This is a genomic window from Rhodococcus sp. WWJCD1, assembly GCF_002258735.1.
GTDB lineage: Bacteria > Actinomycetota > Actinomycetes > Mycobacteriales > Mycobacteriaceae > Rhodococcoides.
In genome coordinates this window covers 1-57671 of sequence record NZ_NOXY01000025.1, presented here as the reverse complement: position 1 = coordinate 57671, position 57671 = coordinate 1, and the positions used below count along the sequence as shown (strand labels likewise).

Annotated in this window: 35 protein-coding genes (1 of these 35 running past the window's edge); 8 read left to right on the top strand and 27 right to left on the bottom strand. The window is 59.1% G+C overall.

Going from position 1 to position 57671, the window contains the following annotated elements; genetic code table 11:
* The 5 genes from CH286_RS17525 to CH286_RS17505 form a co-directional block, all read right to left on the bottom strand.
* A protein-coding gene (locus CH286_RS17525) for a hypothetical protein (protein WP_141215869.1) crosses the window boundary here: on the bottom strand, window positions 1-1027 show its 5' portion. It extends 89 nt beyond the left edge of the window; the window shows 1027 of its 1116 coding nt (coding positions 1-1027); it begins with the start codon at window positions 1025-1027; its stop codon lies off the left edge, out of view.
* Window positions 1028-1162: 135 nt separating this feature from the next.
* Window positions 1163-1510, bottom strand: coding sequence for a WXG100 family type VII secretion target (locus CH286_RS17520; RefSeq protein WP_176458278.1), 348 nt, complete (start codon window positions 1508-1510; stop codon window positions 1163-1165).
* Complete coding sequence (locus tag CH286_RS28435) at window positions 1461-1769, bottom strand: WXG100 family type VII secretion target (RefSeq protein ID WP_369597543.1); 309 nt, start codon at window positions 1767-1769, stop codon at window positions 1461-1463. Before CH286_RS28435 ends, CH286_RS17520 begins: the two co-directional genes overlap by 50 nt.
* 148 nt (window positions 1770-1917) lie before the next feature.
* Complete coding sequence (locus CH286_RS17510) at window positions 1918-2562, bottom strand: VWA domain-containing protein (protein ID WP_094609925.1); 645 nt, start codon at window positions 2560-2562, stop codon at window positions 1918-1920.
* Window positions 2563-2641: 79 nt separating this feature from the next.
* Window positions 2642-3265 carry a DUF4352 domain-containing protein gene (locus tag CH286_RS17505; RefSeq protein ID WP_094610015.1) on the bottom strand — a complete coding sequence of 208 codons (624 nt, stop codon included), beginning with the start codon at window positions 3263-3265 and terminating at the stop codon, window positions 2642-2644.
* A gap of 165 nt (window positions 3266-3430) precedes the next feature.
* On the opposite strand from CH286_RS17505, the gene CH286_RS17500 reads away from it, so the two are divergent.
* Both CH286_RS17500 and CH286_RS17495 read left to right on the top strand, forming a co-directional pair.
* Window positions 3431-4636: a sensor histidine kinase gene (locus tag CH286_RS17500; RefSeq protein ID WP_369597542.1), complete on the top strand. Its 1206-nt coding sequence runs from the start codon at window positions 3431-3433 to the stop codon at window positions 4634-4636.
* A 38-nt stretch (window positions 4637-4674) separates the two neighbouring features.
* The gene (locus CH286_RS17495) at window positions 4675-5328 is read left to right on the top strand and encodes a response regulator (protein WP_094609923.1); all 654 of its coding nucleotides are present in this window, start codon (window positions 4675-4677) and stop codon (window positions 5326-5328) included.
* 121 nt (window positions 5329-5449) lie between these two features.
* Here CH286_RS17495 and CH286_RS17490 read toward each other — a convergent pair whose 3' ends face one another.
* The gene (locus CH286_RS17490; protein WP_094609922.1) at window positions 5450-6004 is read right to left on the bottom strand and encodes a hypothetical protein; all 555 of its coding nucleotides are present in this window, start codon (window positions 6002-6004) and stop codon (window positions 5450-5452) included.
* A gap of 96 nt (window positions 6005-6100) precedes the next feature.
* Complete coding sequence (locus CH286_RS27880; protein ID WP_176458276.1) at window positions 6101-6268, bottom strand: hypothetical protein; 168 nt, start codon at window positions 6266-6268, stop codon at window positions 6101-6103.
* Between the two features lie 468 nt (window positions 6269-6736).
* Here CH286_RS27880 and CH286_RS28265 point away from each other — a divergent pair, with 468 nt between their 5' ends.
* Window positions 6737-8107: a hypothetical protein gene (locus CH286_RS28265; RefSeq protein WP_255182698.1), complete on the top strand. Its 1371-nt coding sequence runs from the start codon at window positions 6737-6739 to the stop codon at window positions 8105-8107.
* A gap of 46 nt (window positions 8108-8153) precedes the next feature.
* Window positions 8154-8897 (top strand): HD domain-containing protein, encoded by a 744-nt coding sequence (locus CH286_RS17480; protein WP_176458275.1) that lies wholly within the window; start codon window positions 8154-8156, stop codon window positions 8895-8897.
* 935 nt (window positions 8898-9832) lie between these two features.
* On the opposite strand, the gene CH286_RS17470 is transcribed toward CH286_RS17480, so the two are convergent.
* Both CH286_RS17470 and CH286_RS17465 read right to left on the bottom strand, forming a co-directional pair.
* Window positions 9833-10999 carry an HIRAN domain-containing protein gene (locus tag CH286_RS17470; RefSeq protein ID WP_094609919.1) on the bottom strand — a complete coding sequence of 389 codons (1167 nt, stop codon included), beginning with the start codon at window positions 10997-10999 and terminating at the stop codon, window positions 9833-9835.
* A 280-nt stretch (window positions 11000-11279) separates the two neighbouring features.
* Window positions 11280-11579, bottom strand: a complete 300-nt coding sequence (locus tag CH286_RS17465; RefSeq protein ID WP_094609918.1) for a nucleoside triphosphate pyrophosphohydrolase — start codon at window positions 11577-11579, stop codon at window positions 11280-11282.
* An 18-nt stretch (window positions 11580-11597) separates the two neighbouring features.
* Here CH286_RS17465 and CH286_RS17460 point away from each other — a divergent pair, with 18 nt between their 5' ends.
* Window positions 11598-12692 carry an HNH endonuclease gene (locus CH286_RS17460; protein ID WP_094609917.1) on the top strand — a complete coding sequence of 365 codons (1095 nt, stop codon included), beginning with the start codon at window positions 11598-11600 and terminating at the stop codon, window positions 12690-12692.
* A 135-nt stretch (window positions 12693-12827) separates the two neighbouring features.
* On the opposite strand, the gene CH286_RS17455 is transcribed toward CH286_RS17460, so the two are convergent.
* From CH286_RS17455 to CH286_RS17420, 8 genes are all read right to left on the bottom strand, one after another.
* The gene (locus tag CH286_RS17455) at window positions 12828-13577 is read right to left on the bottom strand and encodes a hypothetical protein (protein WP_141215868.1); all 750 of its coding nucleotides are present in this window, start codon (window positions 13575-13577) and stop codon (window positions 12828-12830) included.
* Between the two features lie 68 nt (window positions 13578-13645).
* Window positions 13646-16636: a Z1 domain-containing protein gene (locus CH286_RS17450; protein WP_094610013.1), complete on the bottom strand. Its 2991-nt coding sequence runs from the start codon at window positions 16634-16636 to the stop codon at window positions 13646-13648.
* A 33-nt stretch (window positions 16637-16669) separates the two neighbouring features.
* On the bottom strand, window positions 16670-18193 hold the full coding sequence (locus tag CH286_RS17445) for an ATP-binding protein (RefSeq protein WP_094609915.1): 1524 nt from the start codon (window positions 18191-18193) through the stop codon (window positions 16670-16672).
* A 181-nt stretch (window positions 18194-18374) separates the two neighbouring features.
* On the bottom strand, window positions 18375-20603 hold the full coding sequence (locus CH286_RS17440; RefSeq protein WP_094610012.1) for a 3'-5' exonuclease: 2229 nt from the start codon (window positions 20601-20603) through the stop codon (window positions 18375-18377).
* Window positions 20604-20643: 40 nt separating this feature from the next.
* Window positions 20644-26856, bottom strand: coding sequence for a DEAD/DEAH box helicase (locus CH286_RS17435; RefSeq protein ID WP_255182697.1), 6213 nt, complete (start codon window positions 26854-26856; stop codon window positions 20644-20646).
* A gap of 170 nt (window positions 26857-27026) precedes the next feature.
* Window positions 27027-31757, bottom strand: a complete 4731-nt coding sequence (locus CH286_RS17430) for an Eco57I restriction-modification methylase domain-containing protein (RefSeq protein ID WP_094609913.1) — start codon at window positions 31755-31757, stop codon at window positions 27027-27029.
* Window positions 31754-34699, bottom strand: a complete 2946-nt coding sequence (locus tag CH286_RS17425) for a helicase-related protein (RefSeq protein WP_255182696.1) — start codon at window positions 34697-34699, stop codon at window positions 31754-31756. Before CH286_RS17425 ends, CH286_RS17430 begins: the two co-directional genes overlap by 4 nt.
* 124 nt (window positions 34700-34823) lie before the next feature.
* Window positions 34824-35966 (bottom strand): DNA cytosine methyltransferase, encoded by a 1143-nt coding sequence (locus CH286_RS17420; protein WP_094609912.1) that lies wholly within the window; start codon window positions 35964-35966, stop codon window positions 34824-34826.
* 138 nt (window positions 35967-36104) lie between these two features.
* Between CH286_RS17420 and CH286_RS17415 the strand changes: the two genes are divergently transcribed.
* Both CH286_RS17415 and CH286_RS17410 read left to right on the top strand, forming a co-directional pair.
* On the top strand, window positions 36105-37007 hold the full coding sequence (locus CH286_RS17415) for a ParA family protein (RefSeq protein WP_094609911.1): 903 nt from the start codon (window positions 36105-36107) through the stop codon (window positions 37005-37007).
* Window positions 37004-37516 (top strand): hypothetical protein, encoded by a 513-nt coding sequence (locus CH286_RS17410; protein ID WP_094609910.1) that lies wholly within the window; start codon window positions 37004-37006, stop codon window positions 37514-37516. Before CH286_RS17415 ends, CH286_RS17410 begins: the two co-directional genes overlap by 4 nt.
* On the opposite strand, the gene drmB is transcribed toward CH286_RS17410, so the two are convergent.
* The 3 genes from drmB to CH286_RS17395 are packed head-to-tail and all read right to left on the bottom strand — an operon-like array spanning window position 37503 to window position 45522.
* The gene (drmB, locus tag CH286_RS17405) at window positions 37503-39215 is read right to left on the bottom strand and encodes a DrmB family protein (RefSeq protein WP_094609909.1); all 1713 of its coding nucleotides are present in this window, start codon (window positions 39213-39215) and stop codon (window positions 37503-37505) included. The two genes, CH286_RS17410 and drmB, sit on opposite strands and share 14 nt — an antisense overlap.
* The gene (locus CH286_RS17400) at window positions 39212-42412 is read right to left on the bottom strand and encodes a helicase-related protein (protein WP_094609908.1); all 3201 of its coding nucleotides are present in this window, start codon (window positions 42410-42412) and stop codon (window positions 39212-39214) included. Before CH286_RS17400 ends, drmB begins: the two co-directional genes overlap by 4 nt.
* Window positions 42409-45522 (bottom strand): UvrD-helicase domain-containing protein, encoded by a 3114-nt coding sequence (locus CH286_RS17395; RefSeq protein WP_141215867.1) that lies wholly within the window; start codon window positions 45520-45522, stop codon window positions 42409-42411. Before CH286_RS17395 ends, CH286_RS17400 begins: the two co-directional genes overlap by 4 nt.
* Before the next feature lie 415 nt (window positions 45523-45937).
* Between CH286_RS17395 and CH286_RS27665 the strand changes: the two genes are divergently transcribed.
* On the top strand, window positions 45938-48160 hold the full coding sequence (locus CH286_RS27665; RefSeq protein WP_141215866.1) for a putative dsRNA-binding protein: 2223 nt from the start codon (window positions 45938-45940) through the stop codon (window positions 48158-48160).
* 223 nt (window positions 48161-48383) lie between these two features.
* On the opposite strand, the gene CH286_RS17390 is transcribed toward CH286_RS27665, so the two are convergent.
* The 7 genes from CH286_RS17390 to CH286_RS17360 all read right to left on the bottom strand — a co-directional run bounded on the left by CH286_RS17390 (window position 48384) and on the right by CH286_RS17360 (window position 57188).
* The gene (locus CH286_RS17390; protein WP_094609906.1) at window positions 48384-49379 is read right to left on the bottom strand and encodes a sigma-70 family RNA polymerase sigma factor; all 996 of its coding nucleotides are present in this window, start codon (window positions 49377-49379) and stop codon (window positions 48384-48386) included.
* A gap of 156 nt (window positions 49380-49535) precedes the next feature.
* On the bottom strand, window positions 49536-51098 hold the full coding sequence (locus CH286_RS17385) for a PD-(D/E)XK nuclease family protein (protein ID WP_141215865.1): 1563 nt from the start codon (window positions 51096-51098) through the stop codon (window positions 49536-49538).
* A 37-nt stretch (window positions 51099-51135) separates the two neighbouring features.
* Complete coding sequence (locus CH286_RS17380; RefSeq protein WP_094609904.1) at window positions 51136-52458, bottom strand: hypothetical protein; 1323 nt, start codon at window positions 52456-52458, stop codon at window positions 51136-51138.
* A gap of 83 nt (window positions 52459-52541) precedes the next feature.
* Window positions 52542-54686: a DEAD/DEAH box helicase gene (locus tag CH286_RS17375; protein ID WP_094609903.1), complete on the bottom strand. Its 2145-nt coding sequence runs from the start codon at window positions 54684-54686 to the stop codon at window positions 52542-52544.
* Between the two features lie 121 nt (window positions 54687-54807).
* Window positions 54808-55770, bottom strand: a complete 963-nt coding sequence (locus CH286_RS17370) for a hypothetical protein (protein ID WP_141215864.1) — start codon at window positions 55768-55770, stop codon at window positions 54808-54810.
* A gap of 214 nt (window positions 55771-55984) precedes the next feature.
* Entirely contained in the window at window positions 55985-56629 is a 645-nt protein-coding gene (locus CH286_RS17365; protein ID WP_255182695.1) for a VWA domain-containing protein, read from the bottom strand.
* Between the two features lie 94 nt (window positions 56630-56723).
* Window positions 56724-57188 carry a 5' nucleotidase, NT5C type gene (locus CH286_RS17360; RefSeq protein ID WP_094609901.1) on the bottom strand — a complete coding sequence of 155 codons (465 nt, stop codon included), beginning with the start codon at window positions 57186-57188 and terminating at the stop codon, window positions 56724-56726.
* Between the last annotated feature and the right edge of the window lie 483 nt (window positions 57189-57671).

Sequence of the window (57671 nt, the reverse complement as noted above, 5' to 3'; positions counted from 1 at the left end):
TGGGCTGACCGTGTTCGTTGTAGTAGCGAACATACCCGTTCGGGTACCTCGCAGTCGGATCCATGATCCGCATCGAATCGGAATTTCCGGAGGATCCCGGTTTCTGCCACATCTCGCCCTTTCCATTCCGCACGGGGGAACGTACCCACCCAGCGGGAACATGCGGCGGCGGTCCCACCTGGGCAGGCTTCGTCCGCCTTCCCAGATCCTTGATACGTCCTAAAGTTGCACGCAGTCGCTTGAGGTCCTTCGCGAATTCAAGCCTGGTACCCACACCTTTGGCGGATTTCCAGAGAACGATTGCATCTCGGACGATCTTGCCGTATTTCAGGACTGCTCTGGCCGAGGCACCAGCACCAGCAATAGCCCCGGCCCCAAAGGTGATGAACGAGGCCGCGATTGCCACGGCTACGGTTACCGCAAGTTCCTTCGCAAGATCCTTGAGGATCGTCTCGAGATCATCACGCAGTTCCACTAACGACGCCTTGTATTCGGCGCACGCGTCGCGCAGCTCAGCTGCTGCGGCGATCAAGTCGGCTGCCGCTGTGCCCAATTCTCGTAAGTCCTCATCGATGAATTCGACGTCGGGGCCAGTCGTATCGGCGAACAGCGCCGCCGCGGCTGCGAGATCCTCTGACAGATTGTTCGATCCACTGCCCGTAGCGAGGACGTTCCACGCGCCCAAGGCGAGCTCCAGTTTGGCGGTGTCACCGTCTGGAATTGGTATTCCGATCTCCCCGACCAGCCCGAGACCGTCGTCGAGCAGCCCTTCACCGGTTCCCCCTGCCGCCGGCGCTGGTGTGAAAACAATCGTTTCGATGTAGTTCGGTCGCTCGGGCATGGTCGGCGGGCCACCTGACTGGCCGGCTGCCCACTCCGCGACGGCGTAGTTGAAGCCGGCCTGGGTCAACACGTCACCGTAGTTTTCGATTGCTTCGACCAAATCGTTTGCAACCCAATAAAAGTCGCTGACATGTTCATCGTATCTTCCGGCCCAGGTGACACCTTCGGTGTAGGCACCTGCCATCGAGCCACACTCATCCAGCACACTCCCCGCGGAGCGCACTGCGTCGCACAGGCCCGATGCCACCCTGAAACACACATTGGCAGCGGCGTAGTAGGTGTCGGGATCAAGATGAATATTAGTCGGAGCCACAAAATTTCATTCCCGCCCAAAAATTTTCAGGTTTGTTGCTACGGCATCCGAATACTGGTGATGGGCGTTTCTGAGGCGCGCCCGAACATCGGAGATGTCGTCGGTCAACTCACTCACTGCGGTATGCCAAGCAAGGTGCCGTTCGGTGTAGGCGTCAGCTGCCTCACCGGTCCAACACGACCTCACACTCGCAGCCTGCGCGGACAGCTCAGCCACGTTTCGATCAACAGACTCGATCAACCCGTCGAGCCGCGTGACCAAAGTTTCGAGTTCACCCAGTTCGACGGCGAACTCAGCTCCGGGTTCAGTCAAGGTCGAGAACCGATACGCGCAGCGCGGCTGAGTCATCTGCATCGACATAGTCCCGAGTTGCTCGATCGAGCTCGACCGCGATCAAAGCGAGCTCCTGCGTCACAACCCGGGCACGACTACACACCAACTTCCAGTGAGCATCGAACGCACTACCAGAAGCACCGACCCAACCATCGGCCAGACGTTCGACATCAGTTTGCACCGAACCGAGTGCGCAAGCCAGTTCATCGGCAACACGGTAGGTCGACCGGCACAGATCGCGTAGCTCCCCCAGCACCGCCGACAACGGTTCAGACCCCATCGATACTTCCCCCCACCCAACGTCGAGCATCTGTATGACATATCGAGCCGCTGCCCGTTAGACGTAGCAGCGCCGTTCGCGGTTCCACTCGGATGGCAATCGAGAGTCTGCAACGAGTGACACTGCAGCCGGCCGTCGCCGATCTCGCCTACTCCCCTCGGGCGCGCCTGCGATCTTCCGGGGTGAAAGCCAATACAGAACATGCATCGACACCAGCCGATCGCTTTCGATCCTGGTAATCCGCCACCGAATCGAAGGCTGCCGTCACACCGACCGACGTCGAGACGTACGTCATCGACTTGTCTCGCTGGAAGCCCAGATCGGTGCCCACCTCGACGGCGTCGATGTTCGATCCCAAGAACACGAAGTCCCAGCTGTACTCGGCCTCCTGCCGTTCGATCAGCTCTCGCACAGCAGAATTCGTCCACTCCCGGCTCGCGTTCTCGTGACCGTCGGTCATCACGAGCACCGTCACCGATTCGGGACGATCGGCCTCCGGTGTCGTGGCCAGACCCGCGCCGACCTCGCTGATGAACCGGCCGATCGCGTCGTACAACGCGGTGCTGCCCCGCGGCTCGAGCACGAGCGGAGCGACGTCCTCGATGGGCGCGTTGTCGTAGACCAGCTCGTACCGGTCGTCGAATTGCGCGAGCGTGACCACGGTCCGACCGGCGACCTCACGCTCCTTGGTGATCAACGAGTCGAATCCGCCGCGGGTGTCGTCGGCGATGGAATTCATCGAGCCGGACCGGTCGAGCAGTGCGGCGACGAGGGACAGCTGAGGGTTGGTCATAGTTTCCTCCTTCAGGTCGCAGCCGTAACTGCAACGAGTGAAATAGATTCGGCGAGAATGCAAGTGCTGTTCGCACCCATCATCGAAGGGCGACTGTCGTGCCGCCCGAGAACGCCGAATCGTGCAGCTCGATCTCGGCAGGCACGGTCCCGACGGGGACGTCGAACACGACGGTCGTGTCCAGCGCGTTGCCCGGGTTGATCTGTTCGTAGCCGATGCCCTCGTCGAGGTAGGCGGTCGCGAGGCTGTCGACGGAGTACTGCTTGCCGTCCGCGTCGAGCAACTTCTGCGAGGATGCGTCCAAGCTCTGTGCTCGGTCGCCGATGTTGCGCACGGTCATCGTCACCTGGACGTATTCGCCCTGTGCGGTCTGCGTCAGATACTCCGAACCGACTGTCGCGACGGGTGGTGCGACCGCGTTGACGACGAACTCGAACTTTCCGTCGCGTACCGGAACGCCGATTCCTGGACTACTCGGCTCGACCGGGGCCGCAGGAGCCGCTTCCTCCGACGCCGAGGATCCGGCCGGCGCGGGAGCTGTCGGGCTTTCCGACGAACCACCACCGATGAGCCGAATGAGGACGCCCAGCACGACGATCGCCAATATGACGGTCAGGATCTTGTGTCGGGCAAACCAACTCTTCTTCTGCTCGGGAGCGGGCGGGGCGTACTGGTGCTGGGGGTTCGGGTTGTGGTTGGTCATGTCGAAATTCCTCTCGTTGGGCGATGCATCAACCACACCGCAGTCGGCCCTGCCCGCGCCTCGGCTGACCGGTCGGTGCGCCTCCTCCTTTCGGTCGCATTCGGACAGTGATGCGGGCCGATAGGACGATTCGCGGTGTCGGTGCTCGGCCGTACGCTGCTGATCGTGAGCACGCATCGGACAGGCACCCTGCGCCGCAAAGCCTGGACTACGGCGGCGGTGGTCTTCAGCCTGTTCTGCTCGTTGATGACCGCCGGGTTAGCGGGCTCGTCCGGGACGCCGGGGTGGAACCTGGGCATCGGCGTCGCGCTCAATCTTCTGGCGGGCGTCGCCTTGATCTGGCGACACGAACGGCCATGGGTCGTTCTGGGACTGGCGTTGGCCGGGCCGCTGTTCTTCGCAACCGATGCGACGGCAGCGTTGATCGCACTGTTTGCCGTCGGTGCGTTCGCACGCACCAAGCCGCTGGCTTTGGCTGCCGTCGCGGTGTACGTCGCGTGCGGGGTGTCGCTGACGTACGACGCGCATCGCAGTCGGTACTACTCCGTGCTGACCCTCGGTTCGACGAAGGCCGAGGACGGATCCGTGCCGGCGGAGTGGGACGTCCCAGCGTGGATTCCGTGGGTCGTCGCGGCAGTGCTCGTCGGGTTGGTCGTGGGTGGAGCAATACTGCGCCGCACACGATCCGACCTCACGGAGGCCGTGGTCACGCGAGACAAGGTGACGGTGGAGTCCAACGTGCTTCGTGAGGAGATGCTGCTGAATGCGGAACGTGCCCGCATCGCCCGCGACATGCACGACACCCTCGCTGCCAGTCTCAGTCGCATCTCGTTGTTCGCGGGCGGAATGCAGGTCAACAGCGCCGATGGTCCCGAGAAGGTAGCCCAGACAGCGTCGATGATTCGGCAGACCGCGCACGATGCGCTCGACGAGCTCAAGCGCATCATCGGTGTGCTCCGCGGATCGGCCGACAACTCGGGCGGCGGCCGGCAGAGCGTCGAGGGCATCTCCGACTTGGTGCACTCGGCGCGAGACGCAGGCTTGCACACGTCGCTGATGCTCGACGTGACGCCCGGTGAGATCGGCGCTGCGAGCAGTCATGTGGCGTATCGGGTGGTGCAGGAGTCGCTCACCAACGCGCAGAAGCACGCCGCCGGTTCGACGATTCGGGTGGCGGTGCACGGATCCGATCAGGCTGGCCTTCGCGTGGACGTACGCAATCAGCTGATGGGACAACCGGCGTTTGCGCATGGGTCTGGGACGGGGTTGGCAGGATTGGCCGAACAGGTCCGCGGGGTGGGCGGCACGTATGCTGCCGGCGCGCAGCCGGGCGAGTTCGTGGTGTCGTGCTGGTTGCCGTGGTACTCCTGACGAACAGTGTCGGAGTCGCGTTCTAAGCTCAGCGAACCATGACAGCGCCAGCCGTGATCACAGTTCTGATCGTCGACGACGACCCCTTCGTTCGGCGCGGAGTGACCGATATCTTCGCGAAGACCCCGGACATTGCGGTGGTGGCCGACGTGGAGGACGGTGACCAGGTGTCTGCTGCAGTGGCGGCGTTCCGGCCGCACGTGGTGCTGATGGATCTTCAGATGCGACGGGTCGGCGGGCTGGATTCCACTCGCGAATTGATGGCGCTGGCCCATCCACCGAAGGTCATTGCGATGACGGCGATGGATGTGGACGATCTGGTGGTACTGGCCATCGAGGCAGGGGCGCACAGCTTCCTGAGCAAAAGCGAGGCACCCGAGACATTCCATCAGTCGGTTCGAGCGGTGGCATCCGGTAACACGTTGTTCAGTGAGGATTCGCTCCGGAAGATTGTGGCAACGTCGGTGTTGCCGGTGGCCCGGCAATCGGTGTCGATGGACGTGCTGAGCCCGCGAGAGCGAGATGTGTTGCGCATCTTGGCTACTGGTTCGACCAATGCGGACATCTCCTCGGAGCTGTACCTCAGCGAGACAACGGTAAAAACCCATATCTCCGGGATCTTCGTGAAGCTCGGTGTGCGCAATCGAGTCGAGGCGGCACTGGCTGCCTTCCGGGCGGGAATGGTCACGTGAGCGAGCCGAGCCAGAACCGCCGAGGAGCAATCGAATTCGCTGTGCACACGTCTTGCTTCGAACGAACGACGTGCCGCGAAAGGGCCCGTTTGTGCCGTTCTCTCGTCAGAGAGCCACACTGCTACTTCCGGGTCCCGAGTCCGGTGACGTCGAGAATCAACCCCAGAATCCAGAGCACCGGAATGGCTACCGCCACCGCGATGACTACGAGAAACACCGTTCCGACAGTCTCCAAATGCGTAAGAGCCCACCCCAACGCCATGAGCGCGAGCAACACCCCGACCGCGTAGACAGCGATACGGTCAAGCGTGCGGCCCCTGATCACCGGGCCACGGCCGAGGCGCCTCAATTCGCCCTTCGAGGTGAGTGTGTAGAGCCGAATACCGTTCTCACGCGCGAACTGTCGAGCCTCGGTGCTGTACCCGCCGTACGAGGTGTGAAGTCTGACTTTGTCCTTCATCCGATCGAGTAGATATACGTCCCGGTAGATGGCGTGCAGTGTGTCGACGTCGACGGGTCTCGAAGAGACTGTTCCTCGTCCGATCACTCTCTTTCCGTCGATGTGAAAGGTCTGATCCGCAGCGCCCTTGCGAGTGCTGGCGTCGGCGAATCCCAACTTCTGCACACTGCGCCGGACGGGCTCTCGGACATCGCGGCGGGTCAGCGGCACATTCATGACGGGAAACTCTTCCTGGACGACGATCGTAGTTTGATCTCGAGATCGTAACGGAGCCGACCGACGCGCTAACGCAGCGTCGAGATGTTCGCAGGGTCAGTCGTACGTGACCAGTGCGCAATGATCCTCGCCGAACTCGCGCGCTCGCAGCCGGCGCTTGACGGTCGGCGCACTGGTGCGGTGCGTGAGATCCCACCAACCGTCGGGCTGCAGCGTCCAGGTGTATCGGTGCCCGTTCCACGTGGTCTGCACCTCGATGGTCACCGGTCCATGATGCACCAACCGCCTCGGCGCGTCGACGTTGTCGAGCTCCCCTACTGGCTGATGGCTCGTCCACTGGATCTCCCGCCACCGGTCCAGCGTGAACTAAGGTCGGCAGTACTGATACTCCTTATCGACCGCGGACAATCATCAAAGCGTGCAGCTCAGCTCATAGCGCTTTGATGCCGAGTACTGTTCTCTTGTCAAGATTTTCGGTCCAAATCGGGCGGTTGGCGTAGACGTGCATGGTCGCGGAAAGCGCAGTTACCGCACCGTCAGGATTGGACCCCCACGTTCAGTTGACTCGTGGATTTGTGGTGCGTCCCCAGTTCACAGGGGACGCACCACAGGCATCTTCGACAAACCTGTCGGTGCCCTCGTGTACACATGAAGATGCAGGCAGTCCGGTAGTCCGGGCTCCGAATTCGCCGACTATCTCGGCAACACCTTCGCTCTACACAGAGGAGAACTATGGAACAAACACGCCTAGGGCCCAACGACATACCCGCTGGAGATCCCGGATTCATGGTCGTTATCGAGGTCGACCATCCGTTGTCGGACCTCACGCCCCAATGTCACACCGATCTCCTTCGCAGCGTCGACGTCCAGTCCGCACTAGTAGAGGAGTCCGCGTTCGGGAATGCCCGGGTTGTCTTCCACACCGCCCACTGTGGATGGTGGGACGCGGGACGTCTCGCCCTCCGAACAGAAGAAAACGTCCGCCTGACGTGGCCGACTGTCGGGATTGAAATCTTCCGCGCAGACGTGTGGGAGGACGAACCGTTCTTCGACCACGAGCCTCTGGGCCTGGGTGACCTGCCCGAGTGGTGCCTTCGGAGCGATCCGCGACGCAACTCGACGGTGATCGTGGAAGTCGAGCCCGAAGGCGAGGTACCTCCACGCCTCCGGGACTCCGACCTGGTGAACGTCATTTACACGCGGCGGGACGCACGGTCGAGTCGTTCCTCTATCGGCCGACCACAGATGATCGTCGAGCAGCACTTCCATCCCGCCAGCGCCGCGATGTCGACGGCCAAACCCGCAATTTCGATCGGCATGAATCGATCGATTACCCGCATTCGATCCGTGCGATCCGATGTCTATCGCGCCGAGGTTTCACTTCGCGCGACAGCCAACAGGCCCGCCGCGATGCCGCAGATTCCGGACTGGCAGTACAACCTCGACGACGAGGGCTATCGATATGTCGTGGTGACCGACCTCCGAGTCCGGCTGGAGGGGTGGAGTGTCGAAAGTATGGATGCCGACGAGACCGTGACGCGAAGTGACTTCACCTTCGGTTCCATCTGGGCCGATCAAAGTGGGCGCATGAACAGTACCGACGACGGCTGGTTGAAAGACGTGTGGGAAGCGCCGGTCGAACCCGGTTCACTCGTCCGTGCGTTCATCGTCGATGGCCGACGGCTGGAAGTCGATCAATGGGACTCGTTGGCTGCGTGGATGATCGAGTCGCTGTACGACAAGCCGGTCGGATTCATCGTCGAGGTGGGCCCCAGCGACTATGTTGCCGACTCCACCGATGACGCGCCGGTAGTGTGCTCACAGCTGGTCGTCCTGACCGACGGTGTGATGATGCTCAGACGCTCGCGGACCGAACTCGGCCACCTACTTCTTTCGGACTATTCGTCCGCAGGCCTGCCTCTCGACGAGTGGCAGAACGACGGCCACTTCGAGGACTGCACCGACGGATACCTGTTCACCAAGGACATTCGCCTGGCAGCGCGGTCGTGTATCGCGTGGATCCGAGTCAATGCCGGCGTCAACACGACCGGCAACATCGGTTGTTCCTACCGATTCGCCGACGAGCTACCCCGATCCTCGTGACGCACCATCGAGCAACTACTTTCACCCAATACCGACAGGAGACAAAATGAAGAATCTTGGATCTATCTACCGCGCAACCAAGCTCAAGGACATGGACTCAGCTGCATTGGTGTTCGCCATCCTTCACCAGACCGACACCGACCGAGTCGACCGAACGCAACTTCACAGTGCCCTCGAGTTGGCGACGGCCGCTCACCTGTCCCAAAAGCGGATTGGGCGTGCCGCATACCCTGTAGACCCGTACATCGTGCATCCACTCAGGAACGTCTTGCGCCTGATCAGGCTCGGTTGTACCGACACCGATGTTCTCAGCGCTACGGCGCTGCACGACACCGTCGAGGATCAACCCCGGGAGATCGTCTCGATACTCGACGAGTCACGGCTGACGGACGGATCGAACCAACAAACGGCACTGGACCTCATCACCGAGAACTTCAACGCAGAGACCTCCAGACTGGTTGCCGCAGTCACCAATCCGCCCACCGATGCCGTGCTGTCCAAGGCCGAAAAGAACGCGGCCTACGCCGCGCACGTTGCTGACGTCATCAAGGACCCCAAGGTCTTCCTGGTCAAGTTCGCCGACTTCGTCGACAATGCCGGGAGTGTGCAGTACCTCGAAGACGATGCGAAGCGAACGAAACTTGCGGCAAAGTACGCGCCAGCCGTCGCGGTCTTTGCCTCAGCCTTCGACTCCAACCGTGACGGACTGCACTTGCCCCAGCACGGTCTCGATGCAGTGGATGCTCGGCTGACGGCGTTGTCCGAGAGGATGACCGCTGATGCAGGCTAGTGGGGTCCTTCTCCGCAACAGCAGCAACTATTCACCGAAGCCCACCGTCGGTGCCGGCCGCGTAACCACTTTTTCTCCCATAACCTGTTCACTGAGGAATCTACTCAGTTTTTGAGGGTCTGGTTCGACGCGTTCCGCGTCCAAGACATATTTCCATGTCGAATGGTCCGCGGGGTCTGCGAACCGGATGAAACCGACTCCGTGAGCTGCCGCGACGGACCGTACAGCCTTGATGTCACTACGTAAGGCCGCTGACAGATGGGCCGGAACATGGACGGCGACATACGCATGCGTGGCGGCCCGACGGTGAGCCACAGCTTCATAGACGGCTGAAACGTCTATGGCATTGAAAGGTTTGACCTCGATCGTCGACACTTCGAGAAATTCACCAGGAACGTACTTGAATTTCCGAAGGCGAACAACGGTGGCGTCAGGCCGCGACCACCGACCGCCGGTTCTCTTGGAGCCGGAGTTGGCGGTATCGTGCACACCCGCCGGTGGTATAGATTCCGATTCTATTTGCCAATACTTTCTCAGGGTTTGCACGACTGGCCCGTACAGGGCCGACTCTTTCGTTGAGGCGGGAACGAATTCCCACGGTTGGATATCGTTGCCGTTCGCGTCTCGCGTAACCCATCCAGGAGGCGGGCTCACTCTTTTCAGGCTGCCGCGGTGGCCTAGAACGACCAACCCCAACTTCAGGAGTTCCTCCTTGGCCTCTACATATCTCTGCGGGGTCCACCTGAGCCGGGCTGCGAGCGATGTATGACCCGGCGGCGGGTCCGGGCTGTGCAGCAGACTGAGCAACTCATTCGAGTCGAGCTCCATCAGGTATTTTGACGGCAATCGTTCATCCATTCATAAGGCGGTTTTTAACGTACTCTCACCGGATCGGTCGTTATCGCCCTCGGGGTGGCCAGACCAGACTCGCGTCATCAAGATAGAGTTCGCATCGATCCGACCGTCGCCCGGTATTCGTTCGCCAGCGAGAAGTCCGAGTCTTCGATGCCAGCGACTGCGTTCGCGATCAGTTCCGAGTGGTCCTGCAAAACTGTAGCTTTGACCGAACTATCCGTCACCACAGGTTCTTCGATGTCATTTCCTACCGCCGACGTTGCAGCGCGGAGCAATTTGAGCGCTTCCTTCTGCTGCCAGGGTGTCAGCGGTTGCGACGTCACCAGGTCGATGACGAACGTCCGAGTCACCAGCGTCACCGCTGCCGACTGCACAGATGATGCACCGAGAACTGGCGTGCGACGGGGCCGGTCCAGTGTAATGACCGTCCGGGGTTCTCCAGCCAAGAAGTCCCCAGGCAGCTCATGGGCTTTCAACGCCGTTAGTGACACCTGGGCCGAAACGGACGACCCCTTGAACCAACCGCGGCCGACAGTGACCAATCCTCGATCTGCGAGATGGCGAACCGCGGGCAGAAACTTTGCACTGGTCTGCGGCGTCAGCTGTCCGATGCGGTGACCCTCTACGCGTACCTCGACGAGCTTCTTCTCGGTCTTCGCTGTGCTGATGTCGATTTCGTGCAACGTGACCAGCAGTTCGAGCTCACCCTCCGGCTCGACGAAATGCCGGAGGATCTCGAAATGCTCGTCGACCTTCGTCACCTGAACCGAGTATCCGTGCGGCAACATCGTGTACGGCACGTCGGGAGGTTCGTTGCCAGGAATAATCAGGTGTGGCTCGCTGAGTTGCACGTCGATGTTGATGGCCAGATCGACTGGGCTACCCGGCCTGTCATCCCACCGGTTTTGGTCGTAAGCGCGAATGGTCGCAGGCACCGTCGGAACGAGTCCTCGATCGATGAGGCCAATCAGCCGACTATGGAACAGAATTGCCCGCTCACGAGCCAGGTAGCCGATCAAGTAGTTCGACGCCCGAACTGACACAGCGTATCGATCGTGCGGATTTCCGGGCTCAGGGATCAACTCGACCGTGCGTCGAACGGTTGAGCCCGACGGGTCGAAGTCCGAACCCAAGGTGGCTCGGATTGCATCGGTATAGGCGTGGACACCGACAACTTCTTCGTTGCACCAGTCTCCCCGGCCGCCCCACAACGGGTAGGGCTGCCACTGCCCACCTGCATTGCCCATCGAAAGTCTCCTCGTCTCGCCGAACAGGCAGCACGCTATCCGACCGGACGTACACAGCAGCACTGAACCACCCAAGCGTTCTGATTGACGTCATTCGTCCGAATGAATCGATCGCCGCGACTGGGAACGATCACCGTGAGGAGCCCAAGTGGGCCATCCCCTTTCGCTCAAGCGACGGCGTCAGCAAGGCGGCCATACAGATCGTTTCCCACCCTTGCATCATGTCCGACTGTCACCGTCGGCATCCGCAGCTTGTCCAACGCAGCGCAGTGAACAGCCGCTACTCCAGCCAGATCCGCTGCTCGAAGCCACCGCGCTCCGCCCGTTTGTCCGCAGCTAGGTTGTCGAGAGCCTCGTCGCTCAATCCGAGATGCGCGGCGAGTGCACGGACGACCTCAAGGACGTCGGACAGCTCCTCAGGCCGGTTTTTCGGCGTTGCGTGACGAAACTCGTGCGCTTCTTCAAAAAGCTTGTTGATCAACGCATTTCCATAATCCTCAGCCTCAAGGGTTCGATATTTCGGGACACGACCCGAGGCTTCTATGATCGACGGAATCAAATCACGAACAAGTTTTCCCATGATCAGTAGTGTGCAGGTGTGTCTACTCCCTCGCCCACTGATCCCCTGACACTTGGGCAGCACCTGGTCAGCGTTCTCGACTCCGGCGCACGCGTCGCCACCTACAAGCTGGCCGTGTTGGTCGCTCTACTCGAATTCTCGGTCGAGAACGTTCCCGATGACCATAGTTCCGCCGTGGACGTCGATCTCGACGACTTGGCCGAGCGCGTCGTCGGTCTCTACTGGCGACAGGTACGTGACTTCGACGGTCACTACCTCCGCCAGTCCACACAGGCCACAGCGACCATTCCAGACAGTGTCCGCGACTTTGCCCGAGCTACAGCTACGGCCGGCCGAGAAACACCCCTGGACATCGCTGCACGGAAAAACCCCGGTCTGTTCCGCGAGATGATCAAAAAGGTGAAGCTCGTTCTCGCCCAACAGCCGCTGTGTCGCCTGCAGCGGGTGCCGGGCGGGTATGCAGGTGCGTCTTTTCTGTACGACGACAGTTGGATGACCGCCAAGATGGGAATGACCGCCGTCATGGCCCATGGCAACCGGATCACGCTGTATCCGGGAGTGTGCTTCGCACTCGCGCGATTGGCTTCGCTGCTCAAGCCTGCGATGATGCTGGCATGGGTCGACGACGTCCGGCGAAAGAATAGCTTCCTCGACGAGGACGTGCCGGATCTGGAAGGCCACCTGTTCGGCAACAGCCGAATCGCGCTTGTACGTCCCAAAGCTGCGCTGATAGAGGCCTTCGGTCCGTCATGCTTTTACTGCCCGACGCGGGTGGGAGCGGAGGCTCATGTCGATCATGTACTTCCATGGTCGAGGGTCGGGATCGACGGTCTCGCGAACTTGGTGTTGGCTTGCCCATCCTGCAACACAAGCAAGTCCCAGCTGTTGCCCGCGCGATCACACGTCCTACGTGCGCTCGACCGCGGCCGCGATTCCATCACCGAATTGGCTGCAACCATCGATTGGCCGGTGCAATTCGATCGAGTGGTCACATCAGCACGGGGGCTGTACGCCAGCCAGCCGACGAGCTCCCCAATATGGCTGGGCCGAAACAAGATCACCGCTCTACAGGTCGATTTCGCTTGGATGGAGGGATACAGCTTCGACCTATAGACATCGCCGAGTAGCCCTCTTCGACGTACCCAGAAAAATGGGTCCAAAGTCATCCGTGCTCGGCCTGTCTGCACCGTTTTGGTCGTTCTACGTGCCGACGACTCTTCAAGCGAACAGCTGTTGACACCACAATTTTCAAAACGCGGACGTCACCACTTGGACCGTTCCGTCGAAGTGGCTACCCGGCTCCGCGTCGGCCGGGGCATAGTTGTAGCGATACCTTGCCGGCTCCGCAAGACGATCCTGCACAGATTGCGAAGTGATAGGTCCGACTGGGAATGCGGTTACGATCTGAACATCATCCCCGGACACCGAACCGTATAGCAGCGCAGTCGAATCGGTCATGCGGTCACGGATGTAGACGGTTCGCATCCGCCGACGCCAATCGACGACCTCGTCGACTGCCAACACCGTCCCGCTGTCTGCAGTGGGACTGGTCAATATCGGCAACACAACTGACGCGACACGTTCCATCAGCGGCAACGCGGATGCAGTTGGGATAAAAAACGACGACTCGAGCCCGAAAGCCTTCGCGAGATCAGCGGTCAACCACCTTCCCCGCTTCAGGCCGTACGGAGTTTCGACCGAGGACAGCAAATAGCCGTAAACGTGCATGAGTCCCGCGTGCCCAATGGGGAAGTCGAACGCACCGGATACGCCATAATGCAACCAGGAGAACACACGTTCGCTGAACACGGGCCCTTGTACGTTGTCATCGATAACGGTGGACGAGGCCCACTTCGCCATTTCGACTTCATCGGACCTCGACTCCGCAACCTGTTCGCCAAACCAATAGGCATCCGGGTCCCAATGGATAGGGCTGCCATCGACAGACTCATTGATAGCCTTTTCGAGACGGGTGAGTACCGGCGATATGCGCTCCACGTGAATTCCGATCACAGTAAATACCACGGTGCAAGCCCATGACGACTCGGGACCATAGTCGATTAATTTTATACGGAACTGAAACCTATACGTCCCCTAGGTGCTGACGCCTTGGGCGGCGCGTATCCGAACAGCGTGGCGATATCACCAGTGTCCACCGGATCTGTTATCAAACTTGGGTCCGAGCCGACAGCTAGATCCGCTGCGTAAGTCAGCAGCAGCGCGCCCGTCGTGCCCGTAGAGAGCTTGTCCGCCTCGTCGCCACCCGTATTGAACCGTCCTCCAGCAATATGCTCAACCGGCTGTCGCTGCCTGAAGGAATTTCCTGAGAAACCAGGACGAGCCGACAGTGACGCGGGATCGACGTTACGACGCTTACGTCGGATTACTGGAATATCGATCGAAACTCCCTCGACTCGAAAGGTACGAGGGTTGTTGAGGACGGGAAGTAAAACGGCAAAATCGGTAATGGTCGGCGACGCACCTAGTATTTGTTTCTCAAGAAAGTCCAGGTCAGCACCAAAATCCCACCCATCCGCCCAAGTAAATTTTTTCAGCGCGTCCAGTATCTCAATTGCGGGGACCGAAGCCACATATGCATCAAAAGTTTTGTCTCCAGTCTCGCCTTCCACGACATCCTCCAACTCAAAGTAGTGGAACGTTGAAACTTCACCGCCGAATCTCTTGAGGATAGGCAAAAATGCTTCGAAATGAGATCGGTTAAAGGAACCATCGCCACGCTCAGGGTGACGCATGAAGTCCGTCATAACTCCACCCTTGCCGCGAGTAGTCAGACGCGCATGGTACATCTTGTTTGCTGCCGCCGGACGGAGCCAAGGGAGTTGCTGAAAAACGAGCGGTCTCACATCTATCGGTCGCAGTGTTGGTATGCCATCTTCGTCGATCTCGGAGAAGTCGCTCAATTCTTTGCGAAACGTATCCTCATCACTGGTGATTGCCTCGAACGCCTCATAGAGGTCGAAAGATCGACCTTTACCATCCACAACATTGCTTGCGATAAAAAGCCGCACCAAGTCACGGTACCCCGGCCGGAACCCGAACCAACGTCCCGCTTGCATCATGGTGTCTGCGCTAATCGAACGACGCATGTAGTACGAGATTGTCAAGCCTTCGACGGTAAACCCTCGGCTCAGTTTGGTGCCACCCACAAGAATTTTCCAGACACTTCCGCCCTGAAAGTCGAGCTCCGCTTGAGCATAGTCGCTGTTATTGTCACCATTCACCACGATAATCGGATGACCACTCGCGATCTTATCGACAGACCTGCCGATGAACTCTTTGAGCTCGTCGAAACTAGCCGGCATCCTGCCTTTCTCCAGAGGACGCGATTGTGAAACCGGATAAAAGTCGTCCTCCCACAGGTTCTTCAACCGACTTAGACCACGAGGCTCGCTGTAGCCGCTGGAATTCCAAAGCTTCTTCAAATCCAGCCTAGTTTTGTCGTGCTCAGTCTTTTTCACACTTTCATGCACGAGCATCGTATGGTGTTTGAACTGCTTCGATCCGTGAGCCTCACGAAAAAGCTTTATGGCTCCGGTAAGCACGAAGGAGTCGAGCGCGGCCTGACGGCTGGACTTAGACTGCGCCAGGTTAGCGATATCGACCTTGCGTACTCGAGCAAGCTCGTTCGAGTTTCCAATGTCTTTCGCATCTTCGTCGGCATTTTCTAGATCGTGAAAATCTGCCCCACCCATGTAGTCTGCTGGGCGATCGAGACTTATGATGAAGTCGCGCGGAAACAGCTGCTCCGGACTCTCAGCATCGATCAAAACGTTTGCGTAAGGCGTGGCCGTGTAAGCCAAGTACTGAGCTCGCGGCATAGCACCTAACAGATTTACAATTGCTTGGTTAATCGCCGTCTTGTCGTTGACGGAATTTGTTCGCGGGTTCAGAGTATTCACTGATGCCTGATCAGCCTCATCATCCAGAATAACCGCAGAAAGTTCCTCAAGACGGCCGACCTTGGAAAGATCGGACAGTAGTCGCTCCAGCACGGTTTTATTCTTTTTCACCACTGCCAATCGTACGTTGACGCCCTGCACGTTGACCTCAGAGTAACTCGCAGCCTGAATATCTACGAGCTCACCATTGAGGCGTGGATCGAGTAGCGATAGTTTCGAATTCCCGAGCTCTTCGTAGTCTTTCAGATACGAAGTCAAACGTCGAATTGCTGGAATTGAAGGATCTGTATACGGATTGACGCTGTGAGATAGGAAATCCGGCCAGTCTTCGTCACTCTGTGCATAGTACTCTGCCGCTTCCAACGTTGCCCGGGTCACGTCGTCTGTGGCAGCAATTATATTTTCTTTTCCTACAAGCTCCATGTCCAACCGTCGCTGAGTTTGACTTCGAAGGAGCTCAATTGTACCCGTCAAGACAATAATCAGCTTATAACCTGCGTCAACAGCCTTAGCAATGACACTTGTAAAATTCGCCGTTTTCCCGCTTTGTACGTACCCAACGACTAGGCCCTTAGCCTGGAAATATTCCGTTCGGCGCGGATCCGCCAGTAGACCTACGATCTTGTCGGTCGATTCATCAATGTCATTGACAACGGAAGGATCCCATCCCTTATCGATCAAAGATCGATAGTAAGCCTGACGATAGAATTCGTGCTCCGCTTTGCGATCTGATGTGTACCACGCGTCCCAGGGCTTCCCGCCGCTTATAACAATTACGCCGCTCTTCTTTGCTAACGGAAATTTCGCGTCGAGGTTGGGAAAGTCAAGCCCGCCCAATCCCAGCTGACCGTATACGAAATGACGACGTTCCCTCGAAAGGGGTTCGGTGGAGTTAGACCAAGACTCCGTCGAAGAATCCCACTGCTTGAGGCGTGCAACGAGTCGAGGGCGAACTAAGCTACTAGCTGAGTCGTCGAGCAGCAGCTCGACTATGTCTTCGACTTCTAGATTGAGGCCTAGCGAACGCGCACAAACGCGGGTTATTTCGTCGATCAGATCGTAGGGTGGCAATCCAGACTGTGCATCGATTTGCGCTACCGCGACCTTTACAAGTTGCGTAGTTTGAGCATCGTTCATGAGCACCTTTCCAATCCAGAATTTTCATTACCGCTAACTTGAACTTCGCGCCAACTCGTCTTCCGCAGCATCGGTCAAGATGGCCTGCCATATTTCAACATTATCTTTCGCTTTTGAACCAAAAGCCGATCCCCTGAACACTTCCTCCATAAGCAGGTATAAGGAGGCCTTCAAAAGAGGCGCATCGTTCATTCCGGAGCGACGCCCCGTTGACAAAATTTTCCTATATCTCTCATTCAACCAGAGCGTTTGCTCTGCGCGATCCACCTCGAAGAATTCGCCTGTACTGATGGACTTCCAGCGCACCTGGACCGGTGGACGCGGTGCCGAATCCTCATACTCTTCTTCTATTGCCCGTTTTACCGCTGGCGAGAATCCGGATCCTGGACGGACTACCGCTTCCCTCTTACGTGACCTAACGTTGCCGGTGCGGAATACCGCCTCGGACTCATTCAAGTAGTTCGAGAATGAGACCCCGCTCTCTGAGACCGCTCTTTCGACTGCATGCCCGAATTCCGGTCGCGGCTGGACGCTGCTTTTTTCCATATTCATGTCGAAGACTTCGGGTAGAGTGTCGATGTCAAGTTCCACCCGAGCAAGCTGTGTACGGCGGCCATTCGTAAAAATATTCTTCCATCCGCCGGCTTCCAGCAACCTGTCGTTTCTGTAAAAGTAGAAGCCCTGCCTCTGAACGGGGTCTTCATCCAGACGGAACTCCAGCGCCTGACTTCGAGCGGGCCATAGGTGCGCCGTAGCGGTGATAGCAGCGGGGCCGACTTCAACTGAGAATCTCATTGGGTACCGGCCATCTCCGCTGCGCCGATAAGCGAAAGGGTCGACTGCATCAACGATCCTCGGCGCTCCAGCGGTGCCGGTATCCGCGTCGTACACATCTATCGATATTTGCATATTCCGCTTTTTAATCAACCGATGCATAACAAAGCCCAGATGAAATCTCAAGCTGTCGACGGTCCTTGATAGGTACTCGTTTACGACGTCTTCGTTCGTTCCGCTCGGGAAAGTTCGCACGTTGTCCCAGCGAACCATAGTCCCAAATTTCGAGTCAACAGATTCGAGGGCAAGGTCGAGTTGTTCGGCGCACTGAGAGCTTTCCAGAACTTCGCATTCAAAGTTTTGAACACCTTGGCGAGACCAACGTCGTCCCGCGGTGTGGTGCGTCTTATCGAATTGGTCCCTGGCGATAACTGTCAAGGATTCGGCTTGACTGAAAGACGCGGCCTTGAGCCCCATTCCATAGTGTCCAAGTGATGACCCGTCGTAGTGATGACGCCGACCAACCGTCATCGCCGCGTCAATCGCCTGCTCGCTCATTCCGAAGCCGTTGTCGATGATCAGCAGTGAAGAGGGTCTGCCCTTGCGTAACATGAAACGGACAACAATCCTGTTAGCGGTTGCGTCCAGACTATTATCAATCAGGTCTGCAACTGCGGTATTCAGAGTGTGGGATAATCCAATAGCTGCCATTACAGCCGGATCGGGTGGCAGAACCCGCATCTCTACGGCTTCTAAGACGGTGTTCATCGAAGGCGTGGTCATTTCACCGAGCCCGCAATGTTGTCGAGTACGCGACCGAAAGGAGGTGCGAGTCGTTGACGCGTCGCTGGCAATTCAGGGCATCTCCCAACCGGTGGTCACCTTGAACACGGCCCCGACTCCGCATCCTCTTCGCTCATTCTTATCACAACCTAATGAGATTGGGCGGCGAACCCTCGACTCCTCATTCAACGGCACTTGGTAAGAGCGAACTCGCCTTACCAGTCCACACCACTACCAACTCGTCTCTTGCGCGAGTAGCTGCTACGTACAGCAATGACCTCTCACGCTGCAAGGCGTCCTCTCGCTCCCCCTCGGGCAAGGAGTCGATGATGTAAGAACGAGGAACCGAGTTCTCGCCAACTCCCACCAGGACTACCTTTGCGAACTCCATGCCCTTGGCGCGGTGCATTGTCATGACCTGGGGAGTTCCCTTCGCAGAGGCGGAACCCCGATCGACGAAGGTAGCCCGCACGTTTCGTTCACCGAGTGCACGCGGAAGCGACTGACCTTCCTTCTTTGTCGATACGAGCAATCCGATCGACTCCGGATCTGTACCGGCCTTGATCCAGTCCTCGACGAGCTCGGCAACAACCTGGTACTGCTCGGTGAGGTTGGATACCTCCAGTTGGTTCGGCTTCGGCCCGCTACGGGCCGACCGGTACCCCTCCGACGACTCGATCTGGTCCCCGAGGTCCGTGAACTCAGTTCCCGCTAGGATTCCCAGCGCAAAATGCAGGTTCTGCTCAGTGGTGCGGTAGTTCAGCGTCAGCCGCCGCGAGCGGCCCACGATATTGATTCCGTAACGCCCGAGAACTACCCGCTGCCCGTAGATTCGCTGGTGAGTGTCCTCGGCAAAGAAGAGGTCGTTCTTGCCCTCGGGTACAAGAGCTCTCAGTAGCAGAAACCTACTTGGGCTCAGATCTTGCGCTTCGTCGACGAGTACGTGGTCCGCCAAATCACTAGTGTCGTCGCGCAACACAGTCGAGGCAATCGCGGCGCGCTCCTCGTAATCAGTCGAACCCGACGCGGCAGAGGATGCTCGGTAACCAGCGATGACGTCCCACACCGCGTTTCGCTTCGCTCTGTTCAGAGACACCCCTCGTCCAGTTCGCTTCACACGTAGATAGTCTTCGCGAGTGGTGACAAGGTTCGGCAGCACGATGAGGCTGTACTCGGCTTCGAAGAACGAGTCCACTTTGAGATCGCTTGGCAGATCGACGCCGTATGTCGCGATCGCCTGCTTCCACGCATCCTGGGCCTGGCTCTTGAAGACCTCCGCAGTGCGGGGGCCGAGAACCCCTGCGACTGCACCGTTCCCGGAGGCTTCGCCCCCGAGCGCGGCCTCGTACTTGTGGAGCACGCGGGTCGCGATGGAGTCGACTCCCGAGATGAACACGCCGGACTGACCCAGATCGGTTGTTAGAGGAACCGACGCATCCAGTTGACGAAATTGTGATCGCAGGCTTTCGGCAAGGGTTGAACCGTAGGTGGTGAGCACAATCCGCGCTGCCGGATTCTTTCGGTAAAGCTCGCGTGCGCGATGCAGGAGGACGACAGTTTTGCCAGTTCCCGCTCCACCCGTCAGGCGGAATGGCCCGTTGGTGTCACGGCCCGCGTAGGTTCGCTGCTCCGGGTGCAGGAAGATGCGCCACGCCGCGAAATCCGGCCGCTCGATCGCTTCGCGGAGTTCATCGTTGTCCTCGATGAAAGCAAACTCCATCTGCGCAGCGGGATGCCGCAGTGCCTTGAGCAGCTTGTCGTCATCGGTGCCCTCGTCCGAAGTATCGGTGTCGAGGATGTACTTGTCCTTGATGTCGGTCAGAGACGTACCCGTGAAGATATCCACGAGGGCGGTGCCTTGCCAGGTCGCCGGTGCCGACTCGGCATACTCGAGCAGCGCGTCCGGGTCGTTGATGTCCAATGCGCCCGCGGCAAAATCGTGATCCATCCCTAGATCGGCCAGATGCTCTACCGTGAATTCCCTCTCCCGCAAGGTTTTCTGGGCGTGGGAGTCAGGAAGCTCCAGCGCCTCGGCCCGTGCAGCCGTCACCGTTGGGGCGACGAAAACGGGCGGAGGATCCTCTGCCGGCAACAGTTCAGCCACACCGTTGCGCGGGTTGATCGTCATTCGGCGAGTCTGAGCAATCTTGATTGCCTCGTCGTGCTGAAACGTTCCGATGAAGACGTAGGACGCCTCCTGCCCACTCCCCTGAAGTTTGAACAACACTGCTCGGTTGGACAGGTCCACGCGGCCAGTTCGCGCGCGGGGATCAGCTGAGTTGTTGATCGGCTCGATGTGCAGACTCTTGTTGTCGTCGTTCGCTGACAACTTCGCAAGGAATGCGTAGGTCGCTTTGTGGAGACTTCCATCGATCTTGTCCAGCCCACGACCGATCACAATCTGGGGCACTGAGTCGCCTTCCTTCTGAACCAACGGTCAACTATGAGCACTAGCGCAACGCTGCAGCTTGAATAGCTTCTGCTACTGACTCGGCATCAGCCGCACACAGTGTCCACCCTGCCTCCGACAATTCCTGTTGATCTGTGCTTCCAAGCGTCGGATCCACGGCCACGTGCATCGCCGGCCACGAGAGTTCGACGGGCAGCCCCGACACTTCTTCCCCAACCTCCGGCACCGGAACACCCAACTTTGCAAGGGCAGTCACCAACGCTTGGACGGGGCCGATCACCCCGTCGTAGACCTCGCGCCATGGTCCACTCAATGAATCACTATCGGCCGCAACAGGTTGAATGGGCGCATTGGCAGGTGCGATGTTCATCGACGCCGAGCTCAGGTGTCGCCGTGTGGTGACAACGGCGGCGAGTGGACGCAGTTCGAGCAGGTTGGACCATCGAAGCCACTCCCTCCACTGATCGCGCGTCTCCACTGACAGTGCCGCGTCATTGTCGTCGATGACGATGGCAATTTCGGCCTCGCCGAGTGACTTGCCCTCTGGGACTCGCACCGACACTGCGAAGCCTTGGTCACGCCATACGAGCGTGTCGCCCGCAGGTTTCTCGACGACGTTCCCGTCGATGAGACTCAATGCCAGTTCTGCCGGTGCTGCACCGCCGGTGCGTGTCGCAGAAGTACCCATCCCCATGATTGCCATGACCGGTAGCCAATGAGCAAGGTTACGACGAGGGTGGGCTTGCGGGCTCTGCATCCACGCGAGGAGAAGGTCGATGCTTGTCGCAAAGACCAGGTCTATCGAGCCTTTCGAGAGTTGATCGCCCGCCATCTTCAAGAGGTTCGGAATGTGATCCGCGTTCAGAACCGTGGACGTCGACAGGTTCCCCTCCAAGTCCTGGTGAGTGACAGCGACTACCTGATATCCGCCGTCGCGGAGATTGCGTCGCTTCTCGGCGTCGTCCGCCAGCCGGTTCGTCGCCGGGCTGGCATGGAATTGCCAACCGTCGGTGAATATTGCCGTCGGCGGGACATCAGGTGTCGCCGATGTCAGAACGAAGTCGGGTTTACTGCCCAGGATGTTCTCTTGAGGCCGCAGACTCCACCTGTTGGACGACCCGAGCGCGACGTCCCAAGCGACTCCCCTATCGGTTGGTTTCTCCACGATGGTCGCGCCCAGAGCTTTCAGCCTTTCTGCGAAGACCACACGGAACCGACGTTCCAGATTGGACTCGTGGTCGATTGACGGAGGCTCGTCGGCCGTGATCGGCCATGGCATTATGTCCGGGATCGGTGACTCGTCGTCGCTAGGCAGTTCGCGGCCCAACAACAGAGTTCGTAGATGGCGTACGGCAGCACTTCGCGACGTGAACCTCACATCGGGGAACGATGCGAAGGGCAGCAAGCATTTTTCGCAGGCCAGCTTCCCGGCGTACTGGCACTCGCACGACGCGACGACATCATGTGCGAGCCGAAGTACGTCCCAGATCGCTTGCGGGTCAGCGAGATCCGACAGATAACCCGTACCCCCAGGAACTACGTCATGCAGTAGGAGACCGGGCCTGTTGTCCCCGTTGAGAGATGGGTCGCTGACAGAAACGATCTGCAGATGATCAGGATCTCCACCGATCCGTTCTCGCAACCCGAGTAGCACCGCAGCAGACAGTGAGGGGATAGCAAAGGAATCTCCCCACGTCACCGAGGGCGGCAGCCGAAGGACAAGGCCTTCCGTGGTCAACGAGCGCGCCAGTGCGACCGAGACAGTCGACTCTTCGAGCGCTTTCCTGTACGAGCACCAAGGTCGGTGCTCGCCGGCGGAGTTTCGTCGAGTATCAGTGTCGAGCTTCCCGCATTCGGAGCACACACGGAACATTGCGGATTCGACTTCACCTCCGGCCAGCAACCGCGACGAACCACCACCCCGGCTCCCACCGGTATTGATCCATCGGATCGTCATCGAACGACGGTGAGTTGCGCCGAAGCCGAGACCGTCCACGAACCAGCGCCGGGTGAACGACTTCGGGTCGATGTCGGCTGCGGTGATGACGGTGTAGGGGGTACGTAGTCGCTCTTCTCGCCCGTCGTCTATAGATGCCTCTTCGCGACGGATGACAGCCGAGACGCTCGACAGCTCGACAACGGGTAACCGTTGGCCGATGTCGCCGATCGCGACAGTTCCACACCGGGGGCACTGCGACGGCGCGACCCCGCCTTCTCCGAGATCGGCGACGAAGCCGCAATCGGGACAGCATGCCCACTCGCGAACGGCGTCTCCATCCGCACCGAGGTCCACTGCATCGATAGCGATGGCGAATCCGCTTGCGTAGAAGGTTGATCCGGGTGCAAAGTCTCGCAGTGCCTGAGCTGAACCTCGGCTCAACTCGAACTCGGTGTGTTCGAACTCCTGGGTCTCAGGATGAATCCAGTTGACCGACACTGACAGGGTCACCGAGTCGTCCAGCAGTGTGTAGTTGGGGAAGAGTCCAAACGATTCGAGCGCACTGATCCAGTACTCGGACCGGAGATCGGCCAGTTGTTTTCGAACTAACCGCTGCGCCGCAAGAGCAGTTCGGTACGCCACCTTATCTTCCTCGGTAGCAACCGTACTGTTGAAGGCCGTCAACAACTCTGGAATAGCAGCTTCGACGGCCTTGAGACGATGCTGCAAGGTCTCCACTCGATGCGTCCACTCCACTGACGCTGCATGGCAACGAGATGCCAATTCACTGCTCTCGGAACCGCTTTGGGGCGTAGCAAAAGCCCGCAATCGCTCGGTTACATCGGAGGCAAGCGTGGAGAAGCCGGCCACGAACTCGTCGACGTACAGTGCTGAATGGTCCTCGGCATCGGCGATCAGCGTGCCCAGGTAGGTGGTTGGTCCGGTGGCAGCCAAAGCGTCTGGTGTCGTCCTCGGATGAGGTGCGTTCTTTTGACGAGCAAGACGGTCGGCGACCGATGCCAGAAACTGGCGCCGAAGAATCTCCTCCGCGTCGAGGTAAGTGGCGGGCGGACGCACCGCTCCGTTGATGGTGGAGTTGGGATCGGCGAAGCGGGGCAACTGATCTCCGCGTGCGGTGACGTAGGCCAGCGCCAACGCATTTCCGGTGAGGCGGCCGGCGCGGCCTACCCGTTGGAGGTACGACGCCACCGTCCGCGGGAGTGAGGACAGCATCACGGCGGACAGATCGCCGATGTCGATTCCCATCTCGAGCGTGGGGGTAGCGACAAGGACGTTCGGCGCGTTCGGAGGCGGATTGGTCTCCTTGAACTGGGACTCGTACTCCAACCTTTTCTCATCCGGCAGCAGCGAGGTGTGTTCGCGGGCAACGACTCGGCGGATGTCGTTGACGGCGTACATCTGTTGATAGAAGTTCGCGGCGATTTGCGAGTGCTCCAGCTTGCCGGTGCAGTTGACAGTCAAGCAATGGCCGCCCTTGAGCTGGTCGACGGTTTCCTGCCCGCTGACGATGGAGTCACCGCAATGCGAGCACACCAAAGCAACCGCTTCTTCGCTGTCGACTGCACGGGCCACTATCGATGCCGGCGATAGATGGAACGTCCGAGTCAAAGCACCACCCGGTAGTTCGCCGATCACGTCGCGGTGGCGCAACCGCTCGAACAGTAGGCGACTCAGCACTGCGCCTTCGGCAGGTGTGACCTCGAGTGTCTTGGCGGCCCAACTCGCATACCAACCTCGAGCCGACGCGATCGGCTCGAAATCGCTGTCTCGACGGTTCGTGGTCCCCAGCATCGGGAACCCCGGGGCCGATGTCCCACGACCGAAGCCCGGCATTCCTTGACTCCGCTTGCGACCACCAGTGATCCACCACCGGTTGCCGTCGTCCGTTCGGTATTTCTCGAACCACTCGTGGGCGATCGCGCCTCGGTTCCGCATTCGCTCGACAGTCCCTCGAACCCACCTGATCAGCTGCGCATCGCCGATGGTGTCGGTGGTCAGCTGGACGTCCTGCCCATCGAGAACTTCTTTGGCGCACGACAAAAGAACGGCGCGCGAGATGTCCACTTCAGCAACAGCTGTGCCGGTTCTCGTCAACGTTCGACCGACGCCGGAGCGAAGGCCGAATTCCATCTCGATGTCGAGTTGCAGTCGCTGGGTGACGAAGCCAGTCAATGTAGTCGACGATCGTCCCAACCGTGCCGTGCTCCAGAACTTCGAGAAGTCGTCGCGATCTGCCAGTTCAGGCGGGAGTAGCCGGTAACGTTTTGCGCGGTCGTTACCGGCCATGGTGACCATTTTGTGAGCAAGCGCGTCGAGGCTCATGTCGCCTTCGGCGAGCGCTTGCCGGATCAGCGTGCGCAGGGTGAGCGCCCTGGACCGTGCCTGAACGAATCCGGCGCGGTGGGCGGCGTCTTGCACGCTGTCGGTAAAGACCAGCGCTCGCTTCTCCCTCGGGTCCAGCCCCGGTGTCCCGAACAACGTGGACAGCGAGACGGACAGCATCGTCGCTATCGCGGATCCCAGGAATCTAATCCCATCGCGCTGCCGGCAGGACGGGCAGACGTCGCGCACCGAGTCTTCACCGGCGGTGTCGCCGACGTTGACCAAAACCGGCAACGCGCCCCCCTCAGCCACCACTGATTCGGCAGGACGCTGCGACGTAAGGCAGCGATCATCGACCGCAAGCCAATTCAGCTCGGAACCAGTGACAGGTTTGGTGGTCGAAGATGTTGACGGAGAGGCCGATTCGGCGGCCTCATCTCCCTCAGAAGGGGCGTGAATCAGTGCCCGGAATCTGTCGTCGTCTCCTAGCTTCCGGCGACGGATAGTGGTGTCGTCCACGTCGAGGTCCGAACCGGTGGGAGCAAGTAAGACGCCCCAGCCTGACCTGTTGCAGTGCCGACAGTACAACGCCGGCAGGAAGGGTGCCGTCGGTCCCTCGGCATCTGCATCGTCTATGACCAGACCGTCATCACCCCAGGCGAAGTGGGGTGCACCGGACGCTGCGCGATCGAGCCGGGTGAGTTCTCGTATCCACAGGTGTACGTCCACTGACGGCGCAGTGCGACCGAACACGGCACGAACGTGGCTCAAGGTGGTCACTAGCGAGCGAAGCGCGTTGGCAAGCACGAGCGGATCGACTCGAGCAAGCTCAGCTGACGCAGCAACATCGATTCCGGCAAACAGTTCCGGGTCTGCCAGCTCTGCAACGGCAACAGCGGCTTCACATCGTTGAACCAAACGGCTGAAGACCGGATGTGCTTTGACCAGATCCAAACTCGCTTCATCGATCTGATTGTCGGTCAGACTTTCAGGGTGGGTGAACAACGCACGAAGTACCGCGCGCGCAACCTCGGCGGGATCACCGTCGTCATCGGGTGAGGCGGCCGCGAGCCGCAGAACTCGATCCTCGTCGATTGCGGCCGGGCGGATCTCGAGGCCGCCGAGCCTCGATTCCGCGCCCGCGGCCCACTCGGACAGAGTTTCGCGGGATTCGGTGACCACAGCGTCATCGCCGAATTCATCGCCGAACACCGTGCGCGCAAACTCGAGCATCGTCGACGGATCATTACCGTCACCGAGTGTCGCCGACGTAGCAACAGGCGTAACTCGCCCCAGCGGGCGGGACCAATCCTCGGACGATACGTCCGGCTCATCCTCAGACCAATGGCTCTTCAGCGTCATTCCCAAGCGGCGAAGAAGCATAGACACATCGGTGCCCTGAGCACCGTCATAAGTATGAAACTCGTCCAGAACCAGATACTGCAGGCTGGTTGCGCTCTGACGCCACAAGCCCGCATCGGCATGCCGTAGGAGTAGTTGGTCGAGCATCTTGTAGTTGGTGAGTAGAACATCCGGCGCAACGCTACGAATCACGTCGCGGTCGGTGATAAGTCCGTCACTGCTCACAATTGTTCTTGCCGAACCTTTTTCACCGGTATAGAGCGCGGCAGTGATGCCACCGAGCTCCTTATGTTGCGTGATCAATGCGGCGAGGCGTTGCGCCTGGTCGTTGGCAAGAGCATTCATCGGGTACAGGATGATTGCCTTGGTACCTGTGACGCCCTGTCGCTTCGAGCGAAGAACGTGATCGAGAATCGGGTACAGGAACGCCTCGGTTTTGCCAGATCCGGTGCCCGTAGTGACAAGCGTCGGTAGCGGCCGCACCTTGTCCGGACCGAGATTGGCGCTGCTGAGTCGCTCGAATGCCGCGGCCTGGTGACCGTAGGGTGTCAGACCGCCGACCCACTCCAACGACTTCTGCCAGCCGGGTTCAGCTGGTCTAAACGGCATCCGGAGACGCAGGTAGGGCCCTCTGAACATTCCGGTTGTTGGATGCTCGAGAAAAGTATCAAGCGCACGACGCGCGTCCGGATCAGCTAGAGCAAAGGTGGTACCGAGGTAGTCCAGCAAGCTGGCGGTAATCCGCTCAGCTTGAGCGAGGGGCAGAAGTTCTGACGCCATCAGTGTGTCTCCATCGGCGTTCCGCCGCTAATCCCCAGCCGCCGCTCGAACTCTGCGTACGCCTCACGCATATCTGCTTCGCGGTCTAGAAATTGAAACGGCAGCTCGTAGGTGTAGGTATTGCCCGACGGGTTGGTAGCGGTGCGCTCCTCCTCGATGATCGAGTCACCCTTGCGACGCCATACGCTGAGTACTTCGTTCGGTACCAGTCGGCCGTTGATGTCGTAGAGGTACGTCTTGCGGTCGTAGCCGTAAAGCACCGGGAACTGCGTGCGGTAAATGGTGCACAGCTCATCAACCGTTAGACCGAGCCCTAACGCGACGAGAGCATCAATCTCGACGAGTGCTTGACGACGGTCGATTGCGATACGAAGAGGGGTGTCAATGTCCCAATTTTCGTCGACATCACCCAATGGCCTACGACGTGAGTGTGCGAAACCTCCAGCCCACGAATCACTTTGCGCTTCTGCACCGTAGCAGCTGCGCCACAAGTCCTGATACGCGATTGTTGCGCACTGCAACCGCAGAGTTCGCGACACTAGCAATCGGGAAATATTCGGATCGCTCACCAAAGGAAGCCGGTAGAATACGTTCTGGTAAATGTTGCTCTTTGGAGCTGCCCTTACACCGAAGTCCGCGACTAGCGACGACGAACAAGCAGCAACCAGCATGAGATCTTGAAGCGAACCAAAAGGTAGACCAACGCAGAAAACGACATTGACATGGGACGCACCTGGCGAAATTGTGCTGGCAATAAGTGTGCGCTCACCTGTGTTGGCAGCCATTGCTCGCCACGCCACCCGGTAGCAGTCACGCGCGCGCACTGTCTCCAGTACCCCGTTCTCACCCGTCACTTCCCATGACGTGTACGCGGCGTCGTATCGCGTGCGGCTCCCCACAGGTTTGTACGACGTAGCGGGGATCGCGTCAGGCTCCAGCGCTTCGAGATCGACGGTTGACCAGTCGAGGTTGTTTCTCATCGACCGGTTTGGAGACTTGTAGAACGGCGTGCTGACATGCAGATGAGGGCCCTGCAGGATGACTTCGTCCCAGCTGTCGGGTACCCCCCACTGGGAATCGAAATATCCCCTGGTTCTGTCTATCGACTCATCCCACCCACGAGAGAACTGCAAACCAAGTTCACCGATCCGTCGGGCGCCCGCGAGCTTCTCCAGCGCACTGGCTGCCGAACGGTTGACCGTGTACACCATGCGAGTGTGGCGAACGGGAACATCCTCGGCTTCGAGCACGTCCTTCCATGACTTCAACACTGCATCATCGACGTTGATGATCCTGCCGCTGTGCGGACGTAGATCCCATTTGCCGTCCGGGTCCTTCAACCCTGGTTCCGCGCCGGACCCGTCGTGGACCAAAGATCGTTCGACCGTATCCGGATGATAGATCGATGATGCAGAAAGAAACTGCGGAGCGGTGGTCGAACCATAGATGTGGACGCCAAAGGAAACGTGATGGTCAATTTCGTACAACGTCAGCTCATTAACGAATTGCCAATGCCGCCTCAATTTTTCGTAAGACGCTTTCCTGAGATTGCCTGCTTTCTCATCCGTGAAATGGGATTCTGGATGAATAAGTGCGATCGTTCCGGTAGTGGACCTGTGGCGCCACGTCTGTTCCATGAAGCACCGATACAGGTCGGGCTGCAACCCCAACAAGTGCGGATATTGCCGAGGATCTCCTACGAATGCTGCGGTAGCCGCTACCTCGGATGTGCCGCCGATGACTAATTCGCGGATCCCATCGATAGCAAGGGTCTCTGCTCGCCGTGCGCGATATTCGACCTGAGTAGGACGAAGCGCAAGCTGAAACCACGGGTCACCCTCGGCCAAAAGTGCATCGACGTCGGAACGTGGACGAACCCAGGGCGGATTACCGACCTGAAGATCGAAGCCGCCCCTTGCAAAAACCGGAGAAAACTCCAACTCCCAATGAAAGAACCCCTGCCGCTGAGCAACTCGCTCCGCAACCTCCAGCCATGGCCACTCGGTTTTCAGGTCGTCAATTTTCGCGGCTTGCGCAAAGAGCAGCTCGTTGGACTCGGTCACTTCGAGTTCATCCCAGGTCGAAATGGCGAACAGGTTCAGCTGCCCGTCCTTCTTCTCGCGCGCAGATTTCGCAACCGGCGAGCCCAGTAATCCATTCAAAGTCTCGATCCACTGATCGAGGGTAGGCGGCCCCACAAGATCACCGCCTACGGATGCGTCGTCATCTACCAGTGGCCAGAACCACAGCGCACACCATGCATCCATCACGCGACGCAGCCGCCGATATGCGCCGTTGGGATTGGCTAGTGACATTTCGATCTCATCGCGTGACACGAGTGTCTCGACCACCTCCGTATCGCGACCCCACACTGGAATCGGCCGGCGGATTTCGCGCTCGCCAATCTCGAGCCTCTTCGACGCCAGCAGCCACAGGGTTTCGACGCGACCCGCAAGATCTTTAAGCTTGCGCACCTGCTCGATGGTCGGCTTGGGCTTGAGTTCTTTTCGCCACGTCTTGAGATCAGCGAGAGCCTCGGGCGCAAGCTCTCGCGCCTCTTTCGCTTCGACCGTGGAGCCCCAACCGCTGGTGGGGAGCAGAAAGTGGTGGATGCCGTTCTTCACACCTGTGATCGGCTGCCCGGGCGCGCTGTCCGCAAACCGGACATCGATCGGGGTGGCGTCCAACCAATTACGGGAAGTCAACTGCCCGCTTGGAATGAGCGCGCGCCGAGAACCGATGAGCGAATTGCCTCGACGTAAGTGTAGACCAAACCACGGGGCGTCAAGTTCTTTCGCCATAGTGTCGAGCCACAGCGAGATCTCGGCAAACTCGACGGCGGTGGCGTTGAGATCGACTCCATACACTTGATGCAAGGCGATGTATGCCTTCACCCGTTGCAGCTCGACCGGATACTCCTCGGGCTCAACTCGCTCACCCAGCTCACGTTGGCGACGTGTCAGATACTGATCTGCAAGCTGGCGCACAGCCTCGATCGCGAACGCGCCCGAACCCAACGCAGGCTCGCAGACAGTAAGGCCGAGAACCTCGTCTGCGGTGGTTGTCGACCCGTCCTGATCGAGAAGTTCCGCGAGAGCTTGACCGACAGTGAACTTGGTCAACACTTCGGGTGTGTAGTAGGACGCCGACTGTTGACGCTCACGGCCGGCCAGCCGATATACAAACGCGCCCAGTTCGTGTCGCACTTTGACAGGTTCGCCGGTGAGATCATTTTTCACCGCGACGAAATCAGCTTCCGCGATTCCCTCGGTCCGACCCTCCGGGACGACCCAGGATCCCTTCGACGAGCCACCGTTCTTCGCCACCTCGTACAGGGTGTCTTGCGCGAAGAAGCCCGTGTAACTCATCAACCCCTCGTATACGGCACCGAGCTGGTTGATTCCGAGGTCGGCGTAGGAGATAAACCCGCGGTCGCGTCCACGAGACTCCTTGCTGAGCAGCAAATGGCGCAGCACTTTCTGCACAGCTGAGTTGCTGAGCTTGACCTCGTCGATCAAAGATGTTGCCGCCGAATGGAAGAGGTCGGCCTTGAGGTTCCGGAAGGTCAAGCCCTCGGCTCGCGTCGAATCATCAGAGGAGCCGTTGTGGCCGCTGTCCACCCACTGGCACAGCACATGCAGCGAATCGTAGAAGTGCGTGCCGTCTTCGGCTCGCGGCGTCACCAACTCGACGAGGAGTAGCTCGCGGAGACGGTCGAGGCTGTAGCCGCGCTCGTAGGTTTGCTCACCGGTGGGTAGTACGCCGAGTTCGGGACGCGCTTCTGCATACAGCAGGAAGAGGATGCGATAGAGATAGCGCAGTGATTGCGCCGCAAGCGTCTGCGCCTGCGAATCCGGCAGCGGATCCAATCCCCTGTATCGCCTCCGAACGACGACATCGTTGGCTATGAGCTCGATCGACAACCGCACACCTTCGCGGAGGTCCTTGGACACCCCCACCGTGTGTTTGGCGGACTCGTCGATGACGGTGGTCCACCAGATGTTGCCCTCGGCATCAGGGGCAAGTGACTCTGCCGACACACAGGTCAGCGCACGATCGGTCTCACCACCACGCTTGTCGTCGTTGCGTTCGCACACGAGTTGCAGATCGACGGCGAGGTAGCGTCCCTCGAGCCATCGGCTTCGCTCGGTGATCAGTGCCTTCGAGCCTGCCAGCACCAGCATGAACTGCGGCCCGTCCTCCAGCGTTGCCAAATGAGATAGCAATTGCGCGACGGAGTGGAGCGACTCCCCTGGCGCGTCCTCTTCTCCGGTCCGGAATGTGCTTCGCAGTGTCTTTTCGTCTTTCGACAACAGCTGCTCGACACTGAGCTCCGCGGCACCTTCCACGATGACCAGTGGTGCGGGGCCCGTGAGACCGCGAGCACGAACGGCGAGCGCCGGACCGCCCTCAGTGTCAGTTGCACCCAGGCGAGCGAACTCCCAACGCAGACCCCCGAAGCCGAGTATCTTCCGAAGGTTTGCATACAGCGACTCGAGCGTCTGCTGGTCTGCCACCTCGGCGAGGTCCAGGAACTTCCGTGTCAGATCTCCACGTTGCGCCGTGAAAAGCGAACGCGCAGTAGGTTGTTCATTGGCTTTGTCGGTCTCCCATTGCTTGCGCCGTTCGAGTACCCGGGCATTGAACGACTGGGATGTGGCATCGGTGGTGAAGTAGTGCTCGCTGATGAAGTCTTCGCCGACTATCAGCGCATCGGACGCGGTGCTCACTGATCGCTCTCCCTCGTCGTGCTTGCGGCCTGCAGGTCGAGTTCGTCTGGAACTGCCACCAATAGGGTGCGGATCAGACGGCGGTCGGGGTTCATAGCCGCTGCTGCGTCACGTTCGTGCATCACGCGTTCGGTTCGCTGGCGCAATTCATCTCGCTGAATCAGAGCATCGGCTTCATGAGTCCATCGCTCGGCGCGCAAGGTCCACGTTCGAATTCGGGACTCCGTTTCGTTGCGGATAGCCGCTGCCTGCTGCTCTGCTGCAGAATCCGCTGCGCGGACCGCAGCGGCCACGACGGGGAGCAGTGGGGCGACGTCGCCCAAGTCACCTCGATTGATATCTCCGAGGCCAAGGGCGGCTATAGCGTCCGAGGATCCATTGTGCGGGAGCGCGAAGTTGAAACTCGGGTTACTCAGATCCGGAAACGACACTGTGTAATACGAGGCGGCAACCACCTGACCTCGAGAGTTGGTCTGCGTAACCTGCACCAGCACAGTCGTGTCGGCCACCGATCCACGCACCGCAAAGATCTGCCGGCGCCCGAGGTCAGCGAGGGATCGATCCGCCGCCCAGTCCAGAATGGGATGCAGTGGAGCGAGAAAGTGAGCCTCGGGCCACGTTGAGGTGGACTCCCCCGCACGTGCGGACCGGAGCTCCTCCTCACCTCGCAGCGGGGTGAGCGCAAGTTTGTACGTGTCGGTGACCGACCGGGCACGAAGATAGGACTGCGGCAGCACCTGGAGCCGCTGCTTCAGGTCGCGTGGTGGCGTGAGGCTCGCAATCGACTGCGCCGCATGAACTTTCCATGACACCCCGTTCGGTGCCGGCTGCCTCGGTGTTTCGATGAACTCTTCCAAAGCGTCGGAGAGATACGCGAACTCGGACGGGTACACGTCCGCGGATTCTACGAAGCTTGGAGTCGGCGCGGGCGTGGCTTCCTCGTCTGCCGCTACCGATCCTCCGCCAAGGCCGAGTTGTGCAAGCAGGCCGTCGAGTCCCCCACCCGAAACGACTTGATCCACAGATCGCACCACCGACTCCAGGCTTTTTTCGCCTGCAAGCACCTTGCGAATTGCTTCTTCCTCGGCGGCAACGTCGTAGGTGCCCATCAGCGAGGATGATTCGCCCAAAGACTTGTGCGCCTCGTGTTCTCGCTCCACCAATCGCGTCAACACCCTGAGGTCACCGGCGAAATGGGTGGTCGATGGAGTGAGGAGAAGCGTCACGATCCGAGGACGGTGTCGCTGACCGTAGCGGTCGATGCGGCCATTGCGCTGCTCGATGCGGATGAGGCTCCACGGAATGTCGTAGTGCACCATGTCGTGACACTGAGAGTGAAGGTTGACGCCTTCCGACGCAACATCACCGGTCACCAAAATCCGGATTGGCGAGGATTCGAGCTTGAACGACTCGACAATGTCCTGCTGCTCGGTATCGCTGAGCCCGCCGTGCAAGACCGTGACGTTCCCCAAGTCGCGACCATCGGTGAGCGTCATCTTCAAGTCGGCCGACAAGGCCTGCGCGAGAGCCTTGAGTGTTGCAACTCGCTCGGCGAACACGACGACGCGGGTATTGCCGTTGCGCTTCACTCCGATCTCGGCCAGGTAAGCGAGCAGAGCAATGTACTTGGCCGACTTGCGCAGCGGGGTTGCTTGGACCAACTCATCGAGATGATCGAGGGCGCTGATCTCCCGCGCTGCGTCGAGGTCCTCGGGATCCAACCGCTTGCGGCGCTCGGTGATCGACTGTGTCAGCGCATCGGGCGAGGAGAGGTACGCCTTTGCGAGCACCCATGGGAACAACCGTGTCGATCCCGAGTACGCCGACCGCCCCTGCTCGGGCCAGAGCCATACATCTTCTAGTTCACGGGCCACCGCATCCTCACTCGCCGACGCCGGTACCGTGATGTTTCGCGGCGGCTGACGTTCCGCCCACGCGTCGCCCACCTCACTGGCTACATCGGGATGGTGCCGATGCCGCCGAATCACCAGCTTCTTCACTTGTTCGGTGTCGAGCGCGCCCGACGGGGATACCGCGCTCGGATCGAGCATGCGGATGAGCTCGGCAAACGATTCCGCGCGACCGTTGTGCGGTGTCGCCGACGCCAGAATCAAAGCATCGGTTCGCGAGGCAAGCAGGCGTGCGAGTCGGTTGTTCTGCGCCGCAACATTGGTGACGTTGTGAGACTCGTCGATGACGACCGCATCCCACTGCTGCTTACGGAGATGGTTCAGGTAGCGGTCGCTCTTGAGAGTGTCGATCGAGATGATGACCCGCTTGTAATAGGTGAACGGGTTACGGGTGGCAGGTAGAATTTGCCGAATCCGTTGAATTCCAGCTGAATCGAGACGGACGAACGGCAGCGCGAAACGAGTCCACAGCTCCATCTGCATCTGCTCGAGCACGTGCTTGGGTGTCACGACCAAGATTCGTTCACCACGGCCTCGGCGCACCAGCTCGGCGAGAATCATCCCGATCTCGAGAGTTTTACCCAACCCGACGGCGTCAGCAAGCAGGATACGGGGTCGGAGGTTGTCGGGATCGAGTGCCTGACGCACTGCCTTGAACTGGTATTCGAGAGGCCTGGCCAGTGCCCGGTGCGCAGAGGCCAAACTCGGATCCGCAATCGCTACAGGCGTCTTTCGAAGCATGGACTCCAACCACAGTCGCGATCTACGAAACTTATCGGAGGTATCGGCGACAACCGTGACATCAGTGGGATCAACAACCATCACCGTATCGAGCGCCGTCGAGAAGGACGCCTCGGTGTCGCGAACCAGATCCGAGAGCCCCAATACGTGGACGACGTGACCATCCGACGTCGGTTCTACCGAGGAGACCAACCATTCCTCATCGCGAACCTCGACGATCGACCCTGGTGAGGCGTTGAAGGGGCGATCAGCCGCTGCACCTGAACTCTCGGGGGTAACGCTCAAAGTCACGCGCGGTGGTCCTCTCGCCTGTTCGGTGCCGACTTGAACACAACCCTAACGGTCAGTTCGTTAGGGTTACGCAGGTTCCTCGAAGGTCACTCCGGTGACTGATTCCCCGAAAGGCCAGGCTTGGTCAGACGGCGGCAAGAACATCGCGGTCGAGCTGCGTGTCGTGTGAGCTAGCTGGCCTCACCAATTCGACAGGCGAAGCGTCTTCTCGACGTTTCGTCCACTCGCTGCTGATCTTTGAATCGAGCTGCAACCTCGACGGCACAACCCCGAACGCAGCGGCAAGCGCGTGCACGGCCAGTCTGGGTGGCATTGCGTTGCCCACCTGTTGGGCCCACGCAGAGTCGACCCACGGGTAATCAGCCGGAAAAGTTTGCAGTCGACCTGCCTCATGTGGCGTGAACCGGCTCTGCTCGACGCCACGTCGATCAAGGATGCGATTGCGCGACACTTTGCCCGTGACTGTGGCTGACGGCTGCTCCGAGGTCCGCCGACCACGTGCCGTAGAGATGCCTCCCGATCCGTAGTTCGATACGACCTCGAACCATCCTGACCTACTCAGCGCGGTGCCCATCGTCTCCCATGGCTCGAGATCCGGCCTTCCGCTACCTCGTTGCATTCCTGCGCTGTACGACTGGTGGCTCTCTGTTGGGCGGATCGGCGTGACGGTCCGGTTTGCAACCAACACCGCTCTGCGCCGGGTCTGGGGTACGCCGAATTGTTCGGTTCGAAGTACTTTGCACTCCACTTCGTAACCGAAGAACTCAAGCGCAGGCTTCATCGCCTCCCATACCGGCAATACGGTCTGCACTTGCTCCAGGACGACTGCCTCGTAGGGGTTCCCCGCGGCATAGGCATCCCTGACCCAGCGAAGAGGCTCCAGCACAAGACCCGTTCGGACGTCGCCGAGATTCGCAAGCTCGCCGCGAATGTCTTCGCCGTGCACCAAGCGTTCGATGAGTTCGATGACAACGCCGATCGAGTCACGGCCGGTTCCTGATCCCGCCACCGTGAATGTCTGACAGGGTGGGCCGCCTGCAAGAATGGTCGCATGCGGGAAGTTGGCGGGCCCGAGCTCACGGACATCATTCTGCGTGGTGTCCAAACCCGCCTGCCGTCGGGTGGCGCACGCATCCTCGTCCCATTCGATACCGTGAGTTTCCATGCCGAGCCACGTAGCGGCGACGTCGATGCCCCCGGGCCCAGCGAACAGATCGACGACCGAGTGCGATGACAAATCGGTGACTACGTCGCGACTGTCGTCCATGAACGCGAAGCTTACGACAAGCGGTAGTCGATGTCCTCGAGCCTGCAGCTATCCGTGTCACCGCAACGTCGTACAGTCTCATTCGACTCAGGATCACCCATACCGGACTCACAACCGACGACAGGACCCACTCACCCCATGGCCAAAGCAGTTGCGACCATCAACCTCAAGGGTGGCGTCGGGAAATCAACTATGACTGCCGCGCTTGCGGAGTTCATGGCAGGCGACTTCGGTAAACGTGTGCTCTTGATCGATCTCGACCCACAGACCAACCTCACAACGATGATGATCGGGTCCGATCAGTGGCAGGCATTGAACGAATCCGGTCGCACGCTGAAAGCACTGTTCGAGGAAGCACTCGATTCGAAAGCGGCAACATTCGACATCGAGGATGCGATTCAACGGAACGTGTCGCCGTTGGCGAACCTGGGAGGAATCGACTTACTCGCGTCATCGCTCGACATGATCGAGATATCCGAGGAGGTCGCAGCGTGGCAGTACGACGAACCGGACTCGCTGGAGCCTGTGCTCGTACTCAAGCGGGCCGTGGACAGAATTCGTGATCAGTACGACTACATCTTGATCGATTGTCCGCCGAACATGGGGATTATCACCCGTAATGGGTTGATGCTAGCCGATGCCTATGTCATCCCGACCATCCCAGATGTGTTGTCAACGTACGGTATTCCGCAAATCCAGAAGCGGGTACGCATGTTCTCAGACAAAACAGGCCATAAAATCAAGGCGCTGGGCTTGATCATTACGAAGTACCGCAAAGGCACCAATCTGCACCGCGACACCATCCAGCGCCTACAGAATGCGGTCCTCGACTACGACGCGCTACCAGCTCATGAACGTGAACTGACGGAACGACCACCGAACGTCATCCCCGTCTACATCCCCGATGCGATCGCAATCGCCAGCGCCGCTGACTATTTCGACTGGGGCACCCTGAACAAGCGATACGGCGGCGGGGCTACTGTCGGGGCCTTGAACGAATTGACCAGCCACCTGATGACGAATGTCGAGATTTACACATGAGCAACCCAGAATCACTTGTCGACGCCCGTTCCTCCTTCGAGGCAGCCCTTCTCGCATTGTCTGCTCGAGACAAGAATGCCGCAATAGTCATTCTCACACTAGCTCGCCTCGCCGCTGACGAGATGGTTCGAAACACCGAGTTCGCCTCTGCAGCAACAGCTCTGAGCTCTTCTCGAACGGCTCCTCAAGCGCCCGCCACCATCGACACCCCCGCACCCCCGACGGGCGGTACGGCTCCAACACGACGAACCCGTACCGCCCGCACGCCGGCTGTGCTCGACCCGTTCCAGATCCTACGCAGCGACGGGCAGGACGGCCTCGCAGCCCAACTCGGCAGACTCGACCTCGAACAGCTCCGCGACATCATCCATCAGTACGGAATGGACCCGGACAGGAGGGCGATGAAATGGAAGACAATCAGTAAGGTTCGAGACCGGATCATCGAACGCGCGCTCTCGACCAGCTCACGTGACAATGCCTTCCGTTGGACAAAGCCTAAATCGACATGAGCGCGTCACTGAACAGGCCCTCGTATTCATGGCCACCCTCCGGCGTCCCGAACAGTAATGCCCGGTCCAGATAGCGGTTGCCCAGTTCACACGAGGTTTCTGGCAGTAGTACGCACGCGTGACATGCAGCCAGGTTGAGCGCGTCCGTTCCCGAGCCATGCGATTCGATGCACACGGGATCGGCCGAGCACCAGGACAATCTTGCCAATCCTTCAGCCAGAGCCGGGCCGAGCCGCTCGGTTTCGGCCTGCGATGCAACTCCGCCGAGGCTGCCCGCGGAGTCGGAACTTGCCGTATAGATCAATACCCCCGCCATATCCCCGTCATCGATGTACAGCCGTTCGCGAAGCGACGCTGCGGGATACCCTGCAGCCAGCGATAATTGATCGATCAGGACGTGTGCGAACGTGTGAAGCGCGACGCGAATCACCCCAGTCAGGTCTCGCTCGTCTGGGCGGGACAGACCCGGGCCGGCGGCCCGCTCCAGCAGAATCCACCTCTCGGCCGCAAATTTCTCTTGGGCCCACTCTTCGAGGACATCACGGTGAAAAGCCAGAAAGACGCCTTCGCCGATCACCTCGATCGCGGGCAGCCAGTGGGTCTTCTCCGGTGACAGAGCGCAGAGATTGTCCTCGGTGTTGTCGTCGTCGAGTCGAGTAAATCCATAGAGTGCTCGCACCTCGCGGAGCCTGGTCACCTTGCGTACGTCGGAGACCAGATGCTCGAGATCAACCGGTACTTCCCTTTCCAGGCAGACAAAATCGTCGTCGAGGCCCTCTTGTTCTCTGCCCTCGATCAGTGCCCCGTACTCCTGCCGCCGCAAAGCTTCTTCGGTCAAGTAATCATCGAGTGCCTCGCCCCGGCGTCGTTCCAATTCTGTTTCGATTTGTTGGACGGAGAATCTCCGGGAATGCTCGGCCAAATTCCTGAGAAGAGCCGGCGTCACGGCTTCTGGATCCCCAAGTGAAACCCAGTGACGATCAACGAACTTGGCCAGCGCAGCAGAATACGGTGGGATCGAGATGGCGGATCTGACGGCCGGCAACCAGACGTTCGAGGCACCGCGCTGAAGAGTTCGTGGAGTTTCGTCGCAATTCTGTGTGCTGTCCGGGCCCAGCCAAGGACGCCGTCCGGCACACTTGCCGAACCCAGCGAGCGCTTTCGGGCCTGCAGAGCCATCGAGGGTCCGCGGTTGCACCCCACAACTACACGTCAACTCCAGATCCGCAAGAGACGATGTGCGGCCTTGAGCCCGCAAGTACATGATGTGGTTCGATCCACCATCCTGGCCCTGATGTAACCAACGAAAGTACGGGAATTCATCGATGTGCCCGCGTGCGCACGCCACAATCAGACGGAAAGGGCTAAGTTCCGTCCGCTTCTCACAAGTACACCGACTGACTTCCTTGTCATTCGACAGCTTGCCGATGGAATCGATGCGGCGGCAGGACGGACACACCTGGGTAATAGGAAAACGGATGACGGGTATGTCGCGTTTGCGCTTCGACCCTGCCGGAGGTGCCTTCAGTTCGGGGACACCCAGGCTCCGCGCAAGCCTTGGTTCACTGATCGTGTCGGCATCGCGCGGCTTCCACTCGTGGATACCGGCAATCATGTAACTCGTTGTGTCAGAGGGGAACAGACTACCGACACCGTATGTACTGAGAAGCTGGGTACGCCGCGCTTTCGCAACACTCATGATTCACTCCTCATTCGGATCGAGTAGAGGGCACTTTCAGCGTCGACATCGCGCAGGCTCATCAACGTAGGCCAAGGAGTTTCGGTCTGTGTGTACTCGATGTCTTGGTCCGTCAGCGCGGACGAAGGCTCGACGAGGAGGGTGTCCGACGAATCTTTGCGGTTCTCATATCTCATCGAATCCCGCGAACCTGCCTCTGCAATCCAAACTTTCAACATCTCTTCGAGTTGCTCGACCGTGTCCGCTGTCTCCTCACCGTCCGTCGTCGACTCCACCCGCTTTTCGATCAGCGCAATCAGTTGACGAAGTTCGGCCTCATGGCTCGGTGCTGCGTGAGCCCCGAGGTCACCAGACATCGAGTCGACCATGAGGCGTGCTAGCGCGACGAAGACGCCGTGAAGCCCGCGATCTCGAGCCCTAGCAGCGAACGGCGTCGCGCTCGTCGCTTCGACGGCCCTGTACAAAGCCTGGTGAAAAGGAACGAAGTTCTCGAAGTGCGACCGATCGCGCGAACGTGCCGAATTGAAAATCGTGACCACAAGACCGGGAAATCTCCGGCCAACCCTACTTGTCGCCTGGATGTACTCGGAGCTCGATTGCGGCTGACCCATCACCGCCATCAGCCCTAGCCGATCGATGTCCACGCCTACCGAGATCATATTCGTCGCCAGCACGACGTCATCTGCATTACCGGACTCGAACGTCCGCTCGAGACTCTTCAACCGCCGGGGGATATCGGCAGATGACACACGACTTGTCAGCTCGCCTGCCGATTGAAGCCGTCGTGCGTCTGTACCCGTTCGCCGTGCGACGACTCCAAGCCGCTCGCGCACGTCACCCTCCACCTGGAGCAACGCACTTCCGAGAACGCGCAAACTATTGAAGTAACCAAGTAGCGTCCAGTAGGGATCGCGGATCTCTGGTCGGCCATCGATGTCTCGAGCAGCCTGTAGTAGCGCTCCGTAGGTTCGAACGAGCAGGGTTGCGTGGCTTGTTGCGGGGCTCATCACTCCTACGTACATACGTGTTCCCGCAACGTCGCGTGGCGCCGGTTCGGCGAAAAACGACTGGTCGGGATCGATCCCTGGCGGCGGAAATTGGCGCGATTGCCGGTCGAAGACCTGTTTGATCTGCTCGTTCGCTCGTCGAATCGTGGCAGTCGAAGCAATGATCTTCGGACGCGACAAAACGTTGCCTTCGGCATCGGTTGTGGAGCACGCGACATCGACCGCGGTCTCGTACAGGCCAACCATCGACCCCAGTGGACCCGAAATCAAGTGCAATTCGTCTTGGATGATGAGATCGGGAGCGCTGCCAACTCCGTCCCGAGCAAACAGTTTCCCCACCTCGGCACGCCACGCCATCATGGCAAACTTGTCTACGGTGCCCAGGATCAACTCGGGTCGGTACTCGTAGATATCCTGATCTACCAAGTAGACCGGCAGACCAGATGCAAAGTCGCACGTTTGGTTGCCACACGCGATGACCAGTTTGGGCGACGGACTGGAGACCACCTTGTACTTGGAGTCGTCGAGCGCTTTCCCACACCAGGGGCATTGGGTCAGCTGCATTGGATTTGCTTCAGTGATTTCGGTACCCGACCGCAAAGCGCGTAGCGACTTCTTCGCATCTTCCAGGGTGTTCGGTGTTCCCCCACGCCCTACCCACAGGCCGATCGAGAACGGTCTCGACCCTAACCCATTGTCTGCAGTTCGGATCTGCTCGAGCGCACACATCAGCATGGTCGCGCGCTCGAACTGCTGAATCGTCAACAGGCGGAGCGTATACCGCATGATGACAGCTACACCGATAGCGGTGTTGTCACGAATTCGGCGCAGCAGAACAACAAATGCAACAAGTCCCAAATATGCTTCGGTCTTGCCACCACCGGTAGGGAACCACAGAAGGTCTGCGACATCCCGTTCTGGATGGCTCCGATCCGCCACACTCGGAAGGTTCAAGAGAATGAAGGCGATCTGAAACGGGTACCAAGACTGCTCTTCACCGCCGTCGGCAGACCCGGTAGCGCCGTTACGGACCCATACCTGCCGAGCACGCTGTGCTTGCATCGCGGAATTGGCCAACCGGAACGCGCGCAGTACGTCCGGGTCCCTCTGCAGCAGTTCGACTCCGGCCTGAATACGGCCAGCCGCTTCGCGGGCATTTTCGATGTGCTCGGCCGCCGTCGGCTTAAGCGATTCAGGCACATCGGTTTCTCCGGCGGCAAGAGATGCCTCCAGTGTGAAAATCCACTCGCGATATGCGGTAACCAATCTGCCCAGAGTGCCGACGAGTGTGTCGGTCGCTGCGCTGGCGAGAAACGACATCCGCAGATCTACGTCGGAACCCACTTGCCCTGGCCTCGCCCGCGAAACTTCCTGTGCGGGCAGCAGAGTTGTCCCAATTCTGTCGGTGATCGGGGCTGAGACTCCGTACCACGTGACGGCACAACCGTGACCGATGCCGAAGTTTCGTGCATTGCGGTAGATCAATTGTGCGGATCGTAGATCGTATTCGGCTCCGAGTCGGTTGGGCATGCTCCGGTCGACTATCGCATCAACATCCGTCGACACAACCAGTTCGACCTGAAACCATGCCCTGGCGTCCTTGAGTTCATTCTTTTCTGCAGTCTGTACGTTGCGGGCAACCGCTGAAACCGTGACTTTGCCATCCCGCGGGCTACGAGTGAGGACGTACAGTTCGAGACCTGGTGCCACACTCAGTTTCACGGCACCCGTGGTAGCCAATGAATGCGTCACTCGATCTGGGCTTACCAACTTCCTGCTCCATGTCGCAGGCCTAGTACGGCCACGGCGGCGAGGCGACGAATCATCCGGTTCAACCAACGCCGCCGAAGGGTCGTATCGTGCTGCCGAAATGTCGAAGTGAACTTCGTGTACCAGAGTCGAGTCGACGGTGAAGGTCAGACCCATTGATGAGGGGTAGCGCATGAGTGACTGTGCGACGGGTGAGTCGCTCGCACCGTCAACGGTATCGGGCTCCGCGCTGTCGGGCTCGGGCTCCTCCTGCAGTGCATCATCCAGGGGCCAGAGCACACCCACTACATATCGGTCGAGTGGAGCCTCTTCGAGAACTTCTTCGTCGCCGCCTGCGGGCCCGAGCAGATCGCGTCGAAGGTCCTCGACCATCTCGCTTCGGAACCCGTACATCTCATTGAGGTCAGTTGTGCCAGTCATCGATTCTTACCGTCCCATTTCGTCTTCCATTCAGGCCGAATCAAGCCTCCAAGTCTGGGCACAAGCCAGATTCCGGACTCGCCGAGCCCTGCTTCTTCACTGATTTCGGGTGACCCCACGACCGACTCGATCGACATCACTGTTGCGCCTTTGATGATCGTCGGCCATCGTGCGCCACCGATGGTGAAGATGCGCCTCATCTCACGCCCGAACTGCTCGGTGGTACGGGCAAGAGCAGCCCCCGATGGCCCTTTTACGAGGTAGATCGGTGCGTCACGGTGGGTCCAGTCCAAGTCCAGTTCGAGGGTGACCGTTTTTCCAGACATAGACCCACCTGCAAGGACTGACTGCACACTCGCTGCATTACCGTCGATGTCGAAGGGTTCGTCTACATCAATGTCTTCGACCCGAATTTCGATTGCACGCGGCCCCATTTTGCCAGCCGCCACAAAGCCCTGCTCGGTCCATCGCCCCCTTTTACCTGAGCTCTGGTCCCTCATCATCCGCCCCTTCGTCTTCTTGGGGGTGCATCGGACAATTTCATGACGCGCACGGCTTAGAGCAACATAGTCGCGGCGAGCAATTGCGAGGTCATCGTCGTCGGGTTCGTATTTCGTGTCGTACAAAAAGACTCTGTCAAACTCGAGCCCCTTCGCGCGATGAATAGTGGATACGACAACGTCCTCAGTTGTATCGGCGAGCAGGGCAGTCGGTATGCCGTATCCCCCGATCACCTTCCGAATGCGCGAAACGTCGAGATCGTTCGGGAACCGTGCTCGCCCTTCGGACTCTTTCAGCAAATTCCATGCGTCGGTCGGGTCGGCCACTGAGGTGTTACGGAGCGCGGCGATAACATCCTCACGTCGATTGAGGTTCCTGGGCAACTGCTGGACCAGCTCGGCGACCCATGCGCGGGCACCGTGCTCCTGAGCTTCTCGCCTCAACGTGTGGCGTACGTTGATCGACGTGAGTTGCTGAGACACCCGCAAAGCGTCTCCATTGGTCTTCGTGAGTACGGCGGTACTCTTGCCCGCGCGGTAGACATCACCGAGCCAAGTATCCGAATCCACTGGATCCAATCCTGAGATGAACTTCTCTACCTCCGCACGAGCTGCAGCCGGCTCTTCGATCGTCCTCAAACGTGGCCCTAGCTGTACAACAGCCAGGGGAATATCTCCGCGCGCACGAAAATTTCGTTGAAGACCGGTCGCCTCCACGTCATCCAGTCGGCTCAATTCGTGGATCACGTCCAACCGCTGAACCCGTTCTTCCGGAGTCAACTGGAAGTCGTACAACGCTTGATTCGGATCGCCGAGTGCGGTGAAGCCGACATCGCCGCCCAATCTGTCGATCAGAGCCAACGCTAGCCGTGCTCGCTGACCCACCAGATCCTGAACCTCATCCAGGACGACGTGCTGGATGTCGTCCAGCATGGGCAGTTCGATATCGCCGTCGGTCAGTAGCTGCACTGCACGCGCGATTCGATTCTCGAAGTTCCCCTTTGGCTCTTCGTCGGCGTCGATAATGACCCTGTTGGCGAAGGAGTCGAACGTGCGAATTTCCGCTTGTGCCAGCACCCGCGTCTGAAGTCGACTACGAACAGCGGATACCGCGGCCCTCGAGAAGCTCAGGACAAGCACCTCAGTTGACAGCGACAGGTCGTACGCGCGTGCCAGATGGTCGAGTCGCGCTGCGACAACTTCGGTTTTGCCTTGCCCAGCGCTGGCTATGACCACAAGTCGGTCTTCTGGTTCCGCCTCGGCGATACGACGTTGAAGGTGATCGAGCTCGAATGCATTCGCACCCGGATCTACCTCTAAAGAGAGGGTTCCGAGTTCGCTCGTCGAAACTGGAGTAAGCGTTGCCAATTCAGCGGCTGCGCGGCGCCGGTCACGGAACCGTGTCAACGCGTCAACGGGGTGACTTCTGGCCCTGAGCCGATCGCGGAACTTCGGAATAACTGGCGAACCAATTTCGGCTTCTTGTGAAGCTGTGGGTTGATCAACGGGCGCTGGGGATTCAGCTATACCTTCCAGGCGCGCCAGCAGGCTCGTCAAGCGTTGTTCGACCACGCTCGCCCATCGCCCGGCGACCGCGTCGGACAGGCCCGACGTCGCAGACTCAGAAAGATCGGGCCATGGACGTAGTGCATCGACGACAGCGTTCTGCAGCCGCCGCACGTCTGCTTGATAGTGGGTTGCAACCGGTTCGGCCACCACCAAGGCAGGGCTCATCGTCAGGGTCCACGAGGTGCTCGGACCCCACCGCCGGTCTATGGCACTCGCAATGGTCGGCCGTATGTCGGACAAGACCCGGTCACGGACGCGAGATCCGATGGGCAGATCATTTTGTTCGACACCGCTAGGACGAACCTGCAGCGGCTCGTGGTCACCCGCAGTTATACCGGTCGACCCGAACTCGAAGAACAGAATATCGGCCGCGTCGACGTGTAGTGCGATCGCGGGTACCTGTGTATCCGTGAACTCGTCGTCCTGGTTCAGCTCACCGGTTGGGCGAGTCCCCGCTGTCCTGGTCAATTGTGCCGCCCGGAATGCTATGTGTGCATCGACAGCGAACTCCGGGACGCGCAGACGCCAGGCCGCGATCACCGTGTCGAGGTCACCCGGCGTTGACACGGACCGTTCGAGCTCGACCAACGCATCGTAGAGCTCGGCTCCCTCTTGGATTCGACGCTGCGAACGAGCCCATGACCTCCATGTGCGTCGGTAGTCGCCGAAGAGAGCGTCGAGGTCGAGCCCGTAATCACGGCGATAGAAGCTTGCGTAGGTGTGGACTTCGCTGAGATCAACAACCAGAACGTCAGGCGACCAATCCGCTAGCTCTGAGTCGTCGATGAGTTCATCCAGAGGCCACGGCAAGCGAGGAGGAACCTCGGTTTCTCGTACGTCGCCGCGAAACACCAGCAATCCATCTGAAGTAGCCGTCACCGAGGCCGCCAACTCGCCCGCCGAGTCCGTCAGAGACGTCACAAACGACGCCACACCACCGTTATGGACAGCTGCACGCCTCACTCGGTCGTCAAGTGCCCGTGCTTCGACCAGAACAGTTCGTAGCGATGCAACAGCCTGCACTTCCACAACCGAACGCAAAGACGCTCCTTTCAGTCTCGAACAACCTATCCCGTGGGCAGACTGCCCGGCCCGTTTACGTCCCCGTGCGTGTCAACAAACCGCGTCGGAGTCACCGGAAAGACGCGGCTGCAGGTGCGGGTCGAGCGCACGATGGTGGCAGCCGCATGGGGGCGGCCGTCGAAGATCGACGCTCCGCGACGGGAATCGATTCGATCGGCCACGGCCCCGCTTGCGATCTCGACTCAACGCGCTAGCTGCACCTCCTACGGGAACACTGCCAGTCGACGGGACACGTGATACGCGCGCCTCAAACCGCTTGCGGGCCCGAAATACAACGAAGCCGAAGTTCGTCCCGCCAGTGCGGTTTTTCGCTACCCTTCGCTAACCGAATCTAAGGCCGCGGTACACGAGACCCCACAGGGATGAGGAAGTTGTGATTCAGCCGATTGACGGTGCCAACCGGATCGACCTTCTTTCGCCTGCGGCGTCGCCGCATCCTGGCTCGGAGGATATCGAGGCCGCTTTACGAATCGGACTAACGCATATCAGCTATGCGTACGAAAACGGCAATTCCAATTCCGCGCTCACCCCCGGCGTCTTGGACTCGCTTATAGCTCTAGGCAATGACTGGTTCGACCGCGAACTCGCCGCCAGACTGTACCTCGACCGCGGGTTCGAGAATGTCGGCATACTCTCTAGCCTTCGAGCACATGCGCGCGTCAAGTTCCGCGGTTGGGCACTGGATTCGACAAACCTGCGTGATGTCGTGAAGGTTGGAAAAGGAGTCGACCCCGGCCAGATCTCAGCGAAAATGGCGTCCGACGTACTGTTCACACTTCTCGGGAAGCTCGTGCATTCGCGGCTCGAAGACGTCGCGGTAAAACTTGTGTCGCGATTCTTCGTCGACCTGCTCTCAGAGCGAACACCGTCCACCGATCCCATCACCGCACTGACGCAAATAGTACCGGTCGCCGAGCAGACCTGGGCGTACTCTAAGCAAGGTCCAGATCATGCGCCTGTCTTCGAGGCTGCGCTCTCAGTCACTGATGGACGCAGCTCAGTCGGTTCGGCAGCCGGCAAGAAACTAGCCCGCACGCAGGCAGCCGATGAGTTCGTCCGACGGTACGGCTCATACGAAACCAGTAAAATTACGCCCTTCTCGTTGCCGCGAAGTATAGGGCTACCGCCAACCACCGAACAAGTATGCAATTCCTTAATGCGCCACCAATCAATCGAGCCAGATTGGAGACCCCTGGTCCAGCAGGCATTTCTGCATAACTCTTGGGTGTCCGAGAACAAAGAACTCGTGAATCGGACCAATCAAACAGACAACCGACTCCTCGCTTTCGTAGGCGCAACCGTCCTGAGCTATGACTACACACGCTCGGTAGTCTCGTCGCAGATCGACGATAACCCTGCGAGCTATACCCATCTCACGCAAACGAATGAAAGCTTAACGCTGGCAGCAAAACTACTACGTCTTGACCGCGCGATTCTACTTGGACGAGGTCAACGAGCCAACGGAACACAACCAGAGATGGTGGCCTCATGCCTGCAGGCTCTCGCTGGAGCGTTATACCTTTCTCTAGGCGAACCCGAGAGCCTTACAGCACTACTATCGCAAGAATGGGCACCCGCCCTCCCAATCCTGAATCCAGCGATGCCTCGCGACCAGGATCCAGTAACGAAACTTCAAGAGTTACTGGTCAAAACCCGGGTTGACCACAGTTACGCGACAGTCAGCACGTCGGGACCTATGAACGGCCGAATGTTCATCGTTGAATTGAAAGTATCGAGCCCCGGAACCAACAGTTCGACTTCTACGCAAAGCACACAATGCAGCTCCGTCAAAGGAGCAAAGGCAGATGCAGCCCGTCCGCTGATTCGAGCACTGGAATGGCTCAGACAACCGCTCGGCGAGCCCACTCCATCCATTGCCGCTCATGTCGAATTTTTTCGCACTCACCTCGATGCCATCGACGAATCTTCGGAGCATGACAGACCCGCGAATATAAATGCTTTTACAGAAACGCCGTATTCAAAATCAAGTGGCTGCAACGGCGATCCAAAAGAACTCACTTCAGCGGCAAATGGTATAGACAAAAAGTATGCGCGACTCGCTTTCGAGGTGCTTCCCGACGCGCTCGGAACCAGAAGTTTCGTGGCGGATAGACAGATTCATTACGAACGCAAAAATTCCAACACAATGCCGGCACTCGATCACAAACGGACGGATATCTTGGATTTGCTCGCACGACGCTACAAACAAAAGAAGTGCACTCTTTATACAGGCTACTCAACGTCAAGATCAGAACTAGACGTCGGAGACAATATCAACGAAGATTACTTGATCCTCGTTATTTCCCGAGGAGGAGGCGAGGATGCAATCGCGATCAGCCCCGCGGCAAGACGCCATGCTACGTATGTAGTCCGACATGAAGTTGCCAAACTGCCGTGGCACGAGGTTTTCGCCAACCCAAAGTATGCAGCCAAAGACCTGGGTGCAAAACGTCTTGTATTTCGCGATCGATATCCGCTAGATCAATACAGGTCGATGTTTGAAAAAATCAAGCTTCTACTCGACTGCGCACCCAAATCTATAAACAACAAAATGCTTTACCAACCACGAAATTTCACATACGCCTTCAGGAAGTGATCGGTCACATTTCTCAAATAAATAGACTCATAATGACCTCGAAATCGAAAGCCCGAAGGGACCGGTCAGGTCATCCGCACGCCTTCGGTTGTCCATTTGCGGAGTCCATCGGCGGAAAAGGTATGACCTTTGCCGAGCTGACCCGCGTGCGCCTGATTTCGGAGACGCTGTTGACTTGACAAGGCCATTGCAGGCATCGATCGCGCCGGGATGTATTAAGCACTCAGACATAGTCTCGCAGCACTTGTGATCGGGAGGGGTGCCGTAATTTCTTCATCGTATCGGTTTCGATCTGGCGGATTCGTTCGCTGGTCACCCCGTACATCTGAGCAACCTCGTCGCGTTCCAGGTGTCGACCGAGTCCGATACCGTTGCGAAGGCGAATGATGGTTGCTTCACGCTCTGAAAACGTCTCAAGCACGGAATCTAGTTGATCGCATAGCAGCGAGTGACTGACGAGGTCTATTGCCGCGACTTCATCGGTATCGAACAAGTCCGCATAGTGACTGTCCGTGTCATAGACGAGCCACTCTAGGCTGAGCACTCTCCGTGCGGCATTCTTGAGCTCGTGGATCTCGTCTTCGGTCATGTCCACCTCGGCCGAAACGATGTCCATGGCTGCCTTCCGTTGAGTCCCACGGCCGAGCGCGGACTCGGTTCGCTTGATCCTCGCCAGTGCTTCCTCAACATGGACTGGAAGTCGTATCGCTCGAGCTTCGTTGAAGACACCGCGCACGATTGCCTGCCGGATCCACCACGTCGCGTATGTCGAGAATCTGTGGCCAGTCTTGTAATCGAACTTCTCGACCGCACGCAGCAGTCCCAGGTTGCCATGTTGTACGAGATCGAGAAGATCGAGACCACGATGCTGGTACCGCTTCGCTAGAGAAACAACGAGCCGCAGGTTGGCTTCGATCAGGTTCGTTTGAGCGCGGCGACCATCCCTTGCCACCCACGCCAAATCACGCCGAAGAAAAGACGGCAGAGTGACGCCTGCTTCCTTCAGCTTCCCCAGGTGGTAGTCCGAGAAGAGTCCAGCCTCTATCCGTTTGGCGAGCTCGACCTCATCCTGCGCATCGAGCAGAGCTACTTGACCGATCCGTCTTAGGTAGTGCCCGATCCCTTCGAATCCGTAACGGTCCAGCTCGAGATCGCCATCCTGATCCCCTTCCCGAGCGGCGGGTACCACCAGCTCGACATGATAAGCATTCACTGTCATAAGGTTTTGTGTTCTAGGTTGCCAGAACAGCGCCGCGAACCCTGCCTACCTCTCGCTCCAACAGCTTTGACCCCACCGAGATCTCGTCGTCCTCTACACCCGACATGGAATCCCCGTACTCGGTCTAGCGTCCAGCCTCGACTCCGCAGACACTGGTCATTCTTTCGACTTCGAACGGGCAGCCAAGCGCGCGGCATGGAGCAGTTGTGCAACAGTCAGTGAGTCAAGTTTCTTCGATCTGTAAATGAAGTCCGGATTGAACTTGTTGAACGCTCCGCTGGCAGCGTTGCCCTTTGGATATTCCTGAAGAGCAGCCGAGTTCAGTGCTGGGTCAACGACATTGAAGTCGAAGTGCTGACAGTTCGATTTCCCCCAGTCGAGCCGAGACTGGGCATCAGCGTCGCTTGCGCCAGCCAGCCCAGGTAGCACGGCACACAGTCGAAACTCTCGACCTTGCAGCTGCCAACCAACTGAGGCGCCTTTCGCTCTATTCGGCTGCAGGTAGTGGAAAGCCGTAATTACTGGTGTCCCATTGGAGAACCCCGAGTCAACCGTGCAATCAAAGCTGCATGCATCGAGATCTGACTGAATAATCTGGGATACCGACCGCGCCCGGAGCTTGGCGAGCGACCATAGAAGCCGCTGTTCGATGTGGGCACCTGCCAGGCTATCGGTGAGCAGCACGGGTTCGTCGTCCGACCGGACTGCGACCGCATCGGCGAGTTCCTGAAGTACTTTGATCATCTCCGCGTAGTGACGGATGATTTCAACCTCGTAGGACGCGCTCGCGCCTTCGAGCGCGTGCAGAATCAGCCCAGACAACGTTCCATATGAGACCCTCACCCAGGACGCGCCTCCCGGTACGCGGTCAGTTGTGTCAAAGGTATCCTCGGGCCATTGCGGGTCTTGCAGGCTCAAAATTATTTGAGTGGGCCGATCGAGTTCGGTGTCGTTCAGGATGCGCGCTGAGTAGCCGTCCAGCTGATCGGGATCGGGCAAGCTGAAGACCTTGTTCTCGATCACCAGCGGAGTTCGGTGATCGTCCCACCAGATCGACAAGTCCAAGTGAGCTCGTTCGCGTTCGACCCTGCGTATATAGCCCTGAGGTTTTGGGTCGGCAGAATCCGGGGATGGGACCAAAGCATCGAATACGTCGCTGGCTTGTTGTGGCATCTCGCGACAAAACCATGCAAGCAAGTTGGTGTGAAAAAGCTCGCGGCCTCCGAGCATGATGTGAGCTAAGGGTTCTTGATCAAGTTTTCGCGCAAGTTCGGTAATGAGCTCGACCCGATCGACCTCTGACAGCTGAGGCACTCCAACCAATTCATCAGGCGTGACCGCTGTTGCCGCAGCGGGACTGCAATTGACGAACCGGACCGGGTTGGCAGCTCCGTTCGGTAAGTATTGCGACATATCCAATCCGCCGTAGATGCCGTCAAGCTCACTGCTAGATGTGCCAGAGAAGCCGAAACGCGTACTGTCCGGGGAACGCCGCCAGCTCTCGATCTTGTAAACGGCTTTGACGACACCGCGATGAACGGCGAAGGCGAATTCCGGCGCTCCCGGACCCTGCACGGTCCGGCTGGCAGCAATTTTCCACCATTTGCTGGTTGCGGCATACAGCTGCCCACGGAATTCCGGGGATGATTCGTCAGATATCGGGAAAGACTTCGTCAGCCTGATGAGCACTACCCTGTGCTGCGGAGCGATGATCGACAACGTTCAGTCTCTTTCTTCGGGGCTGATCAATGGAATTTCAGCTCTGCGCGAATGCAGATTGTGCGGGAAGGACGACCAGTGACCCATCTGCCTTGCGCGCGATCTCGATGGCAACGTCAGGCTGCGGACCCGACAGCTCGATCGATTCGCTCAACGCGCGCACACGGCGGGAGGTCCGAAGTAGCGTATCGACCTCACTCGATTTGAAGACAAAGTCACGGACACCGTGTGTGCGGTCGATCTCGAGACTCGACAGGCGACCAAGAACGGTGGAGATTCGGTGATGCAACTCCACCACACGCTGAGCCCGCCGCTTCAATGCTTGGGTGAATCCCTCGAAGAGTCTTGTCGGGTCGAGCTGAGCGTGCTCGACCGCCTGCAGGACTGCTACTCGTTGCTGTAGGTCAATCGAGAGTTTCGCCAACTCGAGATGAGTCCGAAACTCACCGCCGTCACCGCCGATACCTTTGAACGCCTTTTCCAAAGCAGCAACCTCGACCCGGCCGTCCTTGAACTTGCTCAGAGATTCCTCCCATGCCGCCAGCCGTGTTTCGGCGTTCGCAAGACCGACGTTGATGTGAAAGACCGCGGTGTCCAACCCCAGCGAGGCTCCGATCTTGCCCTCATCCAAGAGGATGGCCGAAGCACTGTCGATAATCGGAATACATGCGTTCAGCGCTGAACGCTCACCCGTCAAAGCGTTGTCCTTGAGTTCACCGAGCATCTCGGTAATGGTGTCCAAAGCCTGTTGACGATTGCTCTCCGCACGCGCGTTCAGTCCCACAGCAACAGCCATCAGGACTAACGGTGCCGCAACAGTCAACGCGCTGGCAGCTACGACAGCAGCCCCCGCGGTAGCAGCAGATCCACCGACAGCACCAGTCGCAGCGTTGGCGGCCGAACCGGCCACCGGCACGAAAGTGGCCTGTGCTGCGATACCGGATGAACCCACAAGCGCACTATGCACGCCACCGGTCGCAACCTTCGAGGTCATCGACTTCAGCACGCCGCTACCCACCTGGGTAGCTACCTTTGCCGGCACCACCATCCGGTAGAGCGTCTCACCACCACTGTGAACGACTTTCGCCGCACCCGTCTTCGACGTATGACTGATCAACTGGGAAAGATGACTTGCCAGGGGGCTCGCACTCTCCAGGTGTATTCCCCCGGACAGATCAGCAGTTTTCGGAAGTGGATGAGCTTCAAGAGTGGCCAGTGGGGCATCGACCAAGGCTGCCAGGACCGTTCGCAACTCGTTGAGCCGCGCGCTCGTCAACGCGTCTTCGGTCATCACCAACGGCGACACCATTTCTTCGGTCGCCAAAGTCCAAACCGGGACGTCATAAGTGCTCTCGGTCATACTGGGCCCTCCTGAGGTTGTTGACGCTCACCCTAACCGAACGGACCGACAGGTTTGTAGCGCCGCAGCAGTCAGACAGCACGTCATGCCAGCCCCAACCTCTTGCGTTCCAACTCGATGATCGAATTCTCTGCCGGAGCGACGCCTTGGTCCCACCCGTCGTCCACCGATGCTCGATCACCTTCCTTCGCCTGACTACGTCGCGCGTATTCGTCGAACAGCTGAGTCTTTCGCTCGAGCACTTCGCGCATCCGCTCGTCCACGGTGTCCTTCGCCAGCAATCGATGCACCTGCACGGTGCGTATCTGGCCCATCCGGTGCGCCCTTGCGATCGCCTGGACCTCAGTGCTCGGCTTCCATTGAGGCTCAGTCAAGATCACCACCGAGGCGGCCTGAATGTTCAAGCCGACGCCGCCGGCTTCGATCTGGCTGATCAGCACCGCACGACCGCTGTGGGCGGTGAAGTCATCGACCATCTGTTGTCGTTGTGTCGCAGAGGTGGCACCGGTCAGGGGGCCGAATACGACGCCCGGCACCTCACGGCGGACTGCGTCAAGCACAGACTTGAAAAACGAGAACACGATGATTTTGACGCCGTTGTCCTCTGCCTCCTCCACGATTTCCCGCAACCGTTCCATCTTGGCCGACTTCGCCTGCCCCGAACCTGCGTATGCCGACTGTCGCATCGCCATGAAATTTCGTGATGCCACCGCGTCCCGGTACCGCGAGTTGTCGTCGGCCGTCGGTTGCACCCAGTCCTCGACTTCGATGAGTTCCGGTAGTTCCTTGAGGACGTCCACCTGATTGCGTCGCAGATACGCCGGAGCCACGGTCTTCCGGAAAAGGTCACCGCCACCGAGACCGTCCGAGGCGTTGATTCGGCGAGCGGTGTCAGGTTGAACACACTCCACGAGATTGCGAAACTCGGCTACGCGGTTCTCCATGGGAGTTCCACTCAGAAGAACTGCTCGCTCGGCCGCACCGATCAGCTTGTGCGACGCGATAGATCGTTGCGCTGCTTTGTTTTTGATGTAGTGCGCCTCGTCGATGACAACCAACGCTGGAGTCACCGAGATGTCGAGTCGTTGAAGGGTGTTGAAGGTGGTGATAGCAACTCCACCTCGCCGAATCCAATCCTGGGTTGCGGATTCCCGTTCTGCTCCGTGCAACTGAAGTGGACGCAGCTTCGTATGCTTTCGTGTCTCGTTGGACCAGTTGATCAGCACGCTCGCGGGACAGACAACAAGAAAGTGCTTGTCGCCCTTCGCTGCAAGATGCGCCGCAACCGCCAATGCTTGAATGGATTTACCCAGACCCATCTCGTCGCCAAGAATTACCTTGCCCCGAGAGAGGATGTATTGCGCCCCGAATGCCTGATATGCCCGCAAATATGACCGAAGGTGTGTGCGGTCCAGCACCACCTTCTGCGTTTCGCCCGCAATGGTGGAGCCGACGAAGCCATGCGAGGCATCTACCTCTGCCGCGCCGAGCGACGTGAACTGGCTCAACAGTGCATTGAGCGACGCCGCGTCCCGTTCGTACTCGGTCCATGCATTACCCGCTGGACTACCTGCAGCGACGATCCGCGCGATGTGTTCGCGGATCGATTGCGTCTCCGGCAATTTGGCGACCACATTGAGCTGGTACACAGCTTTATGCGACTCGAGCTTCTTGGCTTTACTGGTGAAAATGCGTGAAATCCAGCTATAAGACCTGGACGCAGCCGACCGCCAGGGATCCACCAGCGTGCGCAGATGCGCGATTTCGACCGGCAGTCCTTGGACTTCTCGTTCCACCCGTCGCAGCGCTGTGAGGGACTCGAGCAGCTGAGCCTCGAGGTTGGGCTTTCGTTGCGGATCGAGACGCACCCGTTCGCCGGCCCGGATGCGCTTACGCTGCGCGACTGCGGCGTCATGGATCGCTTGTGCAGACTGCGGCCCGATTCCCGGAACGGCGCCGATCTCAGCCGGTGATGACTTCGCGAGATCCAATACGGTTCGTAGCCGCGTCTGCTGGAGACTGCCCAGGCGAGTTCCCTTGGGTAAGGACTGTTTCAGACCGGCTGCGGGTGCCTTACGGAGGATGTCGTCGGCTTGCGCATCGAGGACTGCGTGGACGGAGCCCCTGATCGATGCACGCAAACTAACGGCGGCCTGTGCTGCTGCTTCTGCCTCCGCAAATAAGGCATCGAACATCTCTGTAGGACGCTCCAGCTCCGAATCGCTCACGCTGAACGTCCTTCCACGCCGTTGCAGTGTCGATAATCAAGATCACAATCGCACACGATCACAACGAGCGTAGGAGTTCCGGTGGTAGCAGTTCGGAGCACATTGACGCGGCACGACTGACCTAGACATTGATTTGCTGGGCGCAATCCAGGACAACGCTCCAGAATCTTTCGAGGTCCAGATCGGATACCCTGCGACCGGGTGCCGACGCCCTGTGGTTCTGACCAAGAAATACAGCGAGCTCGGCAAACCCGTCATGCGTGGCGATGTGCGGATATTTGGTCCACGAACCGGAAGCCATCAACTGACCGGACTTGTTGACCCACAGCGACATCGGCGGGTACCGATACCCGAAGGGATGAAAGAACACCGCTCCACGTGGTGGAGTGCCGAACCAGAAATCGTCGTGAGTCCCGTAGGAGACGTCGAGAGCTTCCTGCAGGTCGAACAACTTTTCCGCCAACGCCCGATCACCGCCAGACAGTACGGCCTCCAGAAACGACTCTTTCGTCCAAACAGGTCCCGCAGAGTCGCCGGACGAATGCGCTTTCGCATCGGCTAACTCACCCCCGTAGGTCGACGGCACCAAGATTTCGAGACCACCGTGCCGGGCGTACGCGAGTTGCAATGCCGTCACGCGGATCTCGACGCGTGTAATTCGATTCAAATACTCGACCAGTCTCCGCAGATCCGCATCGATGCGATCTACAGCGAGGCAAAGGTGCACACGCCCGGTGGCGATGTTATGGGCAAGCCGCTCAACCGCCTCCTCCTCGAGAACACCTAGGTCGACGCCACCGCGCCTTGCCCACTGTCTCCTGAACGAGGCTTCGCCACCCAACGAAATCGCAGAGGCGTAGTCCAAGACCTGCCCGATCACCATCCGCCGTCGCTCTGTGTTCGAGGCCAGCTTGCATTCGACGACGGTGACCGAACCATCACGGTCGACGATACAGACATCCGCTGGCCCTGCAGACGTGGCCAGCTCCCGTACCGTGAGAGCAGAGTCGGAGACACCCGGCACATGCTCCGGCGCGGCAGCAATGATCCGCTGAAGATGGTCCTCGTTGTCGTACGCCGACATCTCCGGAGATGCCCAACCGCCCTCGGATCCCAACTCGCGGACTAGAAATCTTGCCGTCTCGTCGTTGACCATCAGACAGCCTCTCTATCAGGTGACTCGACGTGTAACTCTGCGCGCACTCAGCTGAACACCCAACCGAGCACCGCGGCAACGATGCACAGGAAGAAGATCAGCTCGATCATCCCCTCCGCCGCACCGCTGCCGCCTTTATTACTCATTCGCCGCGCGCCCTGCGCCGATCGGCTTCGGAGAAGCCCTGGGCAAGAGGCGCTCCGTGCACCTGAGCACGCTTGCGGTCCTGGTAGCTCGCCACCGAATCGAAGGCAGCCGTGACGCCGACTGTCGTCGATACGTACGTCATCGACTTGTCCCGAGCGAACCCGAGATCAGCACCCACTTCTACGGCGTCGATGTTGGAACCCAGGAAGACGAAGTCCCACTGATAGTCCCGCTCCTGCTTAGCAATAAGCTCGCGCACAGCAGTATTGGTCCACTCCTTGCTCGCGTTCTCGTGCCCGTCGGTCATCACCAGAACAGTGACCGAACCAGGCCGGTCTTCCTCGGACAGAGCCACAAGCTCGGCCCCGACTTCGGTGACGAGTCGGCCGACGGCGTCGTAGAGGGCAGTCATCCCGCGTGGCTCCAGCACGAGGTTCGGTACCTCCCCAATCGGCTTCGAGCTGTAGACCGACTCGTATCGGTCGTCGAACTGCGCCAGGGTGACGACGGTATTGCCGTCGGACTCACGTTCCTTGGAAATGAACGAATCGAACCCGCCGCGAGTGTCATCGGCGATGGCATTCATCGAACCCGAACGGTCGAGCAGAGCAGCAACGAGAGAGAGCTGTGGATTGGTCAAAAGAACCTCCTGATGGAAAGTGCGCCGAATGGACGCGGTGAAGCTGATGGCCGAACCATACCGAGGGGTACCGACAAGAACTGCGCTACGACGGTTACGCCCGTTCCAGCAGGTAGGCCGTCACCTGGTCCCACGTCTCGAACGGTTCGGTGCCGTACCGCAGCCATTCCCCTTCGAATTCGCTGGCACCGTTATTGCGTCGGTCGTCTACGAGAAAGTCGCCGCGATTCAGATTCTTGTGGTGGGACAGGATCAGTCTCTTGTAGGCGACGGATCCTTCGTCGAACCCGAGGTGCTTCTGCACCCACAGCACCTTGTCGTGCCAGGCGCTGGGGTTCTTCCACGGGGCGGTGGAGAGGATGTAGGTGTCGAACACCGCCGCCAACGTGCGGTAAGCGTCGAGCGCGCCGTCGATGGGATCCATCAGCGAGAAGATGTGCGGTACCTCATCGAGATCGCCCGGGTATTTCGCGATGTCAGCCGGGTCTGCCCGGTCGATGCCCGACTGAAAGTTCACGAGCGTGTTGTCGAGGTCTACGTAGAGAATTTTCTTGGCCATCGGGCACCTTTCGTCGTGCACCGTCGCGGTGCGCTGTCAGAGAAGAGTCGCGGGGGAAATCGACACCGCAGGAGATGCAGAACTTGATCCGTTCTGCATTTCGATCATCGCACACGCCTACGACAAGCTGATTCGCGACCGATCGCGTCGCCGTGAGCTCCGTACTGTGTCAGACCCGTCCGCTATCGTCAGCTATATCGAGCGGGTCCCCCGGGGAGAGCTAAACCGGTTGCGCGACAGCCATCCACCTCTCGTGTCGAGTCTTCTCGCACGCTCGCCACGATGCACTAGACCTATCCCTAACGGAACGAAGTCTGGCGGCGCACTTGCAGACCTCGCGCCCTCCGTGGCCGCGAAGTCCGACCCGACAAAAGACTTGGAGACTGAGGTTCCCCCAGGATGGTGGACACCGAGATAGCGGGATCGTTGGTTCCGCTGGAAGGATGTCTTCATGTCCCGCAAACGCAGGTCGTTCACGACCGA

What these genes read in the sequence shown, in the direction of transcription:
- CH286_RS17435 (WP_255182697.1), bottom strand. Translation starts at nt 26,856, where the DNA reads ATGCCGTTTAGACCAGCTGAACCCGGCTGGCAGAAGTCGTTGGAGTGG.
- CH286_RS17420 (WP_094609912.1), bottom strand. Translation starts at nt 35,966, where the DNA reads ATGGACGACAGTCGCGACGTAGTCACCGATTTGTCATCGCACTCGGTC.
- CH286_RS17450 (WP_094610013.1), bottom strand. Translation starts at nt 16,636, where the DNA reads ATGAACGATGCTCAAACTACGCAACTTGTAAAGGTCGCGGTAGCGCAA.
- CH286_RS28265 (WP_255182698.1), top strand. Translation starts at nt 6,737, where the DNA reads ATGGAACAAACACGCCTAGGGCCCAACGACATACCCGCTGGAGATCCC.
- CH286_RS17360 (WP_094609901.1), bottom strand. Translation starts at nt 57,188, where the DNA reads ATGGCCAAGAAAATTCTCTACGTAGACCTCGACAACACGCTCGTGAAC.
- CH286_RS17470 (WP_094609919.1), bottom strand. Translation starts at nt 10,999, where the DNA reads ATGGGCAATGCAGGTGGGCAGTGGCAGCCCTACCCGTTGTGGGGCGGC.
- CH286_RS17490 (WP_094609922.1), bottom strand. Translation starts at nt 6,004, where the DNA reads ATGAATGTGCCGCTGACCCGCCGCGATGTCCGAGAGCCCGTCCGGCGC.
- drmB (WP_094609909.1), bottom strand. Translation starts at nt 39,215, where the DNA reads ATGAGTGTTGCGAAAGCGCGGCGTACCCAGCTTCTCAGTACATACGGT.
- CH286_RS17465 (WP_094609918.1), bottom strand. Translation starts at nt 11,579, where the DNA reads ATGGGAAAACTTGTTCGTGATTTGATTCCGTCGATCATAGAAGCCTCG.
- CH286_RS17520 (WP_176458278.1), bottom strand. Translation starts at nt 1,510, where the DNA reads ATGCAGATGACTCAGCCGCGCTGCGCGTATCGGTTCTCGACCTTGACT.
- CH286_RS17445 (WP_094609915.1), bottom strand. Translation starts at nt 18,193, where the DNA reads ATGACCACGCCTTCGATGAACACCGTCTTAGAAGCCGTAGAGATGCGG.
- CH286_RS17400 (WP_094609908.1), bottom strand. Translation starts at nt 42,412, where the DNA reads ATGACTGGCACAACTGACCTCAATGAGATGTACGGGTTCCGAAGCGAG.
- CH286_RS17370 (WP_141215864.1), bottom strand. Translation starts at nt 55,770, where the DNA reads ATGTCGGCGTACGACAACGAGGACCATCTTCAGCGGATCATTGCTGCC.
- CH286_RS28435 (WP_369597543.1), bottom strand. Translation starts at nt 1,769, where the DNA reads ATGGGGTCTGAACCGTTGTCGGCGGTGCTGGGGGAGCTACGCGATCTG.
- CH286_RS17510 (WP_094609925.1), bottom strand. Translation starts at nt 2,562, where the DNA reads ATGACCAACCCTCAGCTGTCCCTCGTCGCCGCACTGCTCGACCGGTCC.
- CH286_RS17410 (WP_094609910.1), top strand. Translation starts at nt 37,004, where the DNA reads ATGAGCAACCCAGAATCACTTGTCGACGCCCGTTCCTCCTTCGAGGCA.
- CH286_RS17495 (WP_094609923.1), top strand. Translation starts at nt 4,675, where the DNA reads ATGACAGCGCCAGCCGTGATCACAGTTCTGATCGTCGACGACGACCCC.
- CH286_RS17505 (WP_094610015.1), bottom strand. Translation starts at nt 3,265, where the DNA reads ATGACCAACCACAACCCGAACCCCCAGCACCAGTACGCCCCGCCCGCT.
- CH286_RS17415 (WP_094609911.1), top strand. Translation starts at nt 36,105, where the DNA reads ATGGCCAAAGCAGTTGCGACCATCAACCTCAAGGGTGGCGTCGGGAAA.
- CH286_RS17390 (WP_094609906.1), bottom strand. Translation starts at nt 49,379, where the DNA reads ATGACAGTGAATGCTTATCATGTCGAGCTGGTGGTACCCGCCGCTCGG.
- CH286_RS17480 (WP_176458275.1), top strand. Translation starts at nt 8,154, where the DNA reads ATGAAGAATCTTGGATCTATCTACCGCGCAACCAAGCTCAAGGACATG.
- CH286_RS17380 (WP_094609904.1), bottom strand. Translation starts at nt 52,458, where the DNA reads ATGACCGAGAGCACTTATGACGTCCCGGTTTGGACTTTGGCGACCGAA.